The 55373-nt window shown below is 64.9% G+C and carries 56 protein-coding genes, 3 tRNA genes, 1 other RNA gene and 1 riboswitch; of the genes, 33 read left to right on the top strand and 27 right to left on the bottom strand.

The window, feature by feature from the left end; all coding sequences use genetic code 11:
- Window positions 1-35: 35 nt before the first annotated feature.
- Together FHW58_RS11740 and FHW58_RS11735 are read left to right on the top strand one after the other, a co-directional pair.
- Window positions 36-599 carry a TetR/AcrR family transcriptional regulator gene (locus tag FHW58_RS11740; RefSeq protein ID WP_179673156.1) on the top strand — a complete coding sequence of 188 codons (564 nt, stop codon included), beginning with the start codon at window positions 36-38 and terminating at the stop codon, window positions 597-599.
- A 52-nt stretch (window positions 600-651) separates the two neighbouring features.
- Window positions 652-1479: an SDR family NAD(P)-dependent oxidoreductase gene (locus tag FHW58_RS11735; RefSeq protein ID WP_179673155.1), complete on the top strand. Its 828-nt coding sequence runs from the start codon at window positions 652-654 to the stop codon at window positions 1477-1479.
- 30 nt (window positions 1480-1509) lie between these two features.
- Here the strand turns inward: FHW58_RS11735 and FHW58_RS11730 are convergent, their stop codons facing one another.
- The gene (locus tag FHW58_RS11730; RefSeq protein ID WP_179673154.1) at window positions 1510-1770 is read right to left on the bottom strand and encodes a hypothetical protein; all 261 of its coding nucleotides are present in this window, start codon (window positions 1768-1770) and stop codon (window positions 1510-1512) included.
- A gap of 144 nt (window positions 1771-1914) precedes the next feature.
- On the opposite strand from FHW58_RS11730, the gene FHW58_RS11725 reads away from it, so the two are divergent.
- The gene (locus FHW58_RS11725) at window positions 1915-2895 is read left to right on the top strand and encodes a quinone oxidoreductase (RefSeq protein WP_179673153.1); all 981 of its coding nucleotides are present in this window, start codon (window positions 1915-1917) and stop codon (window positions 2893-2895) included.
- Here the strand turns inward: FHW58_RS11725 and FHW58_RS11720 are convergent.
- The 4 genes from FHW58_RS11720 to FHW58_RS11705 are packed head-to-tail and all read right to left on the bottom strand — an operon-like array spanning window position 2892 to window position 5106.
- Window positions 2892-3269, bottom strand: a complete 378-nt coding sequence (locus FHW58_RS11720; protein WP_179673152.1) for an alpha/beta hydrolase — start codon at window positions 3267-3269, stop codon at window positions 2892-2894. The genes FHW58_RS11725 and FHW58_RS11720 overlap by 4 nt on opposite strands.
- Before the next feature lie 46 nt (window positions 3270-3315).
- Window positions 3316-3738 carry a TerB family tellurite resistance protein gene (locus FHW58_RS11715; protein WP_179673151.1) on the bottom strand — a complete coding sequence of 141 codons (423 nt, stop codon included), beginning with the start codon at window positions 3736-3738 and terminating at the stop codon, window positions 3316-3318.
- Window positions 3739-3756: 18 nt separating this feature from the next.
- Window positions 3757-4713 carry a TerC family protein gene (locus tag FHW58_RS11710; RefSeq protein WP_179673150.1) on the bottom strand — a complete coding sequence of 319 codons (957 nt, stop codon included), beginning with the start codon at window positions 4711-4713 and terminating at the stop codon, window positions 3757-3759.
- A gap of 27 nt (window positions 4714-4740) precedes the next feature.
- Complete coding sequence (locus tag FHW58_RS11705; RefSeq protein ID WP_179673149.1) at window positions 4741-5106, bottom strand: HPF/RaiA family ribosome-associated protein; 366 nt, start codon at window positions 5104-5106, stop codon at window positions 4741-4743.
- A 117-nt stretch (window positions 5107-5223) separates the two neighbouring features.
- Between FHW58_RS11705 and nhaR the strand changes: the two genes are divergently transcribed.
- Entirely contained in the window at window positions 5224-6123 is a 900-nt protein-coding gene (gene nhaR / locus FHW58_RS11700; RefSeq protein WP_179673148.1) for a transcriptional activator NhaR, read from the top strand.
- Between the two features lie 3 nt (window positions 6124-6126).
- Here the strand turns inward: nhaR and FHW58_RS11695 are convergent, their stop codons facing one another.
- Entirely contained in the window at window positions 6127-6576 is a 450-nt protein-coding gene (locus FHW58_RS11695) for a hypothetical protein (RefSeq protein WP_179673147.1), read from the bottom strand.
- Here FHW58_RS11695 and FHW58_RS11690 point away from each other — a divergent pair.
- The gene (locus tag FHW58_RS11690) at window positions 6556-6846 is read left to right on the top strand and encodes a BPSL0067 family protein (RefSeq protein ID WP_179673146.1); all 291 of its coding nucleotides are present in this window, start codon (window positions 6556-6558) and stop codon (window positions 6844-6846) included. The two genes, FHW58_RS11695 and FHW58_RS11690, sit on opposite strands and share 21 nt — an antisense overlap.
- 1 nt (window position 6847) lies before the next feature.
- Window positions 6848-7288: an STY0301 family protein gene (locus tag FHW58_RS11685; RefSeq protein ID WP_179673145.1), complete on the top strand. Its 441-nt coding sequence runs from the start codon at window positions 6848-6850 to the stop codon at window positions 7286-7288.
- A gap of 129 nt (window positions 7289-7417) precedes the next feature.
- Here FHW58_RS11685 and FHW58_RS11680 read toward each other — a convergent pair.
- From FHW58_RS11680 to FHW58_RS11635, 10 genes are all read right to left on the bottom strand, one after another.
- Window positions 7418-7493, bottom strand: a tRNA-Lys gene (locus FHW58_RS11680).
- Window positions 7494-7522: 29 nt separating this feature from the next.
- Window positions 7523-7598: transfer RNA gene (locus tag FHW58_RS11675), tRNA-Lys, on the bottom strand.
- Window positions 7599-7656: 58 nt separating this feature from the next.
- Window positions 7657-8412 (bottom strand): tol-pal system protein YbgF, encoded by a 756-nt coding sequence (ybgF, locus tag FHW58_RS11670; RefSeq protein WP_179673144.1) that lies wholly within the window; start codon window positions 8410-8412, stop codon window positions 7657-7659.
- A gap of 109 nt (window positions 8413-8521) precedes the next feature.
- Window positions 8522-9055 (bottom strand): peptidoglycan-associated lipoprotein Pal, encoded by a 534-nt coding sequence (pal, locus tag FHW58_RS11665; protein WP_179673143.1) that lies wholly within the window; start codon window positions 9053-9055, stop codon window positions 8522-8524.
- 27 nt (window positions 9056-9082) lie between these two features.
- Window positions 9083-10348 (bottom strand): Tol-Pal system beta propeller repeat protein TolB, encoded by a 1266-nt coding sequence (gene tolB / locus FHW58_RS11660; protein ID WP_179673142.1) that lies wholly within the window; start codon window positions 10346-10348, stop codon window positions 9083-9085.
- A 1-nt stretch (window position 10349) separates the two neighbouring features.
- Window positions 10350-11276: a cell envelope integrity protein TolA gene (tolA, locus tag FHW58_RS11655; protein WP_179673141.1), complete on the bottom strand. Its 927-nt coding sequence runs from the start codon at window positions 11274-11276 to the stop codon at window positions 10350-10352.
- Between the two features lie 9 nt (window positions 11277-11285).
- Window positions 11286-11723: an ExbD/TolR family protein gene (locus FHW58_RS11650; protein ID WP_229265137.1), complete on the bottom strand. Its 438-nt coding sequence runs from the start codon at window positions 11721-11723 to the stop codon at window positions 11286-11288.
- 5 nt (window positions 11724-11728) lie between these two features.
- Window positions 11729-12421, bottom strand: a complete 693-nt coding sequence (gene tolQ / locus FHW58_RS11645; RefSeq protein WP_179673140.1) for a protein TolQ — start codon at window positions 12419-12421, stop codon at window positions 11729-11731.
- 6 nt (window positions 12422-12427) lie between these two features.
- Complete coding sequence (ybgC, locus tag FHW58_RS11640; protein WP_179673139.1) at window positions 12428-12850, bottom strand: tol-pal system-associated acyl-CoA thioesterase; 423 nt, start codon at window positions 12848-12850, stop codon at window positions 12428-12430.
- Window positions 12851-13146: 296 nt separating this feature from the next.
- Window positions 13147-13890: an SDR family NAD(P)-dependent oxidoreductase gene (locus tag FHW58_RS11635; RefSeq protein ID WP_179673138.1), complete on the bottom strand. Its 744-nt coding sequence runs from the start codon at window positions 13888-13890 to the stop codon at window positions 13147-13149.
- Between the two features lie 130 nt (window positions 13891-14020).
- Window positions 14021-14157, top strand: a riboswitch (ZMP/ZTP riboswitch).
- Between the two features lie 94 nt (window positions 14158-14251).
- Between FHW58_RS11635 and glyA the strand changes: the two genes are divergently transcribed.
- The 11 genes from glyA (at window position 14252) to FHW58_RS11580 (ending at window position 23950) form a co-directional block, all read left to right on the top strand.
- Entirely contained in the window at window positions 14252-15499 is a 1248-nt protein-coding gene (gene glyA, locus FHW58_RS11630) for a serine hydroxymethyltransferase (RefSeq protein WP_179673137.1), read from the top strand.
- A 101-nt stretch (window positions 15500-15600) separates the two neighbouring features.
- Entirely contained in the window at window positions 15601-16059 is a 459-nt protein-coding gene (nrdR, locus tag FHW58_RS11625) for a transcriptional regulator NrdR (RefSeq protein WP_179673136.1), read from the top strand.
- Window positions 16060-16153: 94 nt separating this feature from the next.
- On the top strand, window positions 16154-16690 hold the full coding sequence (gene pilV / locus FHW58_RS11620) for a type IV pilus modification protein PilV (protein WP_179673135.1): 537 nt from the start codon (window positions 16154-16156) through the stop codon (window positions 16688-16690).
- Window positions 16687-17562 carry a PilW family protein gene (locus FHW58_RS11615; RefSeq protein WP_179673134.1) on the top strand — a complete coding sequence of 292 codons (876 nt, stop codon included), beginning with the start codon at window positions 16687-16689 and terminating at the stop codon, window positions 17560-17562. Before pilV ends, FHW58_RS11615 begins: the two co-directional genes overlap by 4 nt.
- On the top strand, window positions 17555-18187 hold the full coding sequence (locus FHW58_RS11610; RefSeq protein ID WP_229265136.1) for a pilus assembly protein: 633 nt from the start codon (window positions 17555-17557) through the stop codon (window positions 18185-18187). Before FHW58_RS11615 ends, FHW58_RS11610 begins: the two co-directional genes overlap by 8 nt.
- A 50-nt stretch (window positions 18188-18237) precedes the next feature.
- A complete protein-coding gene (locus tag FHW58_RS11605; RefSeq protein WP_229265135.1) occupies window positions 18238-20202 on the top strand; it encodes a pilus assembly protein in 1965 nt (654 codons plus the stop codon).
- A complete protein-coding gene (locus FHW58_RS11600; protein ID WP_179673132.1) occupies window positions 20199-20645 on the top strand; it encodes a type IV pilin protein in 447 nt (148 codons plus the stop codon). The genes FHW58_RS11605 and FHW58_RS11600 overlap by 4 nt, the downstream gene beginning before the upstream one ends.
- Window positions 20642-21178, top strand: coding sequence for a GspH/FimT family pseudopilin (locus tag FHW58_RS11595; RefSeq protein WP_179673131.1), 537 nt, complete (start codon window positions 20642-20644; stop codon window positions 21176-21178). The genes FHW58_RS11600 and FHW58_RS11595 overlap by 4 nt, the downstream gene beginning before the upstream one ends.
- A gap of 71 nt (window positions 21179-21249) precedes the next feature.
- Entirely contained in the window at window positions 21250-22317 is a 1068-nt protein-coding gene (ribD, locus tag FHW58_RS11590; RefSeq protein WP_179673395.1) for a bifunctional diaminohydroxyphosphoribosylaminopyrimidine deaminase/5-amino-6-(5-phosphoribosylamino)uracil reductase RibD, read from the top strand.
- Window positions 22318-22325: 8 nt separating this feature from the next.
- Window positions 22326-22961: a riboflavin synthase gene (locus tag FHW58_RS11585; protein WP_179673130.1), complete on the top strand. Its 636-nt coding sequence runs from the start codon at window positions 22326-22328 to the stop codon at window positions 22959-22961.
- Entirely contained in the window at window positions 22958-23950 is a 993-nt protein-coding gene (locus FHW58_RS11580) for an MBL fold metallo-hydrolase (RefSeq protein WP_229265134.1), read from the top strand. Before FHW58_RS11585 ends, FHW58_RS11580 begins: the two co-directional genes overlap by 4 nt.
- Here FHW58_RS11580 and FHW58_RS11575 read toward each other — a convergent pair.
- A complete protein-coding gene (locus FHW58_RS11575; protein ID WP_179673129.1) occupies window positions 23835-24305 on the bottom strand; it encodes a cytochrome c family protein in 471 nt (156 codons plus the stop codon). The two genes, FHW58_RS11580 and FHW58_RS11575, sit on opposite strands and share 116 nt — an antisense overlap.
- 218 nt (window positions 24306-24523) lie before the next feature.
- Between FHW58_RS11575 and ribBA the strand changes: the two genes are divergently transcribed.
- From ribBA to FHW58_RS11555, 4 genes are all read left to right on the top strand, one after another.
- Window positions 24524-25636, top strand: a complete 1113-nt coding sequence (gene ribBA / locus FHW58_RS11570) for a bifunctional 3,4-dihydroxy-2-butanone-4-phosphate synthase/GTP cyclohydrolase II (RefSeq protein WP_179673128.1) — start codon at window positions 24524-24526, stop codon at window positions 25634-25636.
- Between the two features lie 24 nt (window positions 25637-25660).
- A complete protein-coding gene (gene ribH, locus FHW58_RS11565; protein ID WP_179673127.1) occupies window positions 25661-26149 on the top strand; it encodes a 6,7-dimethyl-8-ribityllumazine synthase in 489 nt (162 codons plus the stop codon).
- Between the two features lie 18 nt (window positions 26150-26167).
- The gene (gene nusB / locus FHW58_RS11560) at window positions 26168-26638 is read left to right on the top strand and encodes a transcription antitermination factor NusB (protein ID WP_179673126.1); all 471 of its coding nucleotides are present in this window, start codon (window positions 26168-26170) and stop codon (window positions 26636-26638) included.
- A 78-nt stretch (window positions 26639-26716) separates the two neighbouring features.
- Window positions 26717-27439: a hypothetical protein gene (locus tag FHW58_RS11555; protein ID WP_229265133.1), complete on the top strand. Its 723-nt coding sequence runs from the start codon at window positions 26717-26719 to the stop codon at window positions 27437-27439.
- Window positions 27440-27575: 136 nt separating this feature from the next.
- Here FHW58_RS11555 and FHW58_RS11550 read toward each other — a convergent pair whose 3' ends face one another.
- Window positions 27576-28424, bottom strand: coding sequence for a lytic transglycosylase domain-containing protein (locus FHW58_RS11550; protein ID WP_229265259.1), 849 nt, complete (start codon window positions 28422-28424; stop codon window positions 27576-27578).
- A gap of 532 nt (window positions 28425-28956) precedes the next feature.
- Here FHW58_RS11550 and ubiD point away from each other — a divergent pair.
- From ubiD to FHW58_RS11520, 6 genes are all read left to right on the top strand, one after another.
- Window positions 28957-30441 carry a 4-hydroxy-3-polyprenylbenzoate decarboxylase gene (gene ubiD, locus FHW58_RS11545; protein ID WP_179673124.1) on the top strand — a complete coding sequence of 495 codons (1485 nt, stop codon included), beginning with the start codon at window positions 28957-28959 and terminating at the stop codon, window positions 30439-30441.
- Window positions 30442-30456: 15 nt separating this feature from the next.
- Window positions 30457-30555: signal recognition particle sRNA small type (gene ffs / locus FHW58_RS11540), an RNA gene on the top strand.
- 181 nt (window positions 30556-30736) lie between these two features.
- Entirely contained in the window at window positions 30737-33379 is a 2643-nt protein-coding gene (dnaX, locus tag FHW58_RS11535; protein ID WP_179673123.1) for a DNA polymerase III subunit gamma/tau, read from the top strand.
- A 36-nt stretch (window positions 33380-33415) separates the two neighbouring features.
- A complete protein-coding gene (locus tag FHW58_RS11530) occupies window positions 33416-33754 on the top strand; it encodes a YbaB/EbfC family nucleoid-associated protein (RefSeq protein WP_179673122.1) in 339 nt (112 codons plus the stop codon).
- Between the two features lie 6 nt (window positions 33755-33760).
- Window positions 33761-34351: a recombination mediator RecR gene (gene recR / locus FHW58_RS11525; RefSeq protein ID WP_179673121.1), complete on the top strand. Its 591-nt coding sequence runs from the start codon at window positions 33761-33763 to the stop codon at window positions 34349-34351.
- Window positions 34348-35565, top strand: a complete 1218-nt coding sequence (locus tag FHW58_RS11520) for a CaiB/BaiF CoA-transferase family protein (protein ID WP_179673120.1) — start codon at window positions 34348-34350, stop codon at window positions 35563-35565. The genes recR and FHW58_RS11520 overlap by 4 nt, the downstream gene beginning before the upstream one ends.
- A 234-nt stretch (window positions 35566-35799) precedes the next feature.
- Here the strand turns inward: FHW58_RS11520 and FHW58_RS11515 are convergent, their stop codons facing one another.
- Together FHW58_RS11515 and FHW58_RS27495 are read right to left on the bottom strand one after the other, a co-directional pair.
- Window positions 35800-37938, bottom strand: a complete 2139-nt coding sequence (locus FHW58_RS11515; RefSeq protein ID WP_179673119.1) for a bifunctional diguanylate cyclase/phosphodiesterase — start codon at window positions 37936-37938, stop codon at window positions 35800-35802.
- 2 nt (window positions 37939-37940) lie between these two features.
- Complete coding sequence (locus tag FHW58_RS27495; RefSeq protein WP_229265132.1) at window positions 37941-41018, bottom strand: response regulator; 3078 nt, start codon at window positions 41016-41018, stop codon at window positions 37941-37943.
- 131 nt (window positions 41019-41149) lie between these two features.
- Between FHW58_RS27495 and FHW58_RS11500 the strand changes: the two genes are divergently transcribed.
- Window positions 41150-42355, top strand: coding sequence for a glycosyltransferase (locus FHW58_RS11500; protein WP_179673118.1), 1206 nt, complete (start codon window positions 41150-41152; stop codon window positions 42353-42355).
- 145 nt (window positions 42356-42500) lie between these two features.
- On the opposite strand, the gene FHW58_RS11495 is transcribed toward FHW58_RS11500, so the two are convergent.
- The 6 genes from FHW58_RS11495 to FHW58_RS11470 all read right to left on the bottom strand — a co-directional run bounded on the left by FHW58_RS11495 (window position 42501) and on the right by FHW58_RS11470 (window position 48551).
- On the bottom strand, window positions 42501-43421 hold the full coding sequence (locus FHW58_RS11495; protein WP_179673117.1) for a PEP-CTERM sorting domain-containing protein: 921 nt from the start codon (window positions 43419-43421) through the stop codon (window positions 42501-42503).
- Window positions 43422-43563: 142 nt separating this feature from the next.
- Entirely contained in the window at window positions 43564-44238 is a 675-nt protein-coding gene (locus tag FHW58_RS11490; RefSeq protein WP_179673116.1) for a DapH/DapD/GlmU-related protein, read from the bottom strand.
- Window positions 44239-44240: 2 nt separating this feature from the next.
- On the bottom strand, window positions 44241-45338 hold the full coding sequence (locus FHW58_RS11485) for a nitroreductase family protein (protein WP_179673115.1): 1098 nt from the start codon (window positions 45336-45338) through the stop codon (window positions 44241-44243).
- Complete coding sequence (locus tag FHW58_RS11480; protein ID WP_229265130.1) at window positions 45335-46213, bottom strand: ThiF family adenylyltransferase; 879 nt, start codon at window positions 46211-46213, stop codon at window positions 45335-45337. Before FHW58_RS11480 ends, FHW58_RS11485 begins: the two co-directional genes overlap by 4 nt.
- Window positions 46214-46275: 62 nt before the next feature.
- Window positions 46276-46476 (bottom strand): YbdD/YjiX family protein, encoded by a 201-nt coding sequence (locus tag FHW58_RS11475; protein ID WP_179673114.1) that lies wholly within the window; start codon window positions 46474-46476, stop codon window positions 46276-46278.
- Window positions 46476-48551, bottom strand: a complete 2076-nt coding sequence (locus FHW58_RS11470; protein WP_179673113.1) for a carbon starvation CstA family protein — start codon at window positions 48549-48551, stop codon at window positions 46476-46478. The genes FHW58_RS11475 and FHW58_RS11470 overlap by 1 nt, the downstream gene beginning before the upstream one ends.
- 253 nt (window positions 48552-48804) lie before the next feature.
- On the opposite strand from FHW58_RS11470, the gene FHW58_RS11465 reads away from it, so the two are divergent.
- The 5 genes from FHW58_RS11465 to FHW58_RS11445 all read left to right on the top strand — a co-directional run bounded on the left by FHW58_RS11465 (window position 48805) and on the right by FHW58_RS11445 (window position 54407).
- On the top strand, window positions 48805-50166 hold the full coding sequence (locus FHW58_RS11465; RefSeq protein WP_179673112.1) for a cache domain-containing protein: 1362 nt from the start codon (window positions 48805-48807) through the stop codon (window positions 50164-50166).
- A gap of 6 nt (window positions 50167-50172) precedes the next feature.
- Window positions 50173-50787, top strand: coding sequence for a response regulator transcription factor (locus FHW58_RS11460; protein ID WP_179673111.1), 615 nt, complete (start codon window positions 50173-50175; stop codon window positions 50785-50787).
- Window positions 50788-51008: 221 nt separating this feature from the next.
- Complete coding sequence (locus tag FHW58_RS11455) at window positions 51009-52178, top strand: EAL and HDOD domain-containing protein (protein WP_179673110.1); 1170 nt, start codon at window positions 51009-51011, stop codon at window positions 52176-52178.
- A gap of 3 nt (window positions 52179-52181) precedes the next feature.
- On the top strand, window positions 52182-54266 hold the full coding sequence (locus tag FHW58_RS11450; protein ID WP_179673109.1) for a bifunctional diguanylate cyclase/phosphodiesterase: 2085 nt from the start codon (window positions 52182-52184) through the stop codon (window positions 54264-54266).
- Between the two features lie 51 nt (window positions 54267-54317).
- Window positions 54318-54407: transfer RNA gene (locus FHW58_RS11445), tRNA-Ser, on the top strand.
- A 156-nt stretch (window positions 54408-54563) separates the two neighbouring features.
- On the opposite strand, the gene FHW58_RS11440 is transcribed toward FHW58_RS11445, so the two are convergent.
- A complete protein-coding gene (locus FHW58_RS11440; RefSeq protein ID WP_179673108.1) occupies window positions 54564-55373 on the bottom strand; it encodes a hypothetical protein in 810 nt (269 codons plus the stop codon).

Below are 55373 nucleotides of genomic sequence, written 5' to 3'. Positions count from 1 at the left end.
GGTTAAATGAGTGCCTAGTCATTTAAAACCGCACCATGGCCCGACCGTTAAGTGAAGACAAACAGCAGGCGATCCTGACCGCCGCCAGCCGCATCATTGCGGTGGAGGGCGCGGGCGCGACCACCGCCCACATCGCCCGCCAGGCCGGCGTGGCGGCCGGTTCGCTGTTCACGTACTACCCGACCAAGGATGCGCTGCTGAACGCGCTATACCTGCATCTGAAGACCGAGGTAGCGCAAGTGCTGCTGTCCGGCTTTCCCGAGGATGCGGCGCCGCGCGTGCGGGCCCTGCATATCTGGACCCGCTACATCGGCTGGGCGCTGGCCGAGCCGGAAAAGCGCAAGGCCATGGAGCAGCTGACGCTGTCGCACCGGATTTCCGCCGAGACGCTGGCGGCGGCAGCCGCCGGGATGGGCGCCATCGGCCGAGGGGTGCGGGATTGTCTGCCGTCGCATTCGGCGATCAGCAGCGAGTTCGCGGCGGCCATGATGACAGCGCTGCTGGCGGTGGTGATCGACTTTGCCGAGCGCGAGCCGCAGCAGAAAGAAGCGCACATCGCCAACGGCTTTGAGGCGCTGTGGCGGGCGCTGGCGCAGTAAATTTTTTTGTCTTTTTAATGAGTGAGTAGTCAGTCAACTAAGGAGTGTAATCATGTCAAAAGTATGGTTTGTTACCGGTAGTTCGCGCGGCCTGGGCCGTGACATCGTGGAAGCCGCCCTGCGCGCCGGCGATCGGGTGGCCGCCACCGCCCGTCAGCCGGAACAGCTTGCGGCGCTGGCGGCGGAGTATGGCGACCGTCTGCTGCCGCTGGCGCTGGACGTCGCCGACGCACAGGCAGCGGCGGCCGCACTGGAACAGACACGCCGGCATTTCGGCCGCATCGACGTGGTGGTCAACAACGCCGGCTACGCCAACACCGCCGCAGTGGAAGACATCAGCCTGGACGACTTCACCGGGCAGGTGCAGACCAATTTCTTTGGCGTGGTGTACGTCAGCAAGGCGGCGGTGCCGATCCTGCGCGAGCAGGGCCATGGCCACATCATCCAGATCGCCTCGATTGGCGCGCGGCTGGGCGTGGCCGGGCTGAGCGCGTACCAGAGCGCCAAGTTTGCCGTGCGTGGTTTCTCGCTGGTGCTGGCGCAGGAAGTGGCGCCGCTGGGCATCAAGGTGACGGTGGTGCAGCCGGGCGGCATGAATACCGACTGGGCCGGTTCGTCGATGCAGGTGCCGGCCGTCAGCGCACCGTACGACCAGACCGTGGGCGCGACCGCGCGCCATCTGCGCCAACTGGTCGGCAAGGCCTCGTCCGATCCGGTGAAAGTGGCGGCGGCCATGATCACATTGGCCAATCTGGAAGAGCCGCCGGTGGAACTGCTGATCGGCGCCGATGCGGTGGAGTATGTGAAGCGCGCTGCTGACGCCGTCGCCGAAAACGACCGCAAGTGGCATGACCTGTCGGTGTCCACCAAGGCCGATTAAACGCTGTGCAGCAAGCCCGACCGCGTCAGCTTACGGACGGGCTTTCTTCTTTTGCACCTGGCGCTGTTGCTGCTTGCGCTGGGTGTCGTTCTTGTTCTGCTTGGCTTTGTACAGCGCGGCGGCTTCGATCTTGGCCTGGGCCACGGTGCGCAGTTCTTCCTTGTCGTCGTGGATGACGAAATGATCGTTGTCCTGCGCGTCGACCACCAGCTTGATCGCGGCCTCGTCGCTCAGGTCGTACATTTCGGTCAACAGCGTGGCTATCTCGTCCAGGAATTCTTCGTAAGTCATGATGCTCTGTTTGGTTGTTTGCGGATGGACGCCATTGTAACTGCTTAACTGTTCACGCCGCCCGCATTATTTATTGACTGATTAGTCCAGTATGGATACACTGAATCGGAAATTGACTGATCGATCTAAAATAAAGGAGCAGGCGTGAAAGCAGTTGTGTTTAACCGTTTAGGCGGTACGGAGGTACTTGAGTATGTCGAACGTCCAGCGCCGTCGGCCGGTCCCGGCGAGGTGCTGGTGCGGGTTGCCGTGGCTGGCGTCAACTTCATGGACGTCGGCGTTCGCCAGGGCATGGCATGGAACGAGATGCCATTCCCGCGCGGGATGGGCGTCGAGGGCGCGGGCCGTGTGGCGGCGGTGGGCGAGGGCGTGACCGGTTTCCAGCCGGGTGACCGTGTGGCCTGGGTCTACGCGCCGGGCAGCTATGCCGAGATGGTGGTGGTGCCGGCCGATGCGCTGGTGCATGTGCCCGACTTCATCGACGACCGCACCGCCGCCGCCATCATGATGCAAGGCCTGACCGCCAGCCACTTCACCACCGACTTCTATCCGGTACAGCCGGGCGACACCGCGCTGATTCATGCGGCGGCGGGCGGCGTCGGTCTGCTGATGACGCAGATCATCAAGCAGCGCGGCGGTACCGTGATTGGACGCGTGTCGTCGGCCAGCAAGGTGGCGGTCGCCAAGGAGGCGGGCGCCGATCATGTGATCGTCGACGCCGACGGCAACTTTGCCGATGAAGCGCTACGCCTCACCGGTGGCAAAGGCGTCGACGTGGTGTATGACGGCTCGGGCCCGGCGACCTTCCAGGGTTCGCTCGACGCGCTGCGTCGCGGCGGCACCTTCTGCTGGTACGGCCCGGTGCTGGGCGGCCCGCAGGACTTCAATATCATGCGTCTGCCAAAGAGCATCAAGATCGGATATGCCGTCTACCGCGACCACATCCCCACGCCGGCATTGCTGCGTGAACGCGCCGCGCAGTTGTTTCACTGGGTGCGGGACGGCGTGCTGCACGTGCGCATCGGCGCCGACTATCCGCTGGCGGACGCGGCGCAGGCACACAGCGCCATCGCCGGCCGTGGCAGCGTCGGCAAGCTGCTGCTGATTCCCGCGCAGGCGGACTAGTTGTACGCGCCGTCGAGGAAAGCGCGGTAGGCGCGGAGGGTGTCCGTCTTGGTCATGGCGGTCATATGGCCGGCCTCGGCAACTGCTTCGAACCGTTTATGCGGATTGTTCAGGTTGTCGAACAGCTCGCGCGCGGTGACCAGCGGCGTCTGCACATCGTTGACGCCGTTGATGATCAGCACCGGACCCTGGTACGCGCGCAAGGCGTTACGGTTATCGATGGCCTGCAATTTCTGGTCGAGCAGCGCGTCCAGCGGGCGCTTGCTCGCCAGGCGCGCCGCCACAAAGCTGCCAAATGAATGGCCATGCACCACCAGCTTGCCCTTGGTGGTGGCGCGAACGTGGTCATACAGTGCCAGCGTTTCGGTCTCCACGGCGCCGTCCGGATGCATCCCGCCCCGACGGAAAATGCGCGCTTTGTTACAGGCGGGCCGGCTGTCCGGCGGCCTCCCTGACGAAGCGCGACTCGGCCGCCCACACGGCGCAGGCGCGCGACAGCAGTGTGGCCTCGGCGTCGGCCAGCACGCCGTCGGCATCGGCGATGGTCCACATCGCCCGCAGCAGTTCGCGGCGCAGTTCCGGGTTCTCGATCTCGCCCAGCAGCGCATCGATGGTGGCCTCGTCCAGCACCACGTGCTCCTGCTTGACGGCGGTACTCAACATGTCCTGGCACAGGTCGCTGACCAGGTCGTGGAAAGTGTCGATATCGATGTCGATGTATTCCAGCAGGCGCGAGCGCTGCAGCGCGCGCAGTTCGGACGGCGTCATGTTACCGTCCACCACCATGCACAGGGCCACCAGGCGGCCAGCGGCGCTGGCGCTATCGGTTTCGTAATGTCGCATTGCATTCCTCCTTCAAAATTATTTGTTGCGGTTCACGTACAGGCTGGCGATCACGCTGCCGGCAATCAGCACCGCCACCACCGACAGCGAGATGTGCACCGGAATGTGCAGCCACGGCAGCAACAGCATCTTCAGGCCGATGAAGCACAGCACCAGCGCCAGGCCATATTTGAGCAAGTGGAAGCGGTCGGCGATGTCGGCCAGCAGGAAGTACAGCGCCCGCAGACCGAGAATCGCGAGCATGTTCGACGTGAACACGATGAACGGATCCGACGTGATGGCGAAAATCGCCGGGATCGAATCCACCGCGAACACCAGGTCGGTCGCCTCGATCAGGATCAGCACCAGCAGCAGCGAGGTCACGTAGCGCTTGCCGTCCTTCCACACGATGAATTTTTCGCCGTGGTCGCCCTCCGCCACCGGCAGATGGCGGCGCGCAAAGCGCAGCACCGGATTGCGGGTGACGTCGGGTTCCTCGTCGACCGTCTTCAGCATCTTCACGCCGGTGTACAGCAGGAAGGCGCCGAACAGGTACAGCACCCAGCTGAACTCGCTCACCACCCACGCGCCGGCCAGGATCATGATGGCGCGCATCACGATCGCACCCAGCACGCCGTAGATCAGCACGCGCCGCTGGTATTCCGCCTTCACCTGGAACGCCGTAAAGATCAGCAGGAAGATGAAGATGTTATCGACCGACAGCGCCTTCTCGATCAGATAGCCGGACAGGAACTCCAGCGACTTCTGCTGTGCGATCTCGGGGCCGACGGTGCCATGCAGATACCACCACAGGCCGCCGTTAAAGGCCAGCGCCAGGGCGAACCAGCCCAGCGACCACGCGCCCGCCTCGCGCGCCGTCACCTTGTGCGCCTTGTTGCCGCCGAAGACCCACAGGTCCACCGCCAGCATCAGCAGCACGAAGGCGACAAAGCCGGCCCACATGGGGGCGGTGGCAATGTTCTCGATTGCAGTCATTTGCGGCGCTCCGTTGAATGATGTGGTTTAAGGTTGATCGTCGACCTCGGACGCCTCGTCCGCCGGCGACAGGGTGCGGGCCTTGTCATGCGTGAACTTGCGGCCGCGTGACAACTGGCGCGCCAGCGCGCGGTCGGCGCGGCCGGCGGCGAGGTCAATCGCCGCATACACATCTTCCTCGGTATCCTCGATGACGATGGTCTTGCCGTGGTCCAGGTGGATCTGAATCTTGCAGCGCTTGTCGCGGCCGCCGCGCGGACCGTTGATGTCCGACAGCAACACGGCGAGCCGCCGCGTCAACGCCCAGCCCAGCGCGGTTTGCAGCCGGCGGTGCACATAGGCGCGCAGACTCTCGGTGAGGACCAGGCCATGGGATTGGATGGCGATGTTCATGATCGGTTCCTTTCGCTGTGAATGACAAGAACCATGATAGGGGTGCTCAATTCATCGTACAATTCGAATATATTTGGCATTAACGTCGAAAAAGACGATGTATAGAAAGGTCGGGGCATGGCCACGCTGAACTACAAACACCTGCGTTACTTCTGGATGGTGGCGCGTAGCGGCAGCATCGCCAAGGCCGCGGAACAGCTGCACCTGACGCCGCAATCGATCTCCGGCCAGCTGACCGAATTCGCCGACACGCTGGGCGTGGAGTTGTTCCGGCGCGTCGGGCGGCGGCTGGAACTGACCGACACGGGCCAGCGCATCCTGCGCCACGCCGAAGACATCTTCAGCGCCGGCGACGACTTGCTGGACGTGGTGCGGGACCAGGCCAGCACGCAGATGAGCACCTTCCGCATCGGCGTCTCCGACGCCGTCTCCAAAGCCGTCGCATGCCGGCTGGTAGCGCCGGCGCTGTCGCTGGATGAGCCGACCCGGCTGATCTGCCGCGAGGGCAGGCTGGCCGCGCTGCTGGCTGACATGGCCGTCCACAAGCTCGACCTGATCATCGCCGACCGCCCGATGCCCAGCCACTTGAGCGTGCGCGGCTACAACCACTTGCTGGGCGAGAGTGAACTGGGTGTGTTCGCCGCCAGGCCGCTTGCGGCCAGCCTGAGCGGGCCATTTCCCGCATGCCTGAACAACGCGCCGCTGCTGCTACCGGGCGAAGACTTCGCCGTCTACGCCAGGCTGATGCAGTGGCTGCACAAGCACGTGCCGCGCCTACGCGTGCTGGGCGAATTTGACGACAGCGCCATGCTGAACGCGTTCGGCCAGTCCGGCGCAGGCATGTTCTTCGCCCCGGCGGCGATCGCCGACGCGATCAGCGCGCAGTACGGCGTGGTACTGATCGGCACGATTCCGTCACTGCGCGAACAGGTCTACGCCATCACCACCGAGCGCCGCATCAGCCACCCGGCCACGCAGGCGATCCGCCAGGCGGCGCGGGAGGCGCTTGCGGTGTGAGTGCTACCGCGTAATTTCAAATCTGCGGAAAAATCTCAGCGGGCGGTGTACGCCGAGGGGCTTCGACAGGATGGGAATCGCAAATTTCTTCGTGCTGTGAAGCGTCAGCTTCCAAATGCAGTCACCAATAAAGCGGAAGCGCACGGTGTCGTCCTCGCTGAGATCCAGATCGGAAAAAATCCCCGGCGAGTAGATGAAATACATCCGGGCACGGTCAACGACACTCAAACGCTGGTCGAGCAAATAGATGCTCAGTCCCTCTTCAAACGGCACATCATCGGTCGCAAACAGCAGGACGTAATCGTGCCACTGCAGCGCAGCCTGAAACACCGCGCCTTGCATAACTTTGCCCGTCGGGCGTCCGGCGATAACAAGCTCACACAGCGGAATGTCATCCGAGGATGGCTCTCTGATGAGGCGTGTCGAGTAACCTTGAGCAGGGACTATTTTCATGGCTGTCGATACCCGCGCCACCCCACTCTAAAAATCGCGCGCCGCCAAGTAAGCGGCGCGCGATATCTTGATATTGAACACTGCCCGCATGACGATGCCTTGAGCGTTCGCAAAAGTCTGCATGGAACCGACGGCAAGATGGTCTTTCATGTGGCCCAGTCCGGAAAGGGGGAAAAGTCTATTCGCTTCATTCGTACACAACGCAAGAATCCCAATGGCACCTATGCCAACCCGACCGACAACGCCGACGCTTTTTGGGTCATCGAATAGAATGAAAGCGTGTATCTCCATCGCCATCATCATTGCACAGGGACTGCTCCAGGCTGGTGCCGCAGAACAGCAGATTATCTGCCCGACCGAAATCCCGCAGGCCGCCATCAAACTGACATCTGTGCCGGGACAGTGGACGCCTCACGTTGCGTCGCCGCTCTACCTCTCGTCCGCAGGTGCGGCGGCGGGTCCGCCTGAACAGCGGGCGACGCTGATGGGCGACTCCACCTGGCAACAGGGGAAGACTGAATGGGTGACGACCTACGATTTGAGCGATGAGAGTTTCCACGCCGGTAAATGGATGGAGTGCCGTTACGGTGAATACGGTCAGATCCTGTTATCGCGGCAATTGGATCCACAGACAAAATTCTGCAAGGTCCACTTCAGCAAGAGCGTGAAAGCGGGGCAACGTTTCATCAAAATTGTCTGTCAATCGCTTTAATAGGTGCCATCTCACGCTCCGCAGCGAGGCGCTCGATCAATATTGATTAAATGACATCTTTGTGACTTCATGGCGACCAGAAACAAAAAAGCCCACGAACGTAAATTCGTGGGCTTCCTTGATAATTCTTGGTAGGCCGTGCGGGATTCGAACCTGCGACCAACGGATTAAAAGTCCGCTGCTCTACCAGCTGAGCTAACGACCCTCAGGTTTGCAACCTGGGCACTTTCGGAATGGTAGGCCGTGCGGGATTCGAACCTGCGACCAACGGATTAAAAGTCCGCTGCTCTACCAGCTGAGCTAACGACCCCCGAAAGAAGCGAGATTATAGAGGGTTCTCAGCCCAGCTGTCAAATACCCTGCGGTAATTATTTGCCGCTCAGGCGTTGCTTGGCGGTCTCGGCGGCGGTCGAGTCCGGATATTGCTTGATCAGGTCCTGCAGCGTCTTCTTCGCGGCCTTGTCCTTCAGCTCGGTCTGGCAGCTGGCCATGTTCAGCATGGCGTCCGGGGCTTTCGGGCTGTCCGGGTAGTTTTTCAGCACGACCAGCTGGGCGCTGATGGCGCTCTTGCAGTCGCGCTGGGCGAAGTAGGAGTTGCCCAGCCAGTATTGGGCGTTGGGCGCGTAGCTGGAGCCCGGGTAGCGCTGGACGAATTCCTGCAGCGCGGTGGCGGCCGCCTTGTAGTCGCCACTGGTGAACAGTTTGTAGGCGTTGTCGTAGGCGCGCTGCTCGCCCGGATCAACCTGCGCGGTCTTGCCGTCGATGGTGACTTCGCGCGGCTCCAGCTTGCGCAGGCGGGTGTCGAGGTCGACGTAGAAGTCTTTCTGGCGCTTCTGGGCGTTGGCGATGTCGTTGGCCAGCACTTCGATCTGGCCGCGCAGCTGGGCGATCTGCTGCTGCAGCTGCTCGTTCTGGGTTACCAGGTCCAGCGTGCTGGACTTGTCGGACTTGGTGTCGATGCGGGCGTTCAGGTCGGCGCGCATGGCTTCGACCTTGGCGCGCAGGTCGAGCAGCGCCTTGCGCGCTTCGTCGTCGTCGAACAGGCCGGCATGGGCTTGCAGCGGCAGCCAGAGGGTCGCGGCCAGCAGGGCGGTGCCGAGGCCGGTTTGGGTCAGTTTCTTCATGTCGGGCGCTTTCACACTAATCTCTAAATGGAAACGGGGCAGGGCGCGGTGGTTGCCGCGCGCCGCCCCGTATTATGCCTGTGACCCGGCATAATGGTAGTGCTTTTGATTACTTGTAGACGATGTCAGCACGACGGTTCTGTGCCCATGCCTCTTCGTTGTGACCTTCGGCCTTTGGTTTTTCCTTGCCCAGCGACACCGCTTCGATCTGCGACTCCGGCACGCCCAGCGTGGTCATGGCCTTGCGCACGGCTTCGGCGCGCTTCTGGCCCAGCGCCAGGTTGTACTCGGCGCCGCCGCGTTCGTCGGTGTTGCCTTGGATCAGGATCGAGCGGGCCTTGTTCTTGATCAGGTAGGCCGAGTGGTTTTCCACCACTGGCTTGCCGTCGGCGCGCACCACGAAGCTGTCGAAGTCAAAGTACACGCTGCGGTTGGCCAGCACGCCTTTTGGATCGTCCAGCGGATCCAGCGATTTGGTTTCCACCGGGGCCACGGTGCGGGTGTCGGCTTGCGGCTGGACGGCTTTGTCGACCGGACGCTCGACCACCGGTGCTGGTTTCTTGTCGTCGATCGGGGTCGACGAGCAGGCGGCGAGGATGGCGGCGGTGGTGACGGCGAAGGCTAAGCTGCTGAGTTTACGCATAATAATTCTCCTAGTAGTGAATCGACATTACTGCATGAACGGACCCCAGGTGGGCTCCTTGATGTTGCCCGCCTGAGTGGTCAGGCGTTGTTTAACACGGCCATCGACCGAGACCACGGCCAGCGATTTGCGGCTGCCGGCCTGGGTGGCGTACATGATGTACTTGCCGTTGGGGGCAAAGCTCGGCGATTCGTCGTTGGTGGTGTCGGACAGGCGCAGTTCCTGGTTGCTGGCCAGGTCCAGCACGTACAGCTGGAAGTTGTTGTCGCGGCGCGAGATGTAGGCCAGCGTCTTGCCGTCGGCCGAGATGCGCGGGCTGATGTTGTAGGCGCCGCCGAAGGTGACGCGCTTGGCGTCGCTGCCGTCCGGGTTCATGCGGTAGATTTGCGGGCCGCCGCTGCGGTCGCTGGTGAAGTAGATGCTGTTGCCGTCGGCCGACCATTGCGGCTCGGTGTCGATGCCGGGGCTGTTGGAGGCGCGGCGCAGATTGCTGCCGTCGGCGTTGACGGTGTATATCTGCGTGTGGCCGTCCTTGGACAGCGCCACCGCCAGCTTGTTGCCGCTGGGCGCCCAGGCCGGTGCCGAGTTGCTGCCTTTTTCGTTGGCCACCACGGTGCGTGCGCGGGTGATCAGGTTCTGCACGTAGACCACCGGCTTTTTCTGTTCAAACGACACGTAGGCCACCTTGGTGCCGTCCGGCGACCACGACGGCGAGATGATCGGCTCGTTCGAGCGCAGCGCCAGCTGTTCGTTTTCGCCGTCGGCGTCGGCCACCATCAGCTGGTAGTTGCGGCCTTCCTGCTTGACGTAGGCGATGCGGGTCGAGAAGGCGCCGCGGATGCCGGTCAGCTTGAAGAATACGTCGTCGGCGATCAGGTGCGCCGACAGGCGGGTGAACTGGGCGGTGACGGCCTTGTCGAGGTTGGAGATCTTGGCCTGCTTGACGGTGTCCAGCAGCTTGTAGCGCACGTCGTAGCGGCCGTCGGCCAGCGCGTCGACGGTGCCCACCACCAGCGCGTCGGCGCCCTTGGCCTTCCAGCCGCTGTAGTCGATGTTGTTGACGTCGTTGACGACGCCGGCGTCGATGATCTTGAAGGCGCCACTGCGCTCCAGGTCGGCCTTGATGATCTCGGAGATTTTTTGTGGCGACACGCCTTCGTTGGCGAAGCCAGCCACTGCCACCGGGATCTGATTGCTGCCGACGCCGGAAATCTCGATCCGCATCTGGGCACGGGCGCTGCCCATGGTGGCGGCGATGACCAGGCCGGTGTAGAGCATATTCAGTTTTTTCATGTCAGTGCATTTCCTTCAGCTTGAAGTCGAGAGTAAGTTCGCGCTCTACCGTACCATCATTTTTCGTTGGGAGTGGTGACGATTTGGCGATCGCGTTTTCAATGGCGGTATCGTAGGCGGCCGAGCCGCTGCCCCGCACCTTGCGCACGCCGATGATTTCACCGGTCGGCAGCTGGGTGATGGAGTAGGTGGCGCTCAGGCTGTCGTCCTGCGAGCCGTAGACCAGATTGCTCTTGATCTTGGCGCGGATCTTGGACGCGTAGCCGCCGTCGACGCGGCCGCCGGTCGACTGCGCCGCGGTGCCGGTGCTGCCCTTGGCGGCGGCGCCGGTGATGCGGCTCATCTCGGCCGCGAAGGCCTTGTCCTTGGCGGCTTTCTCGGCCTTGTCCTTGGCGGCCTTTTCGGCGGCCAGCTTCTTCTTCTCCTTCTCGGCGGCCAGCGCTTTGTCCTTCTCTTCCTGCTCGGCCTTGTCCTTCTCTTCCTTGGCCTTCTGGTCGGCCTTCTTCTTGGCGTCCAGCTTGGCCTGCTTCTCGTCCTCGATTTTCTGCAGGCGGGCCTGCTCCAGCTTCTGCTGGCGTTCCTCTTCCTTCTTCTTGGCCTTCAGGCGCTCCAGCGCGATCTCCGGGTCTTCCTTCGGCACCGGCGGCGCCTGCACCGGCTGCGGTGGCGGCGTCTTGACCGGCTCGGGTTCCGGTTCGGGTTCCGGCTTGGGCGCCGGCTCCGGCGTGGGGGCGGGCGGGGCGGCGTCCTGCACCTTCATGTCCCAGATTTCGGCCTGGACTTCAGTCGGTTCGTTGTTCTGCCAGCTCACGCCGACCCACAGGAACAGCAACAACAGGGCGTGCATCGCCACCGCCAGCGTGATCGAACGCAAGCTGTTGTGTTGTCGCGGTACCTTGTACGGACCGCCTGCGGTTGCGGGTTTCATCGTTTGCATTTACTTGGTCGACAGGCCTACACGGGTGATGCCCATCTTTTTCGCTTCCGAGATCAGCTGGATGACGTCGTCGTACTTGCTGTCCTTGTCGCCGGCGATCAGCACCGGGTAGTCGGGATGGTCGTTGTGGATGGTGCGCAGCTTGCGCACCAGGGCGTCGCGGTTGGGCGCGGTTTCCGGCGCGTCCTCGTCCTTGCCCTTGACGCCGATCGACAGCGCGCCGTTCGGCTTGATGACGATCTGCACGTAGTCGCTTGGCGGCTTGGTCGATTTCTCGGCCTTGGGCAGGTCGACCACGCTCGGGTCGTTGGCCGACGGCATGACCATGAAAATAATCAGCAGCACCAGCATGACGTCGATGTACGGCACGACGTTGATCTCGGATTTCAGCTTGCGCGTGCGGCCGCTACGCATGCCGCCGGAGAAGGAGGAGCCCATGATGATTAACGCGATTGACGCTGCAGAATGTTGGAGAACTCTTCGACAAAGCTCTCAAAACGGATCGCCAGGCGGTCCACGTCGTACGAGAAACGGTTATAGGCGACAAACGCCGGAATCGCCGCGAACAGGCCGATGGCGGTGGCGATCAGCGCTTCGGCGATGCCCGGCGCCACCGCCGCCAGCGTGGCCTGCTGCACATTGGCCAGGCCGCGGAAGGCGTTCATGATGCCCCACACCGTGCCCAGCAGGCCGATGTACGGCGACACCGAGCCGACCGAGGCCAGGAAGGCCAGGTGCGATTCCAGTGCGTCCATCTCGCGCTGGAAGGCGGCGCGCATGGCGCGGCGCGCGCTGTCCAGCACGGCGCTGAGGTCGAGCGTTTCGCGGCTGGCGGTGTAGGACGCCTTGGATTTGATGAACTCGCCCATGCCGGCCTCGAAGATGCGCGCCAGCGGGCCGCTGTTGGCGCGGTCCTTGCCGGCGTTCTGGTACAGCGCGTGCAGGTTGCCGCCGGCCCAGAAGGTTTTTTCAAACTCCACCGTCAGCCGGCGCGCCGAGCGGATCGCGAACAGCTTGCCGAAGATGTAGGTCCAGCTGGTCAGCGAGATGATGAACAGCAGCGCCATGATCAACTGCACGATCAGGTGCGCATTGGTGATGAGGGACAGGAAGGAGAGGTCTTGAGTGACGTTCATTGTTTATCAGTCGGTTTGGGTGGTGACACTGGTATTGCGTATTTTGTCGGCAACGACCGCGGGCAGGGCGCGCGGACGCAGGGCGGAATCGACGCAGCCCACCTTGACTTGCGCCGTGTTCAGCAATTGCTCGCCATGCCAGGCTTCCTGGCGGAAGAGGATGGAGGCGCGGCCGAGCTTTTCGATGCTAACTGTTAATTTTAGTTCATCATCCAGCTTCGCAGGCGCATGATACTCCGCGCTGACGCTTTTGACGACGAACAGGGTGTCGTGTTCTGCGAGTAATGTGTGCTGGTTCACACCGAGGGCGCGCAGCCACTCGGTGCGGGCGCGCTCGAAGAACTTCAGGTAGTTTGCGTAATAGACGATACCGCCGGCGTCGGTGTCCTCGTAGTAGACCCGGACGTTCCAGATGAAATCTGCTGGCATGTTGGTTGGACTTATAAGATTGAGCAACATTCTACGCGATATTGTTGTTTTGGTTGAACTTTATCAACTGGCGCGCAAAGGTGCCTGAACGACAGTAAAGCGGTTTACTTGCAACTTGCCAAGTATTGTAACAACCCTTTACGAAATTATTTCATGAATGAAGCGGGGTATAAGCCTCTCTTAAGCCGAGGGCGGGCGCCTTACGCTTTTCAGGCGGCGTTTGCTGCTACCCCGCACGGCGCTACGCTGCGGGGTCTGACCCCGTACGGGGTCAGACCCCTCTGTCGGTTCGGGGTTCAGGTGCGCTTGACGTTCAGCGGGCCATAACCCTGGCACGTCGGCATCATGTCGATCCGGTTGACGTTGACGTGCGGCGGGAGCGTGGCAATCCAGTACGCGGTGTTGGCGATATCCTCGGCCGTCAGCGGCGTGGTGCCTTCGTAGACCTTGGCTGCCGCCGCATCGTCCTTCAAGCGCACATTGGAAAACTCGGTGCCGCCGCACAGCCCCGGCGCCAGATTCGTGCAGCGCACGCCGGTGCCGGCCAGGTCGGCCCGCAGATTCTGCGTGAACTGGTTGACGAACGCCTTGGTGGCCCCATATACATTTCCGCCCGGATAAGGCGTCGAGCCGGCGATCGAGCCGATGTTGATCACCGTGCCACGGTTGCGCTCCACCATGCCCGGCAAAATCGCCCGCGTCATCGCCACCAGGCCGCTGACGTTGGTGGCAATCATCGTATCCCAGTCCTCCAGCGACGAGGTGTGGGCCGGCGTGACGCCCAGCGCCAGGCCGGCATTGTTGATCAGCACGTCGATCTCGCGCCAGTCGGTCGGCAGGCCGTCCAGCGCGGCCTGGATCGAGGCCTTGTCGGTGACGTCCAGCACGATGGGGCGCACGGCGTCGCCCAGCTCGGCCGCGAGCGCCTGCAGGCGATCCTCGCGGCGGCCGCTGATGATGACCCGGTGGCCGTTGCCGGCGAAGACGCGCGCCATGGCGGCGCCGAAGCCGGCGGTGGCGCCGGTGATGAAGACGATCATGATCTGTCCTTGCTGTGAGTGGAAAGGTGGACAAAATTGTAGCCGCAAACGGTCCCATTGGTGATCTTGCCTGAATTGCAACTCATTTTCTTGCTCAAATCTGGCGCATCCAATACAATTTGGGTTCCATTACGTCTCACGTAACTGGCGAAAAGCTGGAGTGATTTTCAAAAATGCCCCACAATGGTGCGTTTTGGTCAGTCGGCGAAAGGTGGACATCCACCGGGAAACGTGAGATTTCATCAGCCGTTCGCCTGGGCAGCCCTCGATGGAAAGCACGAAGAGGCTGCCGGTTCGCTATGGCTTCTCTCATTCGATCCAACTGCCAGTAACAAGTTACTCATTCGATTGGAGTTTTTTCATGTTCGCAAAAGATCACACCCTCGCCAGCGTAGACCCAGAGCTGTTCGCCGCCATTCAACACGAAAACACCCGCCAGCACGATCACATCGAGCTGATCGCGTCGGAAAACTACACCTCGCCCGCCGTGATGGAAGCGCAGGGTTCGCAACTGACCAATAAATACGCCGAAGGCTATCCAGGCAAGCGCTACTACGGTGGCTGCGAGTACGTGGACGTGGTCGAGCAACTGGCCATCGACCGCGTCAAGCAACTGTTCGGCGCGGAAGCCGCCAACGTGCAGCCGAATTCGGGCTCGCAGGCCAACCAGGGCGTGTTCTTCGCCGTGCTGAAGCCGGGCGACACCATCATGGGCATGTCGCTGGCCGAAGGCGGCCACCTGACCCACGGCATGCCGCTGAACATGTCCGGCAAGTGGTTCAACGTGGTGTCCTACGGCCTGACCGCCGACGAGGACATCGATTACGACGCCATGGAAGCGCTGGCCAAGGAACACAAGCCGAAGCTGATCATCGCCGGCGCCTCGGCCTTCTCGAAGAAGATCGACTTCGAACGCTTCGCCGCCGTCGCCAAGTCGGTGGGCGCGTACTTCATGGTCGACATGGCGCACTACGCCGGCCTGATCGCCGCCGGCCTGTACCCGAATCCGGTGCCGCACGCTGACTTCGTCACGTCGACCACGCACAAATCGCTGCGCGGCCCGCGCGGCGGCATCATCCTGATGAAGGCCGAGCACGAAAAAGCCATCAACTCGGCGATCTTCCCTGGCATCCAGGGCGGCCCGCTGATGCACGTGATCGCCGGCAAGGCCGTGGCCTTCCAGGAAGCGCTGCAGCCGGCGTTCAAGGAATACCAGCAGCAGGTGGTGAAGAACGCCGACGTGCTGGCCAAAACGCTGATCAAGCGCGGCCTGCGCATTGTGTCGGGCGGCACCGAGTCGCACGTGATGCTGGTGGACCTGCGTCCGAAGAACCTGACCGGCAAGGAAGCCGAGGCGATTCTGGGTTCGGCCCACATCACCACCAACAAGAATGGCATCCCGAACGATCCGCAGAAGCCATTCGTGACTTCGGGCATTCGTCTGGGCTCGCCAGCGATGACCACCCGCGGTTTCAAGGAAGCGGAAGCGGAACAAGTCGGCAACCTGATCGCGGACGTGCTGGATAACCCGCACGACGCCGCCACCATCGAACGCGTGAAAGCGGCGGTGAAGGTGTTGGCTGACAAGTTCCCTGTCTACGCCAAGTAATTAATCTCCGTCGTCCCGGCGAAGGCCGGGACCCATGCTGAGCACGCGTTCTATGGGTTCCGGCTTGCGCCGGAACGACGGCAACCAAAGTCCAGCGCCATATGAAATGTCCGTTCTGCCAGCATGAAGAAACCCAGGTCCTCGATACGCGCGTATCGGAGGAGGGCGACGCCATACGCCGGCGGCGGCGCTGCGGCAAATGTGATAAACGATTTACCACGTATGAGCGCATCGAACTGGTGATGCCGTATGTGGTCAAAAAGAACGGCAGCCGCACCGAGTATTCGTCGGCCAAGCTGCGCGGCAGCCTGGAGCTGGCCTTGCGCAAGCGTCCTGTGGCGGCGCCGGCGGTGGACAAGGCCATCGCTTCCATCGAGGAAAAACTGCTGACCAGCGGTCAGCGTGAAGTGGACACCGGCTACATCGGCGAGCTGGTGATGCAGGAGCTGCAGCGCCTCGACAACGTGGCGTACATCCGCTTTGCCTCCGTGTACAAAAACTTTGAAGACCTGGCCGAGTTCCAGAACGCCATCGCCGAAGTCGGCAAGCCGGCTCGCTGAGCGCACGGCTGGCGCACGTTTGATACACCTCATATTCTCATCAATTAGCACTGCTACCTTCTAGCACAGTCTTGCTGACTTGCGGAGGTGTGCTGTGCGCGCCCGTGGCTTTACGCTGCTGGAAGTGTTGGTTGCCGTGGTGGTGCTCGCGCTGGGCATCCTCGGCGGTGTGGCGCTGCAACTGGCGGCGCTGCGGGCGCGTCATGAGGCGGTGCGGCTGTCGCAGGCCACGCAGCTGGCCACCGGGCTGGCGGAGCGCATACGCGCCAATCCCTCGCAGGCCGATCTCTACCTGACCCTGGATTACGATGCGTTTGCCGCGCCGGCCTCGCCCGCGCCGGCGGCCTTGTGCCATGGCGTGGCGTGCGCACCGGCGCAGCTGGCGCTATCCGATCTGCAGGAGGCCAGGCAACAGTTGCTGTCGCATCTGCCTGGCGGCCGCGTCATGATCTGCCGCGATGCCGGCTTGTGGAGCGGCGGCACGTTGCGCTGGTCTTGCGCCGGCGGCGCCTCGGCGCCGGTGGTCGTCAAGATCGGCTGGCGCGGCAAACGGCCGGATGGCGCGCGGGACCAGGACGCGGCCGGAGAATTTGCGCCAGGCGTGGCGCTGACGGTGGGAGGTCTGCCATGAAGCCGGTTTCCTGTCGTGGCTGGGGCGTGATCGAGCTGATGGTCGCGCTGGCGCTGGGCTTGCTGGTGACCTTGCTGGCCAGCGGGCTGCTGGTTGCGTCAGGCAGCAACTATCGCCATCACAGCGAGACCTTGTGGCTCAGCGACGGCGGCCGCTATGCGATGCAACTGATGGCGCAGTCCATACGCCAGGCCGCGTACGTCAACTGGGACCGCGACGGCGTCCCGCCGGAGCTTGATCCAGACACGCCCGCCTCGGTGGCCGGGCGTGACGCCGCCACCATCACCCGCAATAGCGAAGGCATCAGCGAGCCGCTGCCGGCGGTGGCGCATGGCAGCGACGTGCTGGCTTTACGGTTTACCGGCTCCGGAGCGGGGGCGACGGGTGACGGTTCCAGCGTCAACTGTGCCGGCTTCAGCGTGGCAGGCGATACGCGCGGCTGGAGCATCTTCTACGTGGCGGCCGATGCGGACGGCGAGCCTGAGTTGCGCTGCAAGTATCGCAGCGCGTCCGGCTGGGGCGCGGACGCGGTGGTGCGCGGCGTCGATTCCTTTCAGGTGCTGTATGGCGTGGACACCGATACGCCGCTGGACGGCGTGCCCAATACCTATCTGAATGCGACGGCGGTGGATGCGGCCGCCGGATGGAAACGCGTGTGCGCCGTCAGGCTGGGCTTGCTGCTACATGGCGAGAACAGTACGCGGGCGGACACGCTGGATACCACGTTCGATCTGTTCGGCGCGGCCTATGCGGACGCGCATCCTGGCGATGTTGGCGTGCGGGTGGAGGAGGCGGCGTTGCCGGCGTCGCAGCGGCTGCGGACGCGGCGCCTGTTCAGCATGACGGTGGCGTTGCGGAATCGGGATGGTTGAGATCATGCGCGGGCAGCGGGGGGCGGCATTGGTGGTCAGCCTGGTGCTGCTGATCATGGTATTGCTGCTGGGCGTGTCGGCGGCGCAGTTGTGCTTGCAGGGTGAGAAGGCGGCACGGGCGGAGCGTGATCGGGAGGTGGCGTTACTGACGGCGGAGGATGCCTTGGCTGATGCGGAGCGGGAGATTCGGAACAGCAGCGATCCTTCGCGGCGGGCGGCGTTTGAGGACGGCGCGGGACTTGTGGACGGCGAGGGGGCTGAGGCGGGCGGGGCGTTTGGCGCGACGTGCGGTGCGGGCGGTGTCGGCTTGCGCTTGCGGGCGGCGGTGGGTGAGAAGGTGGTTTGGCAGGTGGTTGATTTGAGCGGCGCGGAGGACGGTGGTGCTTGCACGGTCACCCACGGCGCGTACACGGCGGCGGTGATGCCGACGGGCGAAGGCTTTCTGCCGTTCAAAAAGCCGCGTTATCTGATCGAGCGGATGGAGTGCCATCAGCCTGGGGACGATGCGTCGGCGGGGGCCAAGCCGCATTACTGCTACCGCGTCACCGCGATCGGCTTCGGCGCCAGACCGGGGACGGAGGTGGTGGTGCAAAGCGTGTTCAGCAAACCGGAGGAGAAGCCATGAGCAGGAAATTGTCGCGCGGCCGGTACTGGTGGACGGCCTTGGCGCTTGTCTTGACGAAATGCGTCGGCGCGCCCGCGCACGCGGCGGTGCCGGTGGAGATCGACAGCTTGCCGGCCGCCGCAGCCTGCCAGCCAGGCAAGACGCTGGCGGGGACGGCGAGCGGCCCCGCGCTGCTGCGACCTGCGTCATCCGCGCCATCGCAGGCTGCACCGGCGCCGATTCCCACCAGCGCTGGCGAGCTCTACCAGGCCACAATGGAACTCGGCGACTGGAGCGGTCATTTCTCCCGCTATCTGGTGCCGGCGGGCGCGGCGGGCGGCGGGGCGTCGGTGCTGGCCTGGGACGCCGGCGCCATCCTCACCGGCGGCGCTGGCAAGCCGCCCACGCCGCCACCGGAACAGCGCAACATCTACACCGCCATCGTACAGCCGAGCGGCGCACTGGCCATGGTGCCATTCACCTGGCAGACGCTCTCCGCCGAACAGCAAGCCCTGCTCAACCAGAACGACAACGCCGGCGAACAACGCCTGGCCTACCTGCGTGGTGACCGCGCACTGGAGGGCAAACCCTTCCGCCCACGCGGCAGCATCCTCGGCGACGCGGTCCACAGCACCGCCGTCTACCTCGGCGCCGTCGATCACCGCGATGCCGTTTTCCTGGGCGCCAACGATGGCATGCTGCACGCCTTCGACGCCGCCACCGGCATCGAACTCTTCGCCTACGTACCAGATGCGCTGATCGCCCACCTGCACCACCTGACCAGCCCGACCTACATCCACCGCGCTTACGTGGACGGCCCCGCCAGCATCGGCCAGACAATCATAAGCGGACAGCAAAAAACCGCCCTGATCTCCGCCATGGGCGGCGGCGCGCGCGGCGTGTTCGCGCTGGACGTGACCGATCCGAGACGCTTCGCCGACGGACTCGGCGTACTATGGGAATTCACCAGCCGCGACGACCCCATTATGGGCAACGTCACCACCACGCCGCAGATCGTCCAGGTGCGCGAGCAGGCCGGCGCGCTACGCCACTTCGCCGTGGTCGCCAGCGGCATCAACAGTGACAGCGACGGCAAGGGCGCCTTATTCCTGCTGGCCGTCGATAAACCGCGCAACGCCGGTTGGCAACTCAATACCAACTACTACCGCATCACCACATCCGCCGCCGAGGCCACCCTCATCAACGCGCTCAGCGCTCCCGTGCTGTTGAAAGGCAGCGACGGCGCCTTGCTATACACCTACGCCGGCGACCTGCAAGGCCAGCTGTGGCGCTTCGATTTCAGCGGCAACGCACCGTGGCCGGACGCCATAAGCAAACCACTGTTCGTCGCACGCGACGCGCACGGCCACCGCCAGCCGATCGCCGAGCAACCGCTGCTGGCCTATGCCAAAGTGCGCGGCTACATGGTCCTGTTCGGCACCGGCAAGCTGATCGAAAAAACCGACCGCAGTGCCTCGCCGGTCACCCAGTCCTACTACGGCATCATCGACAGCCTGCAAACGCCGCAAGAAGTCATCCCCGGCCGCCAGCAGCTGACCCAGCGCTTTCTCGACGGCAGCGGCCCGCCGATGGACGCGCACAGCAAAGGCTGGTATCTCGACTTCATGCAGCCCGGCGAACGCAGCCTCCACGCCGGCGCGCTGTCCGACGGCGCGCTGCTATTCAACACCGTGCTCCCCGGCGCGGATCTGTGTAGCGCCACGCGCAGCCGCAGCCTTGTGCTGAATCCGCTCAGCGGCCTGCCCGACGACGGCCGCTTCACCGCCATCCTGCCCGGCAACGACGTCATGCTGCCCGACTTCGCGCCCGCGCCATGGTTGCTGCCGCAGTCCGTCACGCATGGCCCGCGCGAGTCCACCGGCCGCCAGCAGCAAACGCGCGACATCGCCATCGTGCGCGTGAACGGCGCCGGGCAGGTGGCCGCCATTGGCAGCATCAAAGCCACGCGCCGCAGCGGACGCCTCAGCTGGCGCGAAATCGTCAACTGGCGCGAACTGCACGAGGCCGCAAAATGAACCGCGCCGGCTTCAGCCTGGTCGAGCTGCTGGTGGCGCTGGTGATCCTGGCCGTGCTGGCGGCGCAGGCCATGCCGGTGTATCAGCAGCACATCATCCGCACGCGGCGCGGTGAGGCGCAGTCGGCCCTGCTCAAGCTGATGCTGCAACAGGAACGCTTTCATACGCAGCACAATACCTACGTGGCCTTTTCCGCCGCCAGCACGGCGCCGGAGGCGCGGCATTTCCCATGGTGGAGCGGCGCCAGCCCGCAAAGCAGCGCCTACCAGGTCGAAGGTAAGGCCTGCGACGGCGAGCTCATCGTCGAATGCGTACAGATTGTCGCCACGCCCGGCACCGCGCAAGTCGATGCCAGCTTCCGCGATCCCGACTGCGGCGTGCTGACGTTGACCAGCACCGGCCTGCGCCTGGCCAGCGGCCCGGCAACCGGGTGCTGGCCATGAAGCGCGACGGCGTCACGCTGGTGGAGTTGCTGATCATCCTGGTCATCGCCGGTGTGCTGATGGGCGCGGCGGTGCCCTCGTTTCAGCAGACGCTGCAACGTCTGCGGCTGCAGTCGGCCACCAATGACCTGCTGGCCGCCATCGAGCTAACCCGCACACAAGCGATGGCGCGCGGCGACAAGGTGCTGCTGGCGCCGCTGGCGGACGACTGGCAAAGCGGCTGGGCCGTTTTTCTCGACACCAACGACAACCGGCGCGCGGACGCCAGCGAGCGCGTGTTCTACCGCCATGACCGGCTGCGCGCCGGCATCAGCGTCACGGCCCGGTTCACGTCCGGCAACAACCCAACCTATCTGGCCTACAACGCCGCCGGCCGCAGTTGCGCCGCTGGCAACAGCCTGGCCGCGCGCTGGGGAACGCTGTCGATGACCTATAGCCAACAGGCGCGCCACATCAAGATCAACATGCTGGGCCGGGCGCGCGTGTGCGACCCCGCTGGCGGCTCGGCCAATTGCTCCGCTGCCGACGGATGAACTAGCCTTTATAATGGCGCAACGTCCAATTTGGCAGGAATAATGTGAACATCCGTAACGATCTCGAAGGCATGACGCTGGCGCTGGAATGGGCCGCCAAGGGCCTGTACACGACCGCGCCGAACCCGCACATCGGCTGCGTGATCGTGCGCGACGGTGTCGTGATCGGCGCCGGCGTCACGCAAAAGGCCGGCAGTGACCATGCAGAAATCCAGGCGCTGAAGGATGCGCAGGCGCGCGGCCACGACGTGCGCGGCGCCACCGCCTACGTCACGCTGGAGCCGTGCAACCACCATGGCCGCACGCCGCCCTGCTCGGACGCGCTGGTGCGCGCCGGCCTGGGCCGCGTGGTGGCGGCGATGGAGGATCCGAATCCGCTGGTGGCCGGGCAGGGCCTGGCCAAGCTGGCCGCCAACGGCATCGACACCAGCGTTGGCCTGCTGGCCGACCAGGCGTATGAGCTGAACATCGGCTTTTTCTCGCGCATGACGCGTGGCCTGCCGTGGGTGCGCATGAAAACCGCCGCCAGCCTGGACGGCATGACGGCGCTGCACAACGGCGTCAGCCAGTGGATCACCGGGCCGGAGGCGCGCGCCGACGGCCATCACTGGCGCGCCCGCGCTTGCGCCATTCTGACCGGCATCGGCACCGTCAAGGCGGACAATCCGCAGTTGAATGTGCGCGCGGTCGAGACGCCGCGCCAGCCGCGCCGTATCGTGGTCGACAGCAAGCTTGATATTGAACTGTCCGCCAAGATATTGGAGGGAGGCGGCACGTGGATCGTGGCCGCCGTCGGCAATCCGCAGAAGGAGGCCGCGCTGGCCGCCGCCGGTCACGAGGTCATCATGCTGCCCAACGCCGCTGGCAAGGTCGATCTGCCGGCGCTGATGCGCGAGCTTGGCCGCCGTCAGATCAACGAGCTGCACGTCGAGGCCGGGGGCAAGCTGAACGGCTCGCTGATCCGCGAGGGCTGCGTGGACGAGTTGCTGGTGTATCTGGCGCCAGCGCTGATCGGCGACGCGCAAGGCATGTTCGCGCTGCCGGCGCTGACCGACCTGCGCGACAAAAAGGTGTTGAAATTTCACGAGGTGAAGCAGATCGGCGACGATCTGCGACTCCTGGCCCGCTTTACTCATTAGGAAAAATTATGTTTACTGGTATCGTCGCTGCTGTCGGCAAAATTGAATCGGTCAAGCCGCTGGAAGGCGGCTCTTTCGCGGGTGTGCGCCTGGACATCAACGCCGGCGGCTTGCCGCTGGCCGATGTCAACCTGGGCGACTCGATCGCTATCAACGGCGCCTGCATGACCGTCATCGAAAAGGATGCCACCAACTTCCGCGTCGATGTCTCGCGCGAGAGTCTGAACAAGACTGTCGGTCTCGATACGCTAACCGAAGTCAACCTGGAAAAGGCGCTGACGCTGAATGAGCGCCTGGGCGGCCATCTGGTGTCCGGCCACGTTGATGGGCTGGGCGTGGTGCGCAAGTTCGAGCCGGTGGGCGAATCGTGGGAGCTGGTGGTGGAAGCGCCGCACGAGTTGGCCAAGTTTTTGGCCTACAAGGGCTCGATCGTGGTCAACGGCGTGTCGCTGACTGTCAATCGCGTGACCGACATCGGCACCGGCAAGGATCTGGTGTGCCAGTTCTCGATCAACCTGATTCCGCACACGATTGCGGTGACCACGTTGAAGCATCTGACGGTGGGCGCCAAGGTCAACCTGGAAATCGACCTGATTGCCCGTTACGTCGAGCGCATGGTCGCGGTCGGCGCCGCGACCAAATGATGCGCCGCCTTGCCGCCGCCGTGCTGATGCTGGCGTGCGGCATGGCGCAAGCACAAGTGCCCGCGCCGGGCGAGTCCACGCCGGCGCCACCGCCCGCGGTGGCATCCGCGCCCACGACGGCGCAGGCGGCGCCCTCGGCCGCATCCGCGCCCGCGCTGGAATTGCTGGTGCTTGGCTCGGGCGGCCCCGGCGCCGTCGGCCGCGCCAGTTCCAGCTTCGTGGTGCTGCTGGATGGTCAGCCGCGCATCCTCGTCGATGCCGGCCCCGGCAGCTTTGCCCGCGCCGGCGAGGCCAGGCTGCACATGCAGGCGATGGACATCGTGCTGCTGACCCACCTGCATATCGATCACGCCGGCGAATTGCCCGGCATTCTGCTGGGCCGCGCCGTCTCCACCGGCCGCCCATTGGACGCGCGCATCTTCGGCCCCGGCGGGGCGGGGCAGTTCCCGTCCACCAGGCGCTTTGTCGACCTCAACTTCGGCCCCAAGGGCGCATACGCCTACCTGAAAGACTTCTCCGCGCCGCTACACTACAGCGCGCGCGACATCCCCGCCCGCCCGATCAAACCGCAAGTGCTGCTGACCGAGGACGGCCTCACCATCACCGCCATCCCCGGCCACCACCGCGACGCGCCGGCCGTGATCTACCGCGTCGATTACAAGGGCCACAGCATCACCTTCTCCGGCGACATCGACGCCCACGGCTTGCCGGCGCTGGCGCAACTCGCGCAAGGCACGGACCTGCTGGTGTTCAACAGCGTGGTGCTCGACCCGCCCGGCTCGGCGCCGCAACTGTACGAGCTGCACACGCCGCCGGCCGCCATCGGCAAGCTGGCCGCGCAGGCGCACGCGGGCCGCGTGCTGCTCACGCACATCAGCCCCTTGGTGGAGCAGCAGCAGGACGCGGTGCTGGCGTCGATCCGCCAGGCGTATGCGGGGCCGGTGGCGCTGTCTGCGGATCTGACGCGGGTGCCGGTGACAGGCTTTTGAGATAGGCGATCAGCGCCGCGCGCTCGGCCTTGCTGCGCACGCGGTAATCCATGTTCTGCCCGGGCAGGAATTTTTCCGGATCGGTCAGCCAGCGGTCGAGCGAGGTTTCGTCCCACACCAGATTGGCCTTGCGCAGCGCGCGCGAATAATCATAGCCCTTGACGCTGCCAGCGCGGCGCCCGAACACGCCGCGATGATGCGGGCCGGTGTCGTCGACATCCAGCGTATGGCATTCGGTGCAGCGCTGCTGCCACAGGCGCTGGCCCTGCCCGATCAATCGGGTGTCCTGCGGCTGCGCCTGCGCCCACCCGGCCAGCAATGTGGCCAGACAGAGCGGTACGACACGAATGAGCATGGTGAATTTCATAACCTGACTTGCGTGTTTGTTTGTATCTTGCTTATACGCAAGGGCCCGGCAAATGGATTCATGGCATTGCCTGCAGCAATCTTATCTGAATCGATAGAAAATTTGCAAGATTGGGCGAGAAAAGCAGGCTTTTACGGTAGGGTGGGCGTAAATCCTTTAAAATAGCGGGTTAAGAAATACTCATGCACAGTCTTGAAGGATTAAAAATGTCAATTTCCAGCACCGAAGAAATCGTCGCCGAATTGCGCGCTGGCCGCATGGTGATCCTGGTCGATGAGGAAGACCGGGAAAACGAAGGTGACCTGGTGCTCGCGGCGGACTTCGTCACGCCGGAAGCCATCAATTTCATGGTCAAGTACGCGCGCGGCCTGGTGTGCCTGACGCTGACCGAGGAACGTTGCAACCAGCTTGAACTGTCGATGATGTCGGCCAAGAACGGCACCGCCTACGGCACCAACTTCACCGTCTCGATCGAGGCGGCGGAAGGCGTGACCACCGGCATCTCGGCGGCCGACCGCGCCAAGACCATCCAGGTGGCGGTGGCCAAGGATGCCAAGCCGGCCGACATTGTCCAGCCGGGCCACATCTTCCCGCTGAAGGCGCAGAAGGGCGGCGTGCTGATGCGCGCTGGCCATACCGAAGCCGGCTGCGACCTGACCGCCATGGCCGGCCTCACGCCCGCCTCGGTGATCTGCGAAATCATGAAGGACGACGGCACCATGGCGCGCCTGCCGGACCTGCTGGAATTCGCCAAGGAACACAATCTGAAGATCGGCACCATCGCCGACCTGATCCACTACCGCAGCCGCCACGAGTCGCTGGTGGAAAAAGCCGGCGAGCGCACGCTGAAGACCGCCCACGGCGACTTCCGCATGATCGCCTACCGCGACAAGCCGAGCGGCTCAGCCCACCTGGCGCTGGTGCACGGCGAAATCCAGAAGGGCAAGGAAACCCTGGTGCGCGTGCACCAGCCGGTGTCCATCCTGGACGTGCTGGAATCGGAAGCCACCACCCACTCGTGGAACCTGTCGTCGTCGATGGCCGCCATCCAGGCCGCCGACAGCGGCGTGATCGTTCTGCTCAACTGCGAGGAAACCGCCGAGCAGTTCTTCCACCAGTTCGAGGCGCTGTGCAATCCGGTCGAGGTCAAGCCGAAGGGCCGCGCCGCCAGCATGGACCTGCGCAGCTACGGCATCGGCGCGCAGATCCTGCGCGAAGTCGGCGTCTGCAAGATGAAGCTGCTGGCCAGCCCGCGCAAGATGCCGTCGATGACCGGCTTCAATCTGGAAGTGACCGGCTACGCCGCCAAACCTGAATAATCAACCAACATACAAGAGGCCATCATGACCGTAGGAAGCTACGAAACCAATCTGAACGGCGAAGACCTGCGCATCGGCGTGGTCCAAGCCCGTTTTAACGAAGACATCTGCCACGGCCTGCTGTCCGCTTGCCTGGCCGAGCTGAAGCACCTGGGCGTGGCGGACGAGGACATCCTGCACGTGACCGTGCCGGGCGCGCTGGAAGTGCCGCTGGTGCTGCAGAAGATGGCCGAGTCGCAGCAGTTCGACGCGCTGATCGCGCTGGGCGCCGTCATCCGTGGCGAAACCTACCACTTCGAGCTGGTGTCCAACGAGTCGGGCGCGGGCATCACCCGCATCGGCCTCGACTACGGCATCCCGATCGCCAACGCCATCCTGACCACCGAGAACGACGAGCAGGCCGAAGTGCGCATGGCCGTCAAGGGCGCCGACGCCGCCCGCGTGGCGGTCGAGATGGCCAACCTGACCATCGCCCTGGAAGAGCTGAACCAGGACCACGGCGACGACGAGTAAATACAAGAAGGTAAGCATATGAACGACAAGACTACCCACGCCAACCCGAGCAAGAACCGCACGCCGCGTCACCGCGCGCGCGAGTTCGCGCTGCAGGGTTTGTACCAGTGGCTGCTGAACAATGAGTCCGCCTCCACCGTGGTCAATCACATCCGTGGCGCGCACGGCTTCGACAAGGCCGACGCCGAGCACTTCACCGTGCTGCTGAACGGCGCCATCGGTTCGTCGGTCGAGCTGCGCGCGATGTTTGCGCCGCTGGTGGATCGCGGTGTGGCCGAGCTGTCGCCGATCGAGCACGCGGTGCTGCTGATCGGCACCTACGAGCTGAAGAACAATCTGGAAATTCCGTACCGCGTCGTGATCAACGAGGCGGTCGAGCTGACCAAGTCGTTCGGCGGTATCGACGGTCACAAGTACGTCAACGGCGTGCTGGACAAGCTGGCCGCCCAGCTGCGTCCGGAAGAGGTTGCCGCCGACAAGAAGCGCTAAGCGTTGCAGGTATCGTTAAAAGCCACCCACGGTAGCGTGTGGTGGTTTTTTTTATTTCTGGATTGACCGTGCCGGAGGTTGCTGCACAGAATTGATTTTCAGGCATTCCGGAGTTGTATCATCGAATCGCATTCTTTTCGCTGGCGGCGCGGCTGGCTGGCCGTGATCGGCGGCGCGCACGTGCTGGCGTTCTTGAGCTGGCAACACCCGCAGCGGCCCGTTGCCGCGACTGTCAGGCCGCATGAGGCCATTACCTATATCCTGGCGCCGGTGCGGCCCAAGCCGCTGCCGCCGGTGCTGCGGCGCCCGTTGACGCCGCCTGCGGAGCGGCCGGCGCGGCAGACGGCCAGGGTGGTGCCGGTGGCGCCGTCGGAAGCGCCGCAACCGCAGCCGCAGCCGATGACGGCGCCGCCGGTGGCCGAGCCGCCGCAAGCCATCACGCAGACGGCTCCGCCACCCGATCCGTTTGCCCTGCCGGTCAAGCCGGAGATGGATTTAAAACAGCGCGCGCTGGCGGCAGCGGCGGCTGCGGATAAGGCGGCGTTGAAAGAGTCGTTCACGCAGCGCGATCGCAAGCTGGTGAATGATGAGACGGCGCTGGCGGCCGCGATCGGCAAGGCGTACCGGGGTGGCGGGGCGCGTCAGGTGGAAATCATCGGGCCGGATGGCAGCCGTATCACCAAGTTCATCCTGCCGGGAGGCGGGTCGGTCTGCTACACGGCGGCGCCGAATAATTTCAGTGGGGGGCGCGATCCATTCCGGGATAGCGGGCGTATCATCGTCAGCCGGTGCCCGCAGTAAAAGCTGACGGCACCCCTTGACCCCGCACACCGCTGCGGCCAGGGTCAGACCCCGTACGGGGTCTGACCCTTTCGTTTTGGGGTGCTAAAAAGCAAAAAAGCCACCGATGTCGGTGGCTTCTGTTGGCGCTGACCCCTTATAACCCAGCAATCTGCGTGCCGCTCACCGATTTCTCAGCGGCAGCGACTGGTGCTGCTGGCTTGGCTGGCGCGGCGGCCATCACGCGGGTGACCGGCGGCACCTTTTTACCAGCCGAGACCTGCTTGAGTAAATTGTACTCGCCCATCACCTTGCCGCCATAACCTTCATCGGTTTCAAACGCGGCCGCGCCGACGTAGCTCTTCAGACCGGCTTCGACCGAGCCACCACGGGTCACGTAATCCTTCAGGATCAGCGCGCCGACGCGGATGTTGGCCACCGGGTTCAGCGCGGCCTGCAGGCCGCCCATGTCCTGGAACTTCTCGTGGTGCACCTTGGACATCACCTGCATCAGGCCCTGCGCGCCCATCGGGCTCTCGGCGAACGGATTCAGGCCGGATTCGATCGACATCACGGCCAGGATCAGCAGCGGGTCGAGTTTGATTTCGCGGGCGGTCAGATACGCGGTGGACACCAGCATGTTGGCGGCGTCACCGGCCACGCGGTAGCGCTTGGACAGCCAGGTGGTCACTAGTTGCTGCTGCTTCTGCGTGCCCAGCAGGGCTTTTTCCTCGGCGCTCAACGGAGCGGCGGCGGCCGGCGCTGGGGCCGCTGGCGCGTCCATCAGGGCCGTCAGTGGCGGCGCGGTGACGGCGACGGTTTCCACCTCCGGCGTACGGTTCAGGCTGTCGCTCAGGGCTTTGGCCAGATCCGGACGGACAAACAGTACTGCCATGACAACTAAAGCGGTAACACCTACTACGGTCAGCGTGTGCTGGGCGGTGGTCAACACGCCCTTTGCCGAAATGCGCGTCGTGGACAACCACGCGGCTGGCTGGCGAGCCATCAAACGGGCAAACGAGGTTGCACCGGTATTGCTATTAATCATAAAGTTCCCCTGAAATGTCCGTAAAAGCGGGTCCCTGCCAGCGTCAAACGCAGCTCAACAGGTGTGCTAATGCCGTGCATCAGAAATATCTCGTTCGTCGCCACTGTAGGAAGTGCGCGGAAGAACGCCATCATTGCTTGCTTGTTGCTGATCTCTCCCGCAGGAGTCAACCAGAATGCAATACAACTACTTTCGGGGAGGAAGGCAGACGCCTTTTGAAAACACTCCTTAAAATGTCATGTGGAGCCCCGACTCCGTGAATGAATGAGCGACAACTTTTGTGTAGTCCGCATGAGGTCCTGAGACCTGTCCTCTTCAAGTAGGGTGGATTCTAGAAGCTGTTTTATACCGAGTCAATACTAACACAATCAATCTTTATAACTTTTAAATCTAGTTTTTTGCCATGTGTGCGCTGGAAAACCAATAAAATCAACCACTTGACCTGTATTTTTAAACAGTGCGCTTCAATGTAAGAAAAACTTAAAAACTCATGAAATATTCCGATCTCCGAGATTTTATTTCCCAGCTGCAAGGAATGGGCGAACTTAAACCCATTTTGACGCCGGTTTCGCCGCATTTAGAGATGACCGAGGTCTGCGACCGCACTTTGCGGGCCGGCGGACCGGCCTTGCTGTTCCAACATCCGACCGGCCACAGCATGCCGGTGCTGGGTAATCTGTTCGGTACGCCGCGCCGCGTGGCGCTGGGCATGGGCGCCAGCGACGTCAGCGAGCTGCGCAAGATCGGCCATGTGTTGTCGCGCCTCAAGGAGCCGGAGCCGCCCAAGGATTTCAAGGACCTGATGGGCCTGGGCTCGCTGGTCAAGGCCGTGTGGGACATGGCGCCCAAGGAATTGCGCGGCGCGCCGTGCCAGGAAATCGTCTGGGAGGGCGCCGATGTCGATCTGGGCAAGCTGCCCATCCAGCACTGCTGGCCGGGCGACGTGGCGCCTTTGATTACCTGGGGGCTGGTGATTACCAAGGGCCCTAATAAGAAGCGCCAGAATCTGGGCATCTACCGCCAGCAGGTGCTGGGCCCGAACAAGGTGATCATGCGCTGGCTGGCGCATCGCGGCGGCGCGCTGGACTTCCGCGAGCACGCCATCCAGAGCAAGGGCAAACCGTATCCGGTGTGCGTGGCGCTGGGCGCCGATCCCGCTACTATATTAGGTGCGGTGACGCCGGTGCCGGACGCGCTGTCCGAGTACCAGTTCGCCGGCCTGCTGCGCGGCAGCCGCACCGAGCTGGTCAAGGCGATCGGCAGCGAGCTGCGCGTGCCGGCCTCGGCCGAGATCGTGCTGGAAGGGCATATTTATCCGGACGAGAATCACCCGTCCGGCTACGAGCACGCACTGGAGGGGCCGTATGGCGACCACACCGGTTACTACAATGAACAGGACTGGTTCCCGGTGTTTACCATCGACCGCATCACCATGCGCCGCGACCCGATTTATCATTCGACCTACACCGGCAAACCGCCGGATGAGCCGGCCGTGCTGGGCCTGGCGCTGAACGAGGTGTTCATTCCGCTGCTGCAGAAGCAGTTCAGCGAGATCACCGACTTCCACCTGCCGGCCGAGGGGTGCAGCTACCGCATGGCGGTGGTGCAGATCAAGAAGCAGTACGCCGGCCACGCCAAGCGCGTGATGTTCGGCGTGTGGAGCTTCCTGCGCCAGTTCATGTACACCAAGTTCATCGTGGTGGTGGATGAGGACGTCAATATCCGCGACTGGAACGAGGTGATCTGGGCGATCACCACCCGCGTCGATCCGACCCGCGACACCACGCTGGTCGATAACACGCCGATCGATTACCTGGACTTTGCCTCGCCGGTGAGTGGCCTCGGCAGCAAGATGGGCATCGACGCCACCAACAAGTGGCCGGGCGAAACCAGCCGCGAGTGGGGCACCACCATCACCATGACGCCCGAGGTCAAGGCACGGGTGGATCAGATTTGGCAGGAACTGGGGCTGTAAGGTATAATGACATCTGGCGGGCCCCTGCGCATTGTGGCATGGTCAACCTGGTCAGGTCGGGAACGAAGCAGCCACAGCCGTTCACCATAAGTGCCGCAGATCAGGCTCGCCTCCTTATTCTACAAAAAGCTCCCCTCGCGGTGATGCTGTCAAGTTAAGCCCGTCATTCGACGAATCCAACGCTAACTTAACGGTTTCACGTCCCTTGGGGAGCTTTTTTCATTGCTACTCAATCCGGGCCCGGCTTGTTACAATGGCTGCTTTGGCATTCCGCCATCTACGGTAAAATCCCAGCATGTCCTATCAAGTCCTCGCCCGTAAATACCGTCCACGGAACTTTGAAACGCTCGTCGGCCAGGAGCACGTGGTTCGCGCGCTGACGCATGCCTTGCACAGCGGCAGGCTGCACCATGCTTACCTGTTCACCGGCACGCGCGGCGTGGGCAAGACGACCTTGTCGCGGATTCTGGCCAAGTCGCTCAACTGCGTGGGGCCGGACGGCACGGGCGGCATCACCGCCACCCCGTGCGGCGTGTGCGAGGCGTGCACGGCCATCGATGCCGGCCGCTTTGTCGATTACATCGAGATGGACGCGGCCTCCAACCGCGGCGTGGACGAGATGGCGCAACTGCTGGAGCAGGCGGTGTACGCGCCGAGCAATGCGCGCTTCAAGGTCTATATGATCGACGAGGTGCACATGCTGACCAACCACGCCTTCAACGCCATGCTGAAGACGCTGGAGGAACCGCCGGAGCACGTCAAATTCATTCTGGCGACCACCGATCCGCAAAAGATACCGGTGACGGTGCTGTCGCGCTGCCTGCAGTTCAACCTGAAGCAGATGCCGCCGGGCCACATCATCGGCCACCTGGAAAATATTCTGGGGCAGGAGGGCATTAGCTTTGAACATCCGGCGCTGCGCTTGCTGGCGACCGGCGCCCACGGTTCGATGCGCGATGCGCTGTCGCTGACCGACCAGGCCATCGCCTACGCCGCCGGCGCGGTGACGCTGGAGGCGGTGCAGGGCATGCTGGGTGCGCTGGATCAGTCGTATCTGATCCGCCTGCTGGACGCGCTGGCGGCGCAGGATGGCGCCGATCTGCTGGCCGTGGCCGATGAGATGGCCACGCGCAGCCTGTCGTACAACGGCGCCTTGCAGGATCTGGGCACCTTGCTGCACCGGATCGCGCTGGCGCAGACGGTGCCGGCGGCGTTGCCGGAGGATTTGCCGGAGTATGCGGATATTGTGCGTCTGGCCGGCTTGTTCGATGCGGAAGAGGTGCAGCTGTATTATCAGATCGCTGTGCATGGCCGCAATGAGCTGGGGCTGGCGCCGGATGAGTACGCCGGTTTCTCGATGACCTTGTTACGGATGCTGGCCTTTCGTCCCGGCGTAGGCGGGGCGGAGGGACAACCCGCGGCGGCGCCGGCGGTGTCGCGCCAGGCGGCGATGGCCTCGGCCCGCGCGGCCGCGGCGGCCGGAGCAGGTGCGCCGCCGGCGCGCGCGGCTGCCAATGTGCAGGCCAGCCACGCCAGCGTGGTGCCGCCGTCGGTGGTCGCCGGCGCGGCCGCGATGGCGCGCAACGACAATCCACCCGCCGCACCGCAATCGCCCGCCGCTGCGCCAGCCGGCGCCACGCCGTCACGCGCCGCGATGCCGTCCGCTGCGCCAGCCGGCGCCGCGCCATCACGCGCCGCGATGCCGTCCGCTGACGGACCAGCAGCACCGGCACCAGCCGCACCAGCCGCCGACGGCGGCGCCTCTGCCGTCCCTGTCGCAGCCGCGCCCGCCATGCCGGCGGCAGCACCAGCTGCTCCGAGCGCACCGTCGCCAGCCGCCGCACCGGCACCGGCGCCGTCTGCCCCGATCAGCACCGCCCGCGCAGCCATCAACGCCGCGCTGGAAGCCGCGCGCGCCGCCTCGCGTCCCGGCGGCGCGCGACCAGCAAGCGCCGCCCCAGCAGCCGCCGCACCCGCCACGCCAGCGGCACCGGCGCCCGCTGCCGCGGCGGCATCGACAGCGGCCGCCCCGGGCGGCTTCGGCGGAGCGCCGGGTGGCGCGCCTGCCACCGCGCATGCGCCAGGCGTACCAGCTTCGGCCGCGTCGCGCGCGCCTGCGGCCGCCTACACGCCACCCGCCGCGTCGGCCACCAGCGCGCAGATGAATGCCGCGCCGGCGCGTCCGGCGCCGTGGGAAGACATGCCACCCGCCACCGACGGTGATGCCGCCGTGCTGGAAGCGCCAGTCCGCGTCGCGCCGCCACAGGCCGCGCCGCAGCAGTTGGCGCCAGCGCCACAAGCCAGGCCAGCGCAGGCCGTCGAAGACGACGACCTGCCGCCTTGGGTCACCGAGTTTTCCGACGACAGCGCCGTCGCCGCGCCATCGGCGCACCCGTACGCGCCAGCGCCGTCGCAGGCATCCGGCCACGCCGGCCAGCCCGACGACCCGCACGCCATCGCCATGCCCGCGCGCGCCGCGCCGGCCCCGGCCAAGGCGCCGTACGCCTACGTCATCACGCCCGTGCCTGAACTCAACTGGGACGGCAACTGGCCTGCCGTGGCCGCCGCGCTGCCGCTGCGCGGCACCGCCCAGCAACTGGCCATGCAGGCCGAGATGGTCCGCTGCGGCATCGAAGGCAACGCCGCCGTATTCACGCTGCGCGTGCCGATCGAAACCTGGCGCACCCCCGGCAATGTCGACAAACTGACCGCCGCCCTGAGCGAACGTTTCGGCCGTCCGGTGCGCGTCGACAGCGAACTGGGTGCCGTCTGGTACACCGCCAGCGCCGAGGCCCAAGCCTACCGCGAGGCCTGCCAGCGCGCGGCCGAGGAAACCGTCGCCAACGATCCCTTTGTGAACAGTCTGATCCGCGAATTGGACGCCTGGGTTGTGCCCGGCACCATCGTGCCGCCGCAAACCGGCGCCGCGGCTGCCTGATCGCCTCTTTAAACTTACAACACGGAGAACTCCACCATGATGAAAAACCAACTCGCCGGCCTGATGAAACAAGCCCAGGCCATGCAGGACAACATGAAAAAAGCCCAGGAATCGCTGGCGCTGATCGACGTGGAAGGCCAGTCGGGCGCCGGCCTGGTCAAGGTCGTCATGAGCTGCAAGAACGACGTCAAGCGCGTGTCGATCGACCCGTCGCTGCTGGCCGACGACAAGGACATGCTGGAAGACCTGGTAGCCGCCGCCTTCAACGACGCCGTGCGCAAGGCCGAAGCCACCGCCGCCGAAAAGATGGGCAGCGTGACCGCCGGCCTGCCTGCCGGCCTGGGCCTTCCACCCGGCTTCAAGATGCCGTTCTAAGGAACCATGTCCAAGTCGCTGGAATTCCTGACCGAGGCGCTGCGCCGCTTGCCCGGCGTCGGCCCCAAGTCGGCCCAGCGCATGGCGTTCCACCTGCTGCAGCATGACCGCGACGGCGCGGACATGCTGTCGCGCGCGCTGCACCAGGCGGTCCACGCGGTGCACCACTGCGCGCTGTGCAATACCTTCACCGAAGACGAAGTCTGCGACACCTGCAGCGACGAGACGCGCGACCGCCGCCTGCTGTGCGTGGTCGAAACGCCGGCCGATCAGCTGATGATCGAGCAGACGCTGACCTACAAGGGCCTGTACTTCGTGCTGATGGGCCGGCTGTCGCCGCTGGACGGCATCGGTCCGAAAGACATCCACCTGGAAAAGCTGGTGGCGCGCGCCGCCGACGGGCTGGTCACCGAGGTGGTGCTGGCCACCAATTTCACCAACGAGGGCGAGGCCACCGCGCACTACATCAGCGAGATGCTGAAGGCGCGCGGCCTCAAGGTCAGCCGGCTGGCGCGCGGCGTGCCGGTCGGCGGCGAACTCGAATACGTGGACGCGGGCACCATCGCCCGCGCCATGCTGGACCGGCGGGCGACATGACGGCACCAACCACGGCCGGCCCGCTGGCCGGCATCAAGGTGCTGGAACTGGGCACGCTGATCGCGGGCCCTTTTTGTGCGCGCATGCTGGCCGAGTTTGGCGCCGAGGTGATCAAGGTCGAGTCGCCGGACGGCGGCGATCCGATCCGCAAGTGGCGGGTGCTGAAGGATGGCACCTCGCTGTGGTGGTCGGTGCAGTCGCGCAACAAGAAATCGCTGACGCTGAACATGAAGCACGCCCAGGGCCGCGCCATCGCGCGCCAGCTGGCGCTGGAGGCGGACCTCATCATCGAAAACTACCGTCCCGGCGTGCTGGAGAAGTGGGACCTCGGTTACGAGCAGTTGAAGGCGCTCGATCCATCGACCATCATGGTGCGCCTGTCCGGCTTCGGCCAGACTGGGCCGATGCGGGATTTGCCGGGCTTTGGCGCCATCGGCGAGTCGATGGGCGGGCTGCGCTATGTGTCCGGCCATCCGGACCGGCCGCCGGTGCGCGTGGGCGTGTCGATTGGCGATTCGGTGGCGGCGCTGCATGGCGTGATCGGCGCCATGATGGCCTTGCGTCACCGCGACGCCACCGGCGGCAAGCGCAAAGGCGAGGGCCAGATGGTGGACGTGGCGCTGTACGAATCCGTGTTCAACCTGATGGAGTCGCTGGTGCCGGAGTATGACCATGCGGGCGTGGTGCGCGAGCGCACCGGCGGTTCGCTGCCGGGCATCGTGCCGTCCAACACTTACACCACCGGCGATGGCGAGAACATCGTCATCGCCGGCAATGGCGACGCCATCTTCAAGCGGCTGGTGTTGGCCATGGGCCGCATCGAGCTGGCCGGCAATCCCGAGCTGGAGCGCAATGATGGCCGCGTCAGGCACACGCAGATGATCGACGACGCCATCCAGGCCTGGTGCGACACCCAGACCATCGACAGCGCGCTGGCGGTGCTGAAGGCGGCCGACGTCCCGGCCGGCAAGATCTACTCGGTGCGCGACATGATGACCGACCCGCAGTTCCTGGCGCGCGAGATGTTCGAGCAGCACCAGTTCGCCGACGGCACGCCGGTCCAGCTGCCGGCGATCTCGCCGAAGCTGTCGGCCACGCCCGGCCACACCCAATGGCTCGGCCCCACGCTGGGCCAGCACAACGACGAGGTGCTGCAATCCCTCGGCTACAGCGCCGACGCCATCGCCGCGCTGAAGCGGGATGGCGCGCTGTAAAGGTTAATCCGAAGTTGGTTTCCCGCTGTAGCAGTCGATGCCGACGATGTGCCCGGCGTCGAACACGTTCACAAGGCGTCTTCTGATTTGCCCAATGGGAGGATGCAAGCTAGCTTGATTGATTAACCGAACAAGATCCTCTCCGCGGTTAAATGTACTCTTTCTAACGCGTGACCGGGATTGCGCGCCGGTATGGTGCTTGAGGATGTGCCGCCAGGCGCTGGGTGATGGGGATCATGTCATCGCCAGCGCGTCCTGGCTGGCAAGCATGCGGTCGATGGTGTCGGGCGGGGAGGGATGGCCGAGGTAGTAGCCTTGCACCATGTCGCAGCCATATTGCTCCAGCAGCACCAGCTGGGCGTCGGTCTCGACGCCTTCGGCCACCACCGCCAGTTTCAGCCCGTGCGCCATGGCGATGATGGCATGCGTGATGGCGGCGTTTTCCGAGTCCAGCGGCAGGCCGCTGATGAAGCTCTTGTCGATCTTCAGCGCGCGCACGTCGAAGCGCTTGAGGTAGTTCATCGACGAGTAGCCGGTGCCGAAATCGTCGATCGATAAATACACGCCGATGCCGCGCAATTGCTCCAGCGTGGCCATGGTGGCGCGGGCGTCGTCCATCAGCGTGCCCTCGGTCAGCTCCAGTTCCAGCAGCTCGGCCGGCAGGCCGGTTTCGTGCAGCGCCGACAGCACGCTCTGCATCAGATTCTCGTCCTTGAACTGCTTGGCCGACAGGTTGACCGCCACCCGCACCGGCGGCTTGCCCGGCGTCTGCCACGCGGTCGCCTGGCGGCAGGCGGTGCGCAGCACCCAGTCGCCGATCGGCACGATCAGCCCGGTTTCCTCGGCCAGCGGAATGAACTCGGTCGGCGAGATCACGCCGCGCTCCGGATGGCGCCAGCGTACCAGCGCCTCCAAGCCGACGATGCGCGCGCTGGCGACGTCGATCTGCGGCTGGTACAGCAGGTACAGCTCGTCGTTCTGCAAGGCCTTGCGCAAGCCCACTTCCAGCTTGACGTGGCTCATGATCTGCATCGTCAGCGAGGAGCTGTACAGCTTGGCGTTGTTCTTGCCGCAGTTCTTGGCGTGGTACATGGCGGTGTCGGCATACTTGAGCAGCGAGTTGCAGTCCTCGCCATCCTCCGGGTACAACGAGATGCCGATGCTGGCGGTGACGAAGATTTCATGCGCATCCAGCAGGAATGGCCGGCGCATCGCTTCCTTGACGCGGTGGGCGACGTTGAGCGCGTCTTCCACCCGCTCCAGGTCGGGAATCAGGATGGTGAACTCGTCGCCGCCCAGCCGCGCCAGGTTGGTGCCGGCCTCGGTGCGCGACACCAGGTCGCCCGGCCGCGTGGTTTCGCGCAGCCGTTCGGAGACGGCTTGCAGCAGATGGTCGCCGACGTCGTGGCCCAGCGTGTCGTTGATGCGCTTGAAGGCGTCCAGGTCCATGAACAGCACGGCAAATTTCTTGTTGGCCTTGCGTGAGCGCGCCAGTTCGGCCTCCAGCGTTTCCAGGAATGCCTGGCGGTTGGGGATGCCGGTCAGCGAATCGCAGTATGCCAGCCGGCGGATCTGCTCCTCGCTGCGCTTGCGCTCGCTGATGTCGCGCACCAGGCCCAGCACCTCGTCCGGGCCGGTGGCCACCAGCCGCGCCTCGAAATGCCGCACCGGTTGCAGCGCCGGATGCTCGCCCTGGCGCACGCGCGGCGCCGGACCCGGCAGCGGCAGCTCGTAGTCGAGCGAGTGGATGTGCTGGGTATCGAGCACGGTACGCACCTGCTCCAGCATGTGGTTGGCGATGTCCGGCGGCAGCACTTGGCTCAGATGGCGTCCCACGCACCGCTCGGTGGAGAAGACGTTGCTGGCCTCGTGGCCCTGTTCATAGTCGAGGTAGTAGCCGTCCTTGTTCATGCGGAAGAAGGTGTCGGGGATGGCGGCCAGCACGGCGCGGTGCTGGGCGTCGGCGATGCGCAGGCGGCTGATGGCGTCGCTGGCGCGCAGCACGTACAGCACCCGGTGGCCGAGGATGGGCCAGTTGATCGGCTTGGAGACGAAGTCGGTGGCGCCGGCCTCGTAGGCGCGCGTGACCGATTCCAGCTCGTCGCCGCCGGTGACCATGATGATGGGCACGGCCGCCTGGGTTTCCAGCTGGCGGATGGCGCGGCACACGGCGAAGCCGTCCATGCCGGGCATGTCGACGTCCAGCAACACCAGGTCGGGCGACACGCTTTGGTAGCAGGCCAGCGCTTTCACGCCGTCTTCGGCTTCGATGGTGTCGAGGCCGACCTGGGCCAGCATTTCCAGCATCAGCAGCCGCATGGTGGGATCGTCGTCGGCGACCAGTACCAGGCCGCGCTTGGGGGAAGTTGCCATGATTACGTTTCCTTTTCCAGCATTGCTCCCAACGCCTGCCGCGCGGCCTGGAAAGATCGTTCCATGTCGGCCAGCAAGACAGCGGCGCCGGCGGTGGTGTCGTTGCGTCCCAGTTGCTCCAGTTCCTTGCTGCGCTGGGCGAGGGCGTCGGCGCCGACGTTGGCGGCGCTGGATTTGAGGCTGTGCGCGGATTTGCGCATTTGGCCGGCGTCGCCGGCGGCGATGGCTTGGCGCAGCGTTTGCAGATGGGCCGGTGTATCGTTGAGGAAGGCGTGCACTACGCGTTCCAGCAGCGCGTCGCCGTTGGCGGGACTGAGGGCGCGGATGTTGTCCAGCGCCTGCTGGTTGATGATGTCGTCGGCCGGCAGCGCAGGCGCAGGAGCCGGCGCAGGCGCAGGCGCTAGCGGCGGCTCGGGCGCCGTCGTGGCGCCGCGCGGCAGGCTGATCCAGCGCGACAGCGTCTGGCCCAGCGCCTGCTGGGTGAACGGTTTGCTCAGGTAATCGTCCATGCCGGCCGCCAGGCAGGATTCGCGGTCGCCCTGCAGGGCGTTGGCGGTGATGGCGATGATGGGCAGGCTGCGCGCGCGGCCATGCTGTTGCTCGTGGCGGCGGATTTCGGTGGTGGCAGCGAAACCGTCCATCACCGGCATCTGGCAGTCCATCAGGATCAGGTCGAAATCGTCGGCCTGCACCGACTGCAGCGCTTCCTCGCCGTTGCAGGCGCGGCTGACGTCCAGGCCCAAGCCCTCCAGCATCGCGCTGGCGACTTCCACGTTGACGGGGTTGTCTTCCGCCAGCAGCACCTTGCGGCGCTTGCGCGGACGTGTGCCGGCGCTCAGTACGCTGACCGGCGGGGCGGCGGACGCAACCGCGGCAGCCAGGCCGGGCGCGTGGCGCGGTGCGGAGGATGGGCGCTGCGTGGCTGCCGCCGCGACCGCGACCGCCGCGGTGAGTGGATCAGCGGCGTGGCGGACATCGCCAACGTCACGGTTGTCACGGCTGCCGCCGCCCTCGCGGAGATCGCGGCAGTCGCCCCCCTCGCGGAGGTCGCGGCAGTCGTGGCCATCGCGTTCCTCGCGCGCATCGTGGCTCGCGCGCGCATGGTGGCCCTCGCGCAGATCGTGGAGATTGCGGCCATCGCGCCCCCGTAGCGGCGTGACGATGGCGTCGTACAGATCGCCGTCGCGCGGCGGCTTGATCAGCTGGAAGGCGACGCCGGCCGCGCGCCGCTGCACGCCATCGGCCGCATTGCGCTGCGTACTGAGCAACAGCAGACGCGGCGGCGCGGACGCCAGCGCGCCGTCGGCACGGATGGCGGCGGCCAGCGCCAGGCCGGAGGTGCGCGGTTGTTGCATGTCGAGCAGCACCACATCGTAGCCATGACCGCGCGCCGCCGCCTGCCGCAGCTGGGGCAGGGCGTCGGTGGCGCCGGCGTGGGCGCAGCTGATGCGCCACGCAGCCAGCTGCCGCTCCAGCGCGGCGCGGCTGGCGGGATGTTCATCGACAATCAAAGCGCGGATTCCCTGTGTGGCGGTGGATGGATCGTCGATATCGAGACGACGTTTGTCGAAATGTACGGCAAACCAGAAGATCGAACCTTGAGTTAGCGCATGGTCGACGCCAATCGCGCCCCCCATCAGCTCCACCAGTTGCTTGGAGATCGCCAGGCCGAGGCCGGTGCCGCCGTGCTTGCGCGTGGTCGAGCCATCGGCCTGCGAGAAGGAATCGAAGATACGCGCGCGCGCCTCGGCCGACACGCCGATGCCGGTGTCGTGCACCTCGAAGCGCAGGCCGACCGCCTGCGCATCCTCGTGCGTGACGGCCACCTTGAGCGTGATCTGGCCGGTGTCGGTGAACTTGATGGCGTTGCCAAGCAGATTGAACATCACCTGCCGCAGCCGGTTGGGATCGCCGCAGATGCTGAGCGGAATGTTGTAGGCGACGTCCAGCTCCAGCGTCAGGCCCTTGGCCTGGGCCTGGGGCGAGAACACATTATCGATATCGTCCAGCAGGTCGCGGAAATTGAACTGGATGTATTCCACCGTCAGCTTGCCGGCCTCGATTTTGGAAAAGTCGAGAATGTCGTTGATGATCACCAGCAGATGCTCGCCGGAGCGCTTGACCATGCTGGTGTAGTGCCGCTGCTGCTCGGTCAGATGCGTGGCCAGCAGCAATTCCGTCATGCCCAGCACGCCATTCATCGGCGTGCGGATCTCGTGGCTCATGGTGGCGAGAAACGCGCTCTTGGCCTGGCTGGCGGCCTCGGCGGCATTCTTGGCCTTTTCCAACTGCTCGGTGCGCACGCTGACCTGGCGTTCCAGCTGATCGCGGTACTGCGCCAGCGCGGCGTCGCGGCCCTCGACCTGCGCCAGCATGTCGTTGAAGCTGTTGATCAGCGCGCCAAGCTCGTCGTTGCGCTGGTGGACGATGCGTGGCGTCGCCTGGCCGCGGCTGACTTGCTGGGCGGCAGCGATCAACTGGCCGACCGGCTCGGCGATGCTGCCCTTGAAACGGGCCGCCGTCAGCAGCGCCATCATGAACGACAGCGCGGCGGCAGCGATGGCGGCGCCGAGGTTTTTCAGGATGTCCAGCCACATGCGCAGTTGCGAACGCTCCAGCATCACCACGCCGGCGATCTGGTCGCCCTCGCGCAGCACGCGGTAGACGCGCAGCGCCGGCGCCCACGGCGGGCCGCTTGGTTCGGCCAGCACGTCGGCGGCGCTGGCGGCCGCGTTCACCTCGTCCGGCGCGGCCTGGCCAGCGCGCAGGCGCGGCGCGGCGTAGCGGGCCAGCAGCTTGCCGTCGCTGTCGTACAAGGCGGCTTGCAGGATGTCATCCTCGACGGCCAGCGTGGCCAGCGTTTGCCCCGCCTGCTGGCGGTCCGCGTACCGCAGCGCGGCCTGGCTGTTGCTGCCGATAACCCCCGCCAGCGAGGACAGTTGCTGGCGCGCGTCCTCGCTGTGGCTGAGCACGGCGGTGGCGGCGAACGCGATGAACACCAGCAGCAGCGCGCTGCCGGTGGACACCACCGACATGATCGTGAGCTTCTGGCTCAGACCGGAACGTCCAAAGTTGAACATCGCATGGCCCCATCCGTAAATGCCAATAAGAAAAATAGCCGCATCTAGCAGGCTCGACATTGATCTGGGTCGAAGGGCGCACGTTTGCGCTGCCTCAAACAACGTGCGCGCCAGCGCCGCAAGCTGTGGGGATGGAACGCAAAAAAATCCTGTTCGTGGCCGAGGCGGTCACACTGGCCCACGTTGGCCGTCCGCTGGCGCTGGCAAGCACGCTGGACCGGCAACGCTACGACGTGCACCTGGCCTGCGCGCCGGGCTACGAGATGTTCTTCAAGGGCAGCCAGCTCAGCAACTGGCCGCTGTACAGTATTTCCAGTGCGCGCTTCCTGGCGGCGCTGGCGGCGGGCAAGCCGGTGTACGACGCCGCCACGCTGTCGCGCTACGTGCAGGACGATATGCGCCTGCTGCAAACGCTCAGCCCGGATGTGGTGATCGGCGATTTCCGGCTGTCGCTGTCGGTCAGCGCGCGGCTGGCGCAGGTGCCGTATGTCGGGGTCATCAATGCGTACTGGAGTCCGTACGTGACGCAGCGCTACCGGGTGCCGGCGATCGCGCTGGCGCGGGTGTTGCCGGTGGCGCTGGCCGACCGCGTCTTCAATCTGGTGCGGCCGCTGGCGTTTGCCTTGCACAGCCGGCCGCTGAATAGCGTGCGGCGGGCTTACCGTCTGCCATCGCTGGGGCAGGATTTGCGGCGTATTTATACTGATGCCGACCATGTGCTGTATGCCGATATTCCGGAGATGTTTCCGGCGCACGATTTGCCGGCGACGCACAGCTATCTGGGGCCGGTGATGTGGTCGCCGCCGACCGGGGTGCCGTCCTGGTGGGAGGGCTTGCCGGCCGGGCGCGAGATTGTTTATGTCACGCTGGGCAGCTCTGGGCAGGGGGCCTTGCTGCCGCGGGTGCTGCAGGCGCTGGCGCCGTTGCCGGTGACGGTGATCGCCGCCACCGCCGGCACGGTGGATGCCGGGCTGTTGCCGGACAATGCGCGGGTAGCCCAATACCTGCCCGGCGAGTTGGCGGCGCAGCGTTCGCGGCTGGTGATCTGTAATGGCGGCAGTCCGACCAGCCAGCAGGCGCTGGCGGCTGGGGTGCCGGTGCTGGGGATTGCCGGCAATCTGGACCAGTATCTGAATATGGATGGGGTGCTGCGGGCCGGGGCGGGGGCGTTGTTGCGCTCGGATCGGTTGGCGGAGGGGCGGTTGCGGGAGATGGCGTTGCGCTTGTTGTCGGACGCGGAGGTGCGGGCGGCGGCGGGGCGGGTGGCCGGGCAGTTTCGGCGCTATGACGCGGGGGCGAGGTTGGCGGGGCTGCTGTCGCGCATATTGCAGCCGTAGGGCTGCGGACGGCACCCGCTCAACCCGCACACCGCCGGCGCCAGGGTCTGACCCCGTACGGGGTCAGACCCTTCTGTTCGGGGTGCTGCATGCGTAAAAAAGCGAACCCGATTTTTGGGGTTCGCTGTCAAAACCGCTGCTGCGGTCAGGACTGCACTTTGCGGCGCGTGCCCAGCGCGAGGCCCGCAAAGCCCAGCCCGATCAGTGCCAGCGTGGCGGGTTCCGGAATGGTGGCGAAGCTCTGCGATGAGTCCACCTTCAGGAATGGCACCGTGGTGGGCGTGGAACCGTCCCACATCATGGTTGGGGTGAAGAACGATGGCACGTTGGTGGTGCCGGTGAAGCGGTCGACAAAGATGGAGCCGGTCACGGCGTCCAGGTAGCGGGTGTCGACATAGTCGATCATGAAGCGCGAGTCGAACGAGCCGGTGCCCACCGCGCCCGAGGCGCTGAAGCTGGCCTGGTTGAATACCAGGTGGCCGGACATGATCAGCAGGCCGTCACCATCGCCGCCGCCACCGCCGCAGCCGGTCGAGGTGGTGCCGGCGCCGTAGCAGCGCACGGTGTTGCCGCCGTTGCCGGGAATGGCGCGGCTGCCGTCGGTGATGTCATCCAGGTAGATGGCCAGGTTCTGCACGCCGGCGCGCAGCGGGTCGACGTCCATGGCCGCCGATTGCGCCGGCGGCAGGCCAAAGTTGACGGTGTTGGCGGTTTGCGACGTCACCAGTTCCTGGAAGCGTACCACTTTGCTGATCTCGAAATTGCTGTTCAGCCCGGCCGGGGTGACGATGGCGGGGATGTTGCTGTTCGACATGGTGCCGACCACCATTTGCGAGCGCAGTTCGGTCAGGTAGGGCGCGGCGGCGCCGGGGCCGACAATACGGCCAGGTACGAAGCCGGTGGCCAGGCCGGTGTCGGTGACGTTGGTCCAGAGGTCGGCATAGGTGCTGTAGGCACCGGCGCCGGTTGGGTCCAGGCCGAGGGTGGGGCCGGCGCTGGCGGTCAGCGGCGCGGCCAGGGCGGCTGCCAGCATGGCGACGGCCAGCGCGGGGGGATAGGTTTTCATGTGTGCTCCTCGAAAAGGGCCACGGGAATCGGGGCCGTACCAGAGGAAGAGCAAAAGCCTTGCCAGTGCGGGCAAGCATTGTGAAATCAAGGACTTGCGTGTCCCCGCGGCGCGATGGCGGCGGCAGGTGTAAAAAAATCCGTCACGTCTGGCCGGGCGCGGACTTGATCTTGCGTGCCGGGATGCCGCCCCAGATTTCGCCGGCGCCGATGCGCGTGTCCTTGGTGACCACGGCGCCGGTGGAGACGATGGCGTTGTCGCCGATCTGCACGCCGGCCATCACCACCGCCTTGGCGCCGATGGTGACGGTGTCGCCGATGTGGACCGCCTTCAATTCCAGCCGCGCGCCTTCGATCACGTGGGCGAAGATGACAGCATCGTGGCCGATGATGGTGTTGCTGCCGATGCGCGTCAGCGGCGGGTCGAGCAGGGCGCCGGCGCTGTAGGTGTTGCTGCCCAGCCGCGCACCCAGCGCGAGGTAGATCAGCCGCTGCAGCGGCACCGGAATGAAGTGGGTGCGGATCAGCGAGTTGAACAGCAGCAGATAGAACAGGATGTTGACGTTGGCCACCAGTTCGTGGCGCGTATGCTCGGCCACTTCGCCTTCGCGCAGTGGCAGCGCCAGCAGGAACAGGCGGTAGACCAGGAACGCGTACAGGTAAACCAGCACGAGCGCTGCCGCCACCAGCGTCACGCCGCGGAAGTCGCCCAGCGGCAGGGCGCCGAACGCCAGCGCCGTGGTGCCGATGGCCAGCGCCAGGATCAGCAGCAGCAGGCACAGGAAGACAGCCACCTGGCCGGGCTTGATGGCACGCATCGTCAGGCCCCGCCGTCCGCCACCAGCAGCTCGCGCAAGGGGCGCCGCAACGAACGCGCCTTGGCCGGCGCGCCGGCGCCGATGCGGGCCATGAACACGGCCGCTTCCCAGTCCTGCTGCCCGACCAGCGCCTCGCCCGCGCGCGACAGTTCCGCCGCGCGCTCCGGCATGCCGGCGGTGGACGAAAACACGCGCCCTTCGCGCACGTAGCGCGCGAAGATCAGCGGCGTCATTTCCGGCTGCATCTGCAGGCCAAGCGCGGTGGCGGTCAGCCAGAAGCGCTGCATGGCGCGGCCGGCGCCGACGTAGTCGTCCACGCCCTGCGGGCGGCGTGGCGCCACCAGCACCAGATGGGCGGCGCAGGCCAGCGAGGGAATCAGGTCCATCTGCAGGCGCGGCGCCAGCGTGCCGGCCAGCCAGGTGTTGAAGAAGTGCACGCGCTTCCAGTCCTGCATGACCCAGCGCATCAACCGCGTGGTCATCGGATCGGCGCCCAGCGCCTGGTCGGGAATGCGGTCCTCGCTGAAGCGCGCGTTCCATTGGATGATGGACTTGTGGACCTGGTGCGCCTCCGGCATCGTCAGGCGCAGCTTGGCGTTGCGGAACATCAGCCGGGCGGCGGCCACGCGCTGCTCGCCCTCCAGCCAGTGCACGCGGTAGCCGTCCGGCAGCGCGGCGGTCAGCGCGGCTTTTTCCGATGTCGCCAGCGGTCGCCGGCTCAGCGGGCGGCGCTGCACCGCGCGCGGCAGGATGGCGTCGACCAGCGGATCGGGATCCAGGCCGGGCGCGGACAGGAATTCGATGCTGAAGGTGGGGCGGTGCGGCTGCGTGTCGGTGTGGCGGATGGCGCGCATTGCCAGCGCAAAGGTGCTGGCGGCGATGGCCATGGTTTCCAGCAGCGCGCCGATCGACATCTGGCTCGGATGGCCGTCCAGATCGTAGACGCAATGGTCGCGCGTGTCGTGGCCGTGCACCACCAGCCGGCGGTCGTCCAGCACCTCGAAGCGCCACGGTTGCGTGTTGTCGCCGCTCGGCGCCCAGCGCGCCAGTTCCAGGATCTGTTCCAGCGTGGTGTCCAGTTGCGGTGCGATGCGGTTCATGCGTCTCCTCCTGGCCGGCGCCGCCGGGCCAGCATCATCATCAGCCGCTGCAGCGGGTGGCGGTTGCCGCCGGGGCGCCAGGTGCGCACCAGCTTGTTGCGGAAGGCGTCGAACTGGTAGCCCCACGGCGCCGGCCGCACGTCGCCGCGCTGCAGCAAAATCTTCAGCGCCTCGGTGGCGGCGGCGCCCGCGCACAGCTCGCAGCCCATGATGGTGGACGGCCCGCGCTGCTCCTTTAAATTGATGGCCGACGGATCGACCAGGTAGCCGCCGTGCAGCCCGGCCGGCGCCAGCCCGACCAGGAAGCGCAGCGCCTTTTCCATGTCCGGCTGGTCGCCCCAGCCGAAGTAGTCCTCGAACGTCATGTGGCCGGGCAGGAAGCTCAGCACCGCCGTGCCCATGCCCAGCGGCGCCGCCGTCACTGCCGGAATGCCGAGCCGGGCGCAGGCGGCAAACGTGGCCTGGCGCGCGCTGAAGGCGAAAAAGTCCAGTCCGTCCACGTACAAGTCTACTCCTTCAAAGAAGCTGGCCAGGTTGTCGGCGCTGATGCCGTCGCGAAAACGCACCAGCTTGAGTTCCGGGTTGATGTCCAGCGCCATCTCGGCCAGCACGTCGACCTTGGGCCGGCCCAGCGAGGAGACGGTGGCGCCCACCTGGCGGTTGAAGTTGGCGATGTCGAAGGTGTCGAAATCGGCGATGTGGAAAGCGCCCACGCCCAGCCGTGCCAGCGTCAGCAAATGCACGCCGCCAACGCCGCCCATGCCGGCGATGGCGATGCGCTTGCCGCGCAGCGCCGCCTGTTCTTCCCGCGTGACCCAGCCGATATTGCGCGCGTAGGCTTGTTGGTAGTCATAGTTCATGCGGGTTAGATGCATGGGCACGCTCAAAAGTTCCGCGCGATATGAAAAAAAACCGGCTCGCGGGAGCCGGTCTTGGGTCAGCAGCAACCGCCGCGCTTGCCGGCGCCGCCGTAGCGCGCTTCCTGCCGTTCGCGGAAGAATTCCTCGTACGTCATGTAGGGCTCGCCGGGATGCGTGCTTTCGCGGTGGCTGACGTAGGCGTCGTAGTCAGGCAGGCCCATCATCAGGCGTACGCTTTGCCCGAGATAGCGGCCGGCCTTGGCGATCTCGCCCAGCATCACTGCACCTGCGCCGTGGTCAGCACCAGCGGGCTTTCGTTGGCGGTCGGCTTGTGGTTGGCGCGCGCCGCCATCACGGTGCGGGCGCCAAAGATCAGCACGCTCAAGACGACGAGGACGAAGAAGCCGGCCAGCGAGGCGTCCAGGTAGTCGTTGAAGATCACCTGCTGCATCTGGGCGACCGACTTGGCCGGGGCCAGGATCTTGCCCTCGTCCAGCGCGGCCTGGTACTTGGCCGCGTGGGCCAGGAAGCCGACCTTGGGGTTGGCGTCGAAAATCTTCTGCCAGCCGGCCGTGAGCGTGCACAGCAGCAGCCACACGGTCGGCACGATGGTGACCCAGGCGTACTGGCCGCGCTTCATCTTGAACAGCACGCAGGTGCCGAGGATCAGCGCGATCGCCGCCAGCATCTGGTTGGCGATGCCAAACAGCGGCCACAGCGTGTTGATGCCGCCCAGCGGATCAACCACGCCCTGGTACAGGAAGTAGCCCCAGGCCGCCACGCACAGGCCGGTGGCCACCAGGTTGGCGAAGGTGTTCTCGGTTTTCTTCATGGCCGGCACGAAGGCGCCCAGCAGGTCCTGCAGCATGAAGCGGCCGGCGCGGGTGCCGGCGTCGACGGCGGTGAGGATGAACAGCGCCTCGAACAGGATGGCGAAGTGGTACCAGAAGGCCATCATCTCCTTGCCGCCCAGTACGCCGGACAGGATGTGGGCCATGCCCACCGCCAGCGTCGGCGCGCCGCCGGCGCGCGAAATGATGCTGTGCTCGCCGACATCCTTGGCGGTCTGCACCAGCATCTCCGGCGTGATGTAGAAGCCCATCTGCGACACCGCCTGCGCGGCGGACTCGGCCGTGGTGCCGAGCAGCGCGGCCGGCGAGTTCATGGCGAAGTAGACGCCCGGATCAATGGTCGAGGCCGCCACCAGCGCCATGATCGCCACGAACGATTCCATCAGCATGGCGCCGTAGCCGATGAAGCGGGCGTGGGTTTCGTTCTCGATCATCTTGGGCGTGGTGCCGGACGAGATCAGCGCGTGGAAGCCGGACACGGCGCCGCAGGCGATGGTGATGAACAGGAAGGGGAACAGCGAGCCGGCCCACACCGGGCCGCTGCCGTCGACGAACTTGGTCAGCGACGGCATCTGCAGGTGCGGCGCGACGATCAGGATGCCCAGCGCCAGGCCGACGATGGTGCCGATCTTGAGGAAGGTGGACAGGTAATCGCGCGGCGCCAGCAGCAGCCACACCGGCAGCACCGAGGCGACGAAGCCGTAGCCGATCAGCATCCAGGTCAGCTCGGTGCCGGTGAAGGTGAACATCGGCGCCAGCGCCGGATTTTCCTGCACGTACTGGCCGCCGAAGATGGCCGCCATCAGCAGCACGAAGCCGATCACCGACACCTCGCCGACGCGGCCGACGCGGAGGTAACGCGCATACACGCCCATGAACAGCGCGATCGGGATGGTGGCCATCACGGTGAAGCTGCCCCACGGCGAGCCGGTCAGCGCCTTGACCACGATCAGCGCCAGCACCGCCAGGATGATGACCATGATCATGAAGGTGCCGAGCAGCGCGATATTGCCCGGAATCGGCCCCAGCTCGGACTTGATCAGGTCGCCCAGCGAGCGGCCATCGCGGCGCATCGAGATGAACAGCACGATGAAGTCCTGCACGGCACCGGCAAACACCACGCCGGCCAGGATCCACAGCATGCCGGGCAGATAGCCCATCTGCGCGGCCAGCACCGGGCCGACCAGCGGGCCGGCGCCGGCGATGGCGGCAAAGTGGTGGCCGAACAGCACGTATTTATTGGTCGGCACGTAGTCGAGGCCGTCGTTGAGTTTGCCGGCCGGGGTCTGGCGGCGCGGGTTCAGGCCCAGCACCTTGTCGGCGATATACAGGCTGTAGTAGCGATAAGCGATCAGATAGACGCAGACGGCGGCGATGACGATCCAGATCGCGCTGATCGACTCGCCGCGGTGCAGCGCCACGACGCCAAGCGCGGACGCGCCGGCCAGGGCCAAGGCGGCCCACCCCAGCTTGCTCGCCAGGGTCTTCGGTAGGGTACTCATGTTTCCTCCAGGGTTGTCTCCAACTCCGGGGTCAGGTCCGCCATTTGTACACGGTCTCTGCCGTACCCGCGCGTACGGCAGAGACCGTGTACAAATGGCGGACCTGACCCCGGATTTATTTATAAGTAGTATTCAGCAAGCTGATATCAGGATCAAGCGCAGCACTACGCAAGCGCGCTGCGTACAACTACGTAGGCCGGCCGGCGCGCGGCGGCGTAAAATCCGGGGCTGGAGAATAGACAGGGTGGACGGGATGAAGTTGCGGCAAAAGGTGATTTTTCTGGCGATTACGCCGCTGATCCTGGCGCTGTGCGCGATCGCGCTGGCCGTGCGCCATCAGTCGGTGTTGTTGGCAGAGCAACAGCGCGCCACCATCCAGCAAGCTTACCTGAGCAGCAAGGAGGCCGAACTCAAGCACTACGTGGCGCTGGCCTCGCACTCGATTTCCCATCTGTACGAGTCCGGCCGCGACGACCCGGCCACCCGGCGCGAGGCGATGCGCATCCTGGCCTCGCTCAGCTACGGCGACGATGGTTACTTTTTCCTTTACGACATGCAGGGCAACACGCTGATGCACCCGCGCCAGCCGGAGCTGGTCGGCCAGAACCTGTACGGCCTGCGCGACGAGCGCGGCCAGCCGACCATCCAGAACCTGCTGCAGCGCGCCCGCGCCGGCGGCGGCCTGGAGCGTTACATGTGGGTCAAGCCATCGACCCATAAGCCGGTCGCCAAGCTGGGCTATGTGGTCGCCATGCCCAAGTGGGGCTGGATGATGGGCACCGGCATTTATCTGGACGACGTCGACCAGGCGCTGGCCAAGATCGACGTCCAGCAGTCCGGCAACATCCACAACACCATGCTGTGGATCGCCGGCATCGCCATTGCTGCCGCGGTGGCGGTGGGCACCTCCGGCGTGGCGCTGAATATCAGCGAACTGCGCGTGGCCGACGCCAAGCTCAAGGTGCTGGCCCAGCGCGTGGTCGAGTCGCAGGAGCAGGAACGGGCGCGGCTGTCACGCGATCTGCATGACGGCATCAGCCAGTGGCTGGTGTCGATCAAGCTGCAGATCGAGGCTGGCATCATCCGCCTGACCTCGCCCAAGCCCGAGCAGCGCCAGGCGGCGCAGGCGGTGTTCGAGCACGCCGCCGACCAGCTCAGCAACGTGATGGCCGAGGTGCGCCGCATCTCGCACAACCTGCGGCCGGCGATCCTGGACGACATCGGCCTGGCCGCCGCGCTGCACCACCTCGGCCAGGAGTACACGCTGAGCAGCGGCACGCCGGTGCACTTCGAGGCGTCCGGCTGCACCGACGCCTTGCCGGACGTCGCCAACACCGTGCTGTTCCGGCTGGCGCAGGAGGCGCTGACCAATATCGAGCGCCACGCCGGCGCCAGCCGCATCGACATCGCGCTGCGCGGCGAGGCGCACGGCGTCACGCTGCGCATCCGCGACGACGGCCACGGCTTCGACGCCGACGGCATCGCCCTGCATCCGCAGCGCGGCATCGGCTTGCGCAATATGATGGAGCGGATGGACGCCATCGGCGGCCGCTTCGCGATCCTATCCTCGGCCGGCGGCACAGTGGTGACCGCCTACGCCGCCAACCACAGTTGACCTGCTATGAACACGATCAAAATCCTGCTGGTGGACGACCACCCCCTGGTGCGCGACGGCCTGCGCGCGCGCCTGGAAGCGATGCCGCAGTTTACCGTGGTGGCCGAGGCCGGCGGCGCGGCGGAGGCGCTGGAGCAGGCCGGCCGCCAGCCGGTCGACCTGGTGCTGATGGACATCAATATGCGCGGCACCAACGGCATCGAGGCCACCGCGCTGTTCAAGCAGGCCTTCCCGCACATCGCCGTGCTGATCCTGTCGATGCACGACAAGCTGGAATACGTGTCGCAGGCGATCCAGGCCGGCGCCCGCGGCTACGTCCTCAAGGACGCGCCCGGCAAGGATATCGTGGTGGCCATCGAGACCGTGATGTCCGGCGGCATCTACTACAGCGCCGCGCTGGCGCGCCAGCTGGCGCAGCCGCAACACCAGGACAACCAGCTGACCTCGCGCGAGCACGAGGTGCTGCGCCACATCGCCAACGGCGAGTCCAACAAGCAGATCGCCCGCGCGCTCGACCTCAGCGTGCGCACCGTGGAAACCCACCGCCTCAACATCAAGCGCAAGCTGGGCATCGAGGGGCAGGCCGAGCTGATACGCTACGCGGTCCAGCACCTGCAATAAAGTGTGGTGAAAACGCCTATATTTTTCGGCCGAGGATGGCGCTTTTTTCAATCGAACGTGTTTGTACGGCAATATCTGCTATATTCCAGCACCGACCAAGCGCGGCGTCGATTGGTCTTACACTGGTAATATTGCTAATTGCTTCACTATCTTCATGGTATCTGATTGCTTAAAGTCAATTGTTGCTCTAAGATGGCGCGCATAACCCTGATGAGATATTGATGTCTGCGCCTGAAAACAGCCCGTTTCCACTGGTGGACTTACAAGCAGTCTCCAACGCTCAACACGAGTGGGTGGCACTGGTGTTTGACGTCGCGCCCGGCGCCGGCGACGCCTTCCAGGCCACGCTGACGCTGCTGAAAACACCGGATGTGTTCGCCGCGCTGGCCCCCCTGGACTGCATCCTGCCGGTGCCGCAACCGCAGTTGCTGGACGCCTCCCACCTCGACACCCTGCCTGCCCACCGCATCTTGCTGCGCGTCCCGGCCGACGCCTGCGCCGACGTGGCGGTGCAAAAGAAACTGGCCGGCTTGGCCGAAGCCGGCTACCGCATCATCCTCGACGGCGTCGCCGCCGGCTCGGCCGCCACCATGTGCGGCGCCCGCGCGCTGATGGTGGACGCCGCGCTGACGCTGCCGCCGGTGCTGGCGCTGGTGGCCCAGCCGGGACCGCATCTGGCCCTGAACATGGGCAGCGAGGCGCGCATCGCCGACTGCGCCAAGGCCGGCTTCAGCTGGTTCGCTGGCGACTACGCGCGCCATCCGGCGCCGGACAGCAACGTCGGCGACGGCACCTCGCGCAAGCGCCTGCTGGCGCTGCTGGGCCTGCTGGCACGCGACGCCGACACGCGCGAGCTGGAAGTGCTGCTGAAGCAGGATCCGGCGCTGTCCTACCACCTGCTCAAGCTGGTGAACTCGGCGGCGTTCGCGCTCAGTTCGCCGATCCACAGCTTCAGCCAGGCCATCAACGTGCTGGGCCGCCGCCAGTTGCAGCGCTGGCTGCAGCTGCTGCTGTACGCGCGCCAGCAGGACGACGGCCTGGCCAACCCGCTGCTGCCGCTGGCGGCGGTACGGGCGTCGATGATGGAAGTGCTGGCGCGCCAGCAGGGCTGGGACCGCGACCGGCAGGACATGGCCTTCGTGGCCGGCGTGTTCTCGCTGCTGGATGTGCTGCTGGCCATGCCGATGACCGAAATCGTCGCCGCCCTCAGCCTCGATCTCGACGTGGTGATGGCGCTGCTGGACCGCACCGGCCCGCTGGGCGCGCTGCTCACGCTGGTGGAGGCGCCGCGGGCGGCCGCGCTGGCCGAGGCCGGCGTTGGCCACGAAAGCTACTGGCAAGCGCAGTTGCAGGCCTACCACTGGGCCATCCAGGTCAGCAGGAATATCTGAACCATGGTCGCGCATCCCGTCTCCGATTTCCTGACCAACAGCGCGGCGCTGTGCGACGCGGTGCTGCGCCTGCGCGGCAGCGCCCTGACCGAGGAGCTGGGGCGCATCGTGCGCGCCGTGCTCAACAGCCCGCTGGGCGAGTACATCCCGGCCGACGCTGCCGCGTTGCTGCTGCGTCCGCCAATCGAGACGGTCCAGGCCGCCAATGACGACGCCGTGCCCAGCCTGAGCCAGGACATCTACTTCGACCAGCATTATTTCGGCCGCTTCGTGGTGTCCGGCCGCACCGCCTACAGCGATCTGGACCGGCAACACCTGTCCAGCCTGGCGCAACTGGCGGCCAGCGTGCTGCAGGTGCACTCGGTAGCGCAGCGCACCACCCACGCCTACGTGCAGGTCGAGGCGCAGCTGCAGCACCAGGCGCAGATCCTCGACCAGATCCACGAGTCGGTGCTGACGATGGACATGAACGGCTTCATCATCAGCTGGAACAAGGGCGCCGAACGGCTGTTCGGCTACACGGCGGTGGAAGCGGTGGGGCGCAACATCCTGTTCCTGTACGACGACGAAGACCTCGGCTTCCACGACGCCTTCCTCGAACAGGGCGGCCGGCTGATGGAGGTGCGCCGCAAAAAGAAGAGCGGTGAGGTGTTCTGGGCCAGCCTGTCGTTGTCGCCGCTGTGCGACATCAACGACCGCTCGATCGGCCTGATCGCCTACCTGACCGACATCACCGAACGCAAGATGGCCGAGGAACGCATCCACCACCTGGCCTACTACGACGCCCTGACCGGCCTGCCCAACCGCACGCTGCTGACCAAGCTGGTCGACCAGGCGCTGATGGTGGCGCAGCGCAACAAGGCGCACGGCTGCGTGCTGTTCATCGACCTCAACCGCTTCAAGCTGATCAACGACACGCTGGGCCGCAACATCGGCGATGCGCTGCTGGTCGAGGTGGCGCGCCGCTTCCGCTCGGTGCTGCGCGACCAGGATCTGGTGGCGCGCCTGGGCGGCGACGAATTTGCCGTCGGCCTGTTCGACATCGGCCAGCACTTCGAGGCCAGCATGGTGGCGCAAAAGCTGCTGGCCACGCTTAACGCGCCGATCCTGATTGACGGCCACGACCTGCGCGTCGGCGGCAGCATCGGCATCAGCGTGTACCCGCAGGACGGCGCCGACGCCGAAACGCTGCTGCGGCTGGCCGACATCGCCATGTACCGCGCCAAGCAGGAGGGCGGGGCGGACGGCGACCATGTCGCCTTCTACAGCCAGGACATGAACCAGGGCATGCAGGAACGGATGCGCATCGAAACCGGCCTGCGCAACGCGCTCGGCAACGGCGAGCTGCTGCTGCACTATCAGCCCAAGTATTCGATCCCCGACGGCAAGATCATCGGCGCCGAAGCGCTGGTGCGCTGGCGCCACCCGGTGCGCGGGCTGGTGCCGCCGTCCGAATTCATCCCGCTGGCCGAAGCGACCGGGCTGGTGGTGCAGGTCGGCGAATGGGTGCTGGAAACCGCCTGCGCCCAGGCGCAGGTATGGAAAGACGCCGGGCTGCCGCCGATCCGGCTGGCGGTCAACGTCTCCGCGCGCGAGTTCACCGCCGCGCTGCCGGGGCGCGTCAGCGAGACCTTGCGGCGCTACGGGCTGGAACCGTCGTGGCTGGAACTGGAAATCACCGAAAGCACGCTGATGAACAACATTGACCGCGTGATCGGCATCATGGACCGGATTACCGCCATGGGCGTGACGCTGTCGCTGGACGATTTCGGCACCGGCTACTCGTCGCTGTCCTACCTCAAACGCTTCCCGATCGACACGCTGAAAATCGACCGCTCGTTCACCATCGGCATTCCCGAGGACACTAACGACTGCGCCATCGCCAACACCATCATCAGCATCGCCCAGCAGCTAAAGCACAAGGTGATCGCGGAGGGCGTGGAAACGCTGGAACAGTTGGCCTTCCTGAAGAATTCCGGCTGCGACGAGGTGCAAGGCTACCTGTTCTCCAAGCCGCTGGAAGCGGACGCCTTTGAACGCGCGCTGCGCGAAAACTGGCTGCCGGACCAGTCCAGCCGGGCCGCGTAGGCGGCGGCAGGTGGTGTTAGTGCAGGAAATCTGTATAATGCTGCACACTTAGGAAGCGTGGCCGAGTGGTTGAAGGCAGCAGTCTTGAAAACTGCCGACGGTGAGAGCCGTTCGTGAGTTCGAATCTCACCGCTTCCGCCATATTTTGGTTGTAAGTCATTGATTTTATTATTGAAATTCTTATTTCAATGGGTGTAACTATCAAGTTGACTATCAAACCAATGGTCGGTTAAATATGAATTTTGCTGCCTGAGTGCAACTCCATGCTTTCTTCACCCGAAACGCAGTTCTAGCCAATCAGCCTGTCGGATTTGGAAGCTTTTCGACGACGAATCTACCCAGGCCGTGCAATACGTTGCCAATCTGCGTGACGCACTCAAAAATGAGAGTGTCTGTCATGTAGCAGACCCAAGGCTCGGAATTGCTCGTTGCCCACGCGAACCAGTTCGCTGGCCATTTCTCACTCACAATTCTCGCGCTGAACCTTTTACGCTCGTCCGTCGGCCATTCGAAGCCGAGGTGGAACATCTTGTTGCGGTAAGCGAAGACTGCGCTCAGCGTTTCTCGGATGTTGCAAGGCAGAAATTCGTCTAGCCCAATTGCGGCGGACAGTTGCATTATGCCTTCGACTGAGTTACCGACTTTTTTCCCCTTTGCCCAAATGAATCGGCAATCCCATCGGGTCTCCGCATCCGCCTCCAATTTTCGATGAAAAAGAAGTTGCTCGGCGGCGTCGCCGAAGTATGGGCGGGCGGATTGAAATGCTTGGTAGAAAATTGTCTCGATAAGCGGTGCAAGCATTCCGATTGCGGCCATGCTGTGTGCGGCGTCCTCATAAACGGACCGATGTAGCATCTCGACCCGCTCGTCGCTCGCGAGGTCGCTTTGCACGCCGCTAAGATGCGGCAGTTCCCGCTCGATCCCTTGGATTGCTTCGCTGCGGCGCTTTGCGTTCTGCCGGTGCAGGTCGAGCAGGGAACCTATGGCCCGAAGTTGCGAGTCATAGTCGATATGGGGAAGTAGGATGCAAGCGAAATCACGGGCTTCCATGCCGAATGATTTTTGTAGGTCTGCGCTGCCTGGAGGCTGTCTGTCGACGTTGTTCAC

The organism is Duganella sp. 1224 (assembly GCF_013408245.1).
Taxonomy (GTDB): domain Bacteria; phylum Pseudomonadota; class Gammaproteobacteria; order Burkholderiales; family Burkholderiaceae_D; genus Rugamonas.
The sequence above is the reverse complement of the archived record's forward strand: the minus strand, read 5'-3'. Positions and strand labels throughout refer to the sequence as shown.

What these genes read in the sequence shown, in the direction of transcription:
- FHW58_RS11735 (WP_179673155.1), top strand. Translation starts at nt 652, where the DNA reads ATGTCAAAAGTATGGTTTGTTACCGGTAGTTCGCGCGGCCTGGGCCGT.
- FHW58_RS11705 (WP_179673149.1), bottom strand. Translation starts at nt 5,106, where the DNA reads ATGAACATCGCCATCCAATCCCATGGCCTGGTCCTCACCGAGAGTCTG.
- FHW58_RS11730 (WP_179673154.1), bottom strand. Translation starts at nt 1,770, where the DNA reads ATGACTTACGAAGAATTCCTGGACGAGATAGCCACGCTGTTGACCGAA.
- tolA (WP_179673141.1), bottom strand. Translation starts at nt 11,276, where the DNA reads ATGAAACCCGCAACCGCAGGCGGTCCGTACAAGGTACCGCGACAACAC.
- nhaR (WP_179673148.1), top strand. Translation starts at nt 5,224, where the DNA reads ATGGCCACGCTGAACTACAAACACCTGCGTTACTTCTGGATGGTGGCG.
- ribH (WP_179673127.1), top strand. Translation starts at nt 25,661, where the DNA reads ATGACCGTAGGAAGCTACGAAACCAATCTGAACGGCGAAGACCTGCGC.
- FHW58_RS11470 (WP_179673113.1), bottom strand. Translation starts at nt 48,551, where the DNA reads ATGAGTACCCTACCGAAGACCCTGGCGAGCAAGCTGGGGTGGGCCGCC.
- recR (WP_179673121.1), top strand. Translation starts at nt 33,761, where the DNA reads ATGTCCAAGTCGCTGGAATTCCTGACCGAGGCGCTGCGCCGCTTGCCC.
- FHW58_RS11710 (WP_179673150.1), bottom strand. Translation starts at nt 4,713, where the DNA reads ATGACTGCAATCGAGAACATTGCCACCGCCCCCATGTGGGCCGGCTTT.
- pal (WP_179673143.1), bottom strand. Translation starts at nt 9,055, where the DNA reads ATGCGTAAACTCAGCAGCTTAGCCTTCGCCGTCACCACCGCCGCCATC.
- FHW58_RS11455 (WP_179673110.1), top strand. Translation starts at nt 51,009, where the DNA reads ATGTCTGCGCCTGAAAACAGCCCGTTTCCACTGGTGGACTTACAAGCA.
- glyA (WP_179673137.1), top strand. Translation starts at nt 14,252, where the DNA reads ATGTTCGCAAAAGATCACACCCTCGCCAGCGTAGACCCAGAGCTGTTC.
- ybgC (WP_179673139.1), bottom strand. Translation starts at nt 12,850, where the DNA reads ATGCCAGCAGATTTCATCTGGAACGTCCGGGTCTACTACGAGGACACC.
- FHW58_RS11550 (WP_229265259.1), bottom strand. Translation starts at nt 28,424, where the DNA reads ATGGCTCGCCAGCCAGCCGCGTGGTTGTCCACGACGCGCATTTCGGCA.
- nrdR (WP_179673136.1), top strand. Translation starts at nt 15,601, where the DNA reads ATGAAATGTCCGTTCTGCCAGCATGAAGAAACCCAGGTCCTCGATACG.
- FHW58_RS11610 (WP_229265136.1), top strand. Translation starts at nt 17,555, where the DNA reads ATGGTTGAGATCATGCGCGGGCAGCGGGGGGCGGCATTGGTGGTCAGC.
- FHW58_RS11485 (WP_179673115.1), bottom strand. Translation starts at nt 45,338, where the DNA reads ATGAACCGCATCGCACCGCAACTGGACACCACGCTGGAACAGATCCTG.
- ribBA (WP_179673128.1), top strand. Translation starts at nt 24,524, where the DNA reads ATGTCAATTTCCAGCACCGAAGAAATCGTCGCCGAATTGCGCGCTGGC.
- tolB (WP_179673142.1), bottom strand. Translation starts at nt 10,348, where the DNA reads ATGAAAAAACTGAATATGCTCTACACCGGCCTGGTCATCGCCGCCACC.
- FHW58_RS11475 (WP_179673114.1), bottom strand. Translation starts at nt 46,476, where the DNA reads ATGCTGGGCGAGATCGCCAAGGCCGGCCGCTATCTCGGGCAAAGCGTA.
- FHW58_RS11740 (WP_179673156.1), top strand. Translation starts at nt 36, where the DNA reads ATGGCCCGACCGTTAAGTGAAGACAAACAGCAGGCGATCCTGACCGCC.
- FHW58_RS11460 (WP_179673111.1), top strand. Translation starts at nt 50,173, where the DNA reads ATGAACACGATCAAAATCCTGCTGGTGGACGACCACCCCCTGGTGCGC.
- nusB (WP_179673126.1), top strand. Translation starts at nt 26,168, where the DNA reads ATGAACGACAAGACTACCCACGCCAACCCGAGCAAGAACCGCACGCCG.
- ybgF (WP_179673144.1), bottom strand. Translation starts at nt 8,412, where the DNA reads ATGAAGAAACTGACCCAAACCGGCCTCGGCACCGCCCTGCTGGCCGCG.
- FHW58_RS11585 (WP_179673130.1), top strand. Translation starts at nt 22,326, where the DNA reads ATGTTTACTGGTATCGTCGCTGCTGTCGGCAAAATTGAATCGGTCAAG.
- FHW58_RS11495 (WP_179673117.1), bottom strand. Translation starts at nt 43,421, where the DNA reads ATGAAAACCTATCCCCCCGCGCTGGCCGTCGCCATGCTGGCAGCCGCC.
- FHW58_RS11530 (WP_179673122.1), top strand. Translation starts at nt 33,416, where the DNA reads ATGATGAAAAACCAACTCGCCGGCCTGATGAAACAAGCCCAGGCCATG.
- FHW58_RS11685 (WP_179673145.1), top strand. Translation starts at nt 6,848, where the DNA reads ATGAAAGCGTGTATCTCCATCGCCATCATCATTGCACAGGGACTGCTC.
- FHW58_RS11490 (WP_179673116.1), bottom strand. Translation starts at nt 44,238, where the DNA reads ATGCGTGCCATCAAGCCCGGCCAGGTGGCTGTCTTCCTGTGCCTGCTG.
- FHW58_RS11635 (WP_179673138.1), bottom strand. Translation starts at nt 13,890, where the DNA reads ATGATCGTCTTCATCACCGGCGCCACCGCCGGCTTCGGCGCCGCCATG.
- FHW58_RS27495 (WP_229265132.1), bottom strand. Translation starts at nt 41,018, where the DNA reads ATGTTCAACTTTGGACGTTCCGGTCTGAGCCAGAAGCTCACGATCATG.
- FHW58_RS11695 (WP_179673147.1), bottom strand. Translation starts at nt 6,576, where the DNA reads ATGAAAATAGTCCCTGCTCAAGGTTACTCGACACGCCTCATCAGAGAG.
- FHW58_RS11500 (WP_179673118.1), top strand. Translation starts at nt 41,150, where the DNA reads ATGGAACGCAAAAAAATCCTGTTCGTGGCCGAGGCGGTCACACTGGCC.
- FHW58_RS11650 (WP_229265137.1), bottom strand. Translation starts at nt 11,723, where the DNA reads ATGGGCTCCTCCTTCTCCGGCGGCATGCGTAGCGGCCGCACGCGCAAG.
- FHW58_RS11515 (WP_179673119.1), bottom strand. Translation starts at nt 37,938, where the DNA reads ATGGCAACTTCCCCCAAGCGCGGCCTGGTACTGGTCGCCGACGACGAT.
- FHW58_RS11580 (WP_229265134.1), top strand. Translation starts at nt 22,958, where the DNA reads ATGATGCGCCGCCTTGCCGCCGCCGTGCTGATGCTGGCGTGCGGCATG.
- FHW58_RS11575 (WP_179673129.1), bottom strand. Translation starts at nt 24,305, where the DNA reads ATGCTCATTCGTGTCGTACCGCTCTGTCTGGCCACATTGCTGGCCGGG.
- FHW58_RS11600 (WP_179673132.1), top strand. Translation starts at nt 20,199, where the DNA reads ATGAACCGCGCCGGCTTCAGCCTGGTCGAGCTGCTGGTGGCGCTGGTG.
- FHW58_RS11595 (WP_179673131.1), top strand. Translation starts at nt 20,642, where the DNA reads ATGAAGCGCGACGGCGTCACGCTGGTGGAGTTGCTGATCATCCTGGTC.
- FHW58_RS11520 (WP_179673120.1), top strand. Translation starts at nt 34,348, where the DNA reads ATGACGGCACCAACCACGGCCGGCCCGCTGGCCGGCATCAAGGTGCTG.
- ribD (WP_179673395.1), top strand. Translation starts at nt 21,250, where the DNA reads ATGACGCTGGCGCTGGAATGGGCCGCCAAGGGCCTGTACACGACCGCG.
- FHW58_RS11465 (WP_179673112.1), top strand. Translation starts at nt 48,805, where the DNA reads ATGAAGTTGCGGCAAAAGGTGATTTTTCTGGCGATTACGCCGCTGATC.
- FHW58_RS11615 (WP_179673134.1), top strand. Translation starts at nt 16,687, where the DNA reads ATGAAGCCGGTTTCCTGTCGTGGCTGGGGCGTGATCGAGCTGATGGTC.
- ubiD (WP_179673124.1), top strand. Translation starts at nt 28,957, where the DNA reads ATGAAATATTCCGATCTCCGAGATTTTATTTCCCAGCTGCAAGGAATG.
- dnaX (WP_179673123.1), top strand. Translation starts at nt 30,737, where the DNA reads ATGTCCTATCAAGTCCTCGCCCGTAAATACCGTCCACGGAACTTTGAA.
- FHW58_RS11715 (WP_179673151.1), bottom strand. Translation starts at nt 3,738, where the DNA reads ATGCGACATTACGAAACCGATAGCGCCAGCGCCGCTGGCCGCCTGGTG.
- FHW58_RS11450 (WP_179673109.1), top strand. Translation starts at nt 52,182, where the DNA reads ATGGTCGCGCATCCCGTCTCCGATTTCCTGACCAACAGCGCGGCGCTG.
- FHW58_RS11480 (WP_229265130.1), bottom strand. Translation starts at nt 46,213, where the DNA reads ATGCATCTAACCCGCATGAACTATGACTACCAACAAGCCTACGCGCGC.
- tolQ (WP_179673140.1), bottom strand. Translation starts at nt 12,421, where the DNA reads ATGAACGTCACTCAAGACCTCTCCTTCCTGTCCCTCATCACCAATGCG.